The following is a 57,671-nucleotide window of genomic DNA, read 5'->3' on the forward strand; positions in this document are numbered from 1 at the left end:
TTTCTGTTTTTCAGATTACCTCCATTCAAGATAAAAAATCACATATTTTGAAAGCATTATCGGAAGCGGAGAGTAATGCAAATATTGTAATTCTTACTGGTGGTTTAGGGCCAACAAAAGATGATATCACAAAGCACACTATAGCTGAATATTTTAATTCAGATCTAGAGTTGAATGAAGAAATTGTAGAACACATAAGAGCTATGTTTGAAAAAATTGGATATCAATTTACTGAGTTAAATAAACAACAAGCTTTACTTCCTATTAAGGCTAAGGTTCTAAAGAATTACTTAGGTACCGCTTCAGGAATGTGGTTTGAGAAAAATGGAAAAGTATTTATTTCGTTACCTGGAGTTCCCAATGAGATGAAAGGACTAATGCTTAGAAAAGTGTTACCAGTGCTTCAAGAATCTTTTGAATTACCATATATTATTCATAAAACTATCCTCACTTATGGAATGGGCGAAAGTAAAGTTGCTGAACGCATAGAAGAATGGGAGAATAATCTACCTCAGTTTATCAAGTTGGCATACTTGCCTGATTATGGTAGATTGAGATTGAGATTATCTGCAAAAGGTGATAATTACGAGTTTTTAGAGAATGAACTAAAAAACGAAGTAGTTAAACTAACCGAATTGATTAGTGATATTATAGTAGGTTATGATGAAGGTGAAAGTTTAGAAGCAGAAATAGGTAAATTATTAGTTGGTCAAGATAGAACTTTGGCTATTGCTGAAAGTTGTACAGGTGGAAATATTGCTAAAATGATTACTTCAGTTTCGGGTGCATCAAAATATTTTATTGGCTCTGTCACTAGTTATAATGAACGTATTAAAACAGATATCTTAAATGTGCCAAATAAATTAATTAATGATCATACAGTCGTTAGTTCTCAAGTAGCAGAATCTATGGCTTTAGGGATTAAAAAGTTGTACAGATCTGATTATGCCATCGCAATAACAGGTAATGCTGGTCCTACCAAAGACAAAACAGACGAATCTGTTGGTAAGGTTTATATTGCAATTGCATCACCATCAGGAATTTATGTAAAAGATTATCAATTCGGGCCACCACGCCAAAAAGTAATTCAAAAAGCTTCCGTTAAAGCGTTAGAATTGTTAAAAACTTCTATCTTAAAAAATTAGTAATATAGTTTGTTAATTCTTTAAAAAGTTATTACTTTTGCACCTCGTTTTAGAACAACCATTAAAACAGTTTAGAAATGTCAAGAGTTTGTGAGTTAACAGGAAAAAAAGCAATGGTAGGAAACAACGTTTCTCATGCCATGAATAAAACGAAACGTAAGTTCGACGCTAACTTAATGAAAAAGCGTTTTTATATTCCAGAAGAAGATAAGTGGATTACTTTAAAAGTGTCAGCTTCTGCTTTAAAGAATATCAATAAAAAAGGAATTTCTGCTGTAATTAAAGAAGCCAGAGCAAATGGCTTTTTAAAAAAATAATATCAAATGGCAAAGAAAGGTAATAGAATACAGGTTATCTTAGAATGTACTGAGCATAAAAATAGTGGTATGCCAGGTACTTCTAGATATATTACAACTAAGAGTAAAAAGAATACTCCAGATAGAATGGAATTGAAAAAATTCAATCCTATCTTAAAGAAAATGACAGTTCATAAAGAGATTAAATAATATTGAGTCATGGCAAAGAAAGCAGTAGCGTCGTTACAAACAGGTTCTAAAAGATTAACTAAAGCCATCAAAATGGTAAAGTCTCCTAAAACAGGTGCTTACACTTTTGTTGAGGCTATTATGGATCCGTCTAAAGTAAACGATTTCTTAAAGAAATAGTCGCTTTAAAACGTATATAAAAGAGCTACTTTCATACATTTGAAGGTAGCTTTTCTTTTTTATATTTATGCCATAATTTCATATAGTAATAAATGGTTTAACTTTTGCACAAGAAAGTTATATTAAAATTGATTATATAATTAATGAGTTTATTTAAAAACATATTTTCTAAAGAGAAAAAAGAGACTTTAGACAAAGGCTTAGAAAAGAGTAAGTCTTCTTTTTTTGGAAAATTATCTAAAGCCGTTGCCGGAAAATCTAAAGTAGATGATGATGTACTTGATAATTTAGAAGAAGTATTAGTATCTTCTGATGTAGGTGTTGCTACTACTTTAAAGGTTATTGATAGAATTGAAGCTAGAGTAGCTCGAGATAAATATTTAGGAACTGAAGAGTTGAATCAAATTCTTCGTGAAGAGATTGCTGCTTTACTTTCGGAAACTAATGTTGGCAACGAAACTGAATTTTCAATTCCAAAAGATAAAAAACCATACGTTATTATGGTGGTAGGTGTAAATGGTGTAGGTAAGACCACTACTATTGGTAAACTGTCTTCGCAATTCAAAAAACAAGGGTTAAAAGTAGTTTTAGGTGCGGGTGATACATTCCGTGCCGCGGCTATAGATCAATTGCAAGTGTGGGCAGATAGAGTAGATGTACCGATTGTTAAACAAAAGATGGGTTCAGATCCGGCTTCTGTAGCATTTGATACAGTACAATCTGCAGTTAATCAAGACGCAGATGTTGTAATTATCGATACTGCAGGTCGTTTGCATAACAAGGTTAATTTAATGAATGAGTTAACTAAGATCAAACGAGTAATGCAAAAAACAGTTGTAGACGCGCCACATGATGTGCTATTAGTTTTAGACGGCTCAACTGGTCAAAACGCTTTTGAACAAGCTAAGGCATTTACAAAAGCTACAGAGGTTACTTCTTTAGCCGTTACTAAGTTAGATGGTACAGCTAAAGGAGGTGTGGTTATTGGTATTTCAGATCAATTTCAGATTCCAGTAAAATATATTGGAGTAGGTGAGGGCATTGACGATCTTCAAGTATTCAATAAACACGAATTCGTAGACTCTTTCTTCAAATAATGGAAAGTTCAACTAGAAATTTAATGGTTTTATACGGTATAGTTGCTTTTCTATCTATTGCCGGTGTAGCATTAAATATTATTCAGGTTTTTAATTTAAGATCGCTAGATGATCCAAAAACTACCCAAGAAGTTATTCAGGTTTTTTCTAAAGGATTTTATACAATAGCATTCTTTTATTTAGCAATAGCCTTAATTTCTTTAGGAGTATTGATAAAGAAAAGATTTTCTAAATCACTTTTAATAGTTTTAGCTGTTTTGTTGATTGCGACTTTTGTTTTTGGACCGTTTATTTTTGATTTGATGCTAGGTGATTCTACACTTGATTTAAATGTAAAATAGAGATATGCGTACAAAAACTACAAAACAGAATAAGATCAATGTGGTAACCCTAGGTTGTTCAAAGAATATTTATGATTCTGAGGTATTGATGGGGCAATTACAAGCTAATGGTAAAGAAGTTGTACATGAGGATGAAAATGATGATGGTAATATTGTCGTAATAAATACTTGTGGATTTATAGGTAAGGCCAAAGAAGAATCGGTCAATACCATTTTACATTATGCTCATAAAAAAGAAAAAGGAGAAGTAGATAAAGTATTTGTAACAGGTTGCCTAAGTGAACGCTACAAACCAGATCTAGAGAAAGAAATACCAGATGTAGACCAATACTTTGGCACACATGATTTACCAAATCTTTTAAAAGTCTTAGAAGCTGATTATAAACATGAGCTATTAGGTGAACGTTTAACTACCACACCTAAGCATTATGCTTATTTAAAGATTGCTGAAGGTTGCGATCGACCATGCTCGTTTTGTGCAATTCCATTGATGCGAGGTAAACATAAGTCAACTCCAATTGAAGAATTGGTTATTGAAGCTGCCAAATTAGCCGAAAAAGGCATTAAAGAATTAATCTTAATTGCCCAAGATCTAACCTATTACGGGCTTGATATTTACAAAAAACGTGCTTTAGCTGATCTATTAAAAGAGTTAGTAAAGATTGATGGTATCGAATGGATTCGTTTGCATTATGCTTTTCCTACAGGATTTCCATTAGAGGTACTTGAGGTTATGAAAAATGAGCCAAAAGTTTGCAATTACTTAGATATCCCATTGCAGCATATCAATACCGACATTTTAAAATCCATGCGTCGAGGTACAACATTTGAAAAAACAAATAAACTACTCAAAGAATTTCGTGCTTCTGTACCAAATATGGCTATTCGTACAACCTTAATTGTTGGTTATCCTGGTGAAACAGATGAAATTTTTGAAGAGTTAAAGCAATGGGTAATTGATACCCGTTTTGATCGTTTAGGTGCTTTTGCTTATTCACATGAAGAAAATACACATGCTGCTACACTAGTAGATGATGTGCCTAATGATGTTAAAGAGCAACGTGTTTCTGAAATTATGGAGATTCAAAGCCAAATTTCTTGGGAGCTAAACCAAGAAAAAATAGGTAAAACATTCAAATGTATTTTCGACAGAAAAGAGGGCAATTACTTTTTTGGACGTACCGAATTTGACTCGCCCGACGTAGATAATGATGTAATTGTTGATGCTCGTGAGCATTATGTTCAAATAGGTCAGTTTGTTAATATAAAAATTACTTCGGCAGGCGATTTCGATCTTAACGGAATACCTGTTTAGTTAAAAAAATGTTAGTAATATTGTTAGACATCGACTGATGCTCTAAATTTTAGTAATTTTAGCAAGATCAAATGCATTTTTAATGACCGAAGAAGATTGTAAAGTTAAAGTTCAAACAATTCCTTTTAAACAAACTGGTTATTTTTCTAAAACTATATGTGATTATTTAGATCAAGTAGAAAGTATTAAACCTTTTTATAATAATTTTCCTAATCTTAACGGCTTCAAAAATCAGCTAAAAGAAAAACGTCATTTTTCACAGAACAATCGCAATATTTTAGTTAATTCTCTTAATAATCAGTATAAGAATGTATCTGTTTCAGATAAAACAAAACAAAATATTCAAAGCCTTTCTAGAGAGAATACTTTTACGGTTACCACAGGTCATCAACTAAATTTATTTACTGGCCCATTATATTTTTTATACAAGATCATTTCGGCAATCAACTTATCAGAAAAATTGAAAGAAGAATTTCCTGAAAATAATTTTGTTCCTGTTTATTGGATGGCTACAGAAGATCACGATTTTGATGAGATTAATTTTTTTAACCTTAACGGGAAGAAATTGAGCTGGGAGAGAGAATGTAAAGGTGCAGTCGGTAGACTATCTACAGAAGGATTAAGAGAGGTTTTTAATGAATTTTCTAAGCAAATTGGCTCTACCAAAAATGCAAATTATTTAAAAAGCCTTTTCCGAAAAGGATATTTAGAGCATAATAGCTTAGCTGAAGCAACTCGATATATTGCAAATGAATTATTTAGTGAGTACGGACTTGTAATCGTTGACGGTGATGATAGACAATTGAAGCGCTTATTTATTCCGTTTGTTGAAGAAGAATTGATCAATCAAACAAGTTATATAAAAGCTACTGAAACAATTTCTAAGTTAGAAAAAGATTATAAAATTCAGGTAAATCCACGTGAAATCAATTTATTCTATTTAACCGACGATTTAAGAGAACGAATTTTATTTGAGGGTGGAGTTTATAAGGTAAATAATACAGATATTTTTTTCAGCAGGAGTGAGTTATTAGATTGCCTCAACGAGGAACCAGAGAGATTTTCGCCTAATGTAATAATGAGGCCATTATATCAAGAGGTTATCTTGCCAAATCTATGTTACATCGGTGGTGGAGGCGAATTAGCTTATTGGTTTGAATTAAAAAAATATTTTGAGGCAGTAGAAATCCCATTCCCTATTTTGCTATTGCGTAATTCTGTATTATTACAGTCTGAAAAACAATACAATAAGTTAGAAAAACTAACTATTTCTCAAGATGAGATATTTTTAAAGCAAAATGATTTAGTCAATAAAAAGATTAAAGAAATCTCTGAATTTGAAATTGATTTTTCTGCACAGAGAGAACTGCTTAAAAAGCAATTTGCAGAATTAGAAAAGATTGCAGAGCAAACCGATAAATCATTTATTGGTGCGGTAAAAGCTCAAACCAAAAAACAATTAAACGGATTAGATAACCTCGAAAAACGTTTGTTAAAAGCTGAAAAACGCAGACACTCTGAATTAGGTACACGAATTAAAGTCTTACAAGATGAATTATTTCCTAATCAGAGTTTAGAAGAACGGCAACGTAATTTTTCTGAATATTATTTAGAATACGGTGAACAGCTAATTCCGAAATTGGCAGAAAGTTTAGATCCATTAATCGGAGAGTTTTCAATAGTACAATTATAATTTCATGGAAAAGCAGCTAAGTTTGCACCCTAGAAATAAACATAAGTCAGGGTATGATTTTTCTAAACTTTGTGACGTTTATCCTACCTTAAAAAAAATTGTATTTATAAATAAGTATAATACTTCTACTATTGATTTTTCATCGCCTGAAGCTGTTAAAAAACTAAATAAGGCATTATTGCTAGCGCATTATAATATAATCTATTGGGAATTTCCTGATGCAAATTTATGTCCACCTATTCCTGGGCGTGTTGATTATATTCATCATTTGTCGGATTTGTTAGAAAGCTCAAATATTAAAAAAGTGAGAGCTCTAGATGTAGGAACTGGGGCAAGTTGTATTTACCCATTATTAGGAAATTCTGAATACAACTGGGAATTTGTTGCAACAGATATTAACGAAGAATCATTACATCATGCCAACCAAAATATTAGTAAGAATAAATTAGAAAAAGTAATTGAGTTACGTTTACAAAAGGATAAAACAAATATTTTTAATGGAATACTAAATCAAGAGGATAAATTTTCTGTTACACTTTGTAATCCACCTTTTTATAATTCCATAGAAGATGCTAAGAGGCAGAATATAAGAAAAAATAAAGGCCTGAATAATAAGTCTAATCAAAGAAATTTTGCAGGTATTGAGAATGAACTAAGTTATAAAGGTGGAGAAAAAGCGTTTTTGCATACTTATTTATACGAAAGTTCACTATTTAAAAAACAATGTTTTTGGTATACAACTTTAGTTTCTAATAAAGATAACTTAAAAAGTATGTATGCTTCTTTAGAAAAATTAGGTGCTACTAATACTGAAACGATACCTTTACACCAAGGTAATAAAATTACACGCATTGTAGCTTGGACATTTTTGAATGAAAAAGAAAAAATAGATTGGTTACAATAATTGACATAATTCTAGAGCTTTTGTATATGCTTTTAGTCTAAATTTCACATCAAAATTTTGTAATTCTTCTGGGTTTATCCAATACAATTTTTCAAACTCATCATCTTGTGGTATAAGCTCCCAAGAAGTATTGTAATTGATTTTTACTACAGCCAGTTCTTGTCCTTTATAGATATAATATGGGTCTTCAGGAGGATAGATATATCTAACTCTTTCTTTAAATAGAATTTCTATATCATCTTCAGAAATTGAAATTCCTAACTCTTCATTCAATTCTCGTTTCACGCCTGCTATAATATCCTCTCCAGGATTCAATCCACCTTGAGGAAATTTATAGCCACCATCACGTGGCGACGAACCAATTAAGACTTTATTATCTTTATTGATAAGTACGGCTAAAACAGCTATGCGAAAAGTATTCTTCATCATAACTCAAAAATACAATTATTTTAAGTCGCTGCTAGATAGCTGATAAGTGAATAACGCGTTCTACGTTATTATTATCTTCATCCATAATTTGTAAAGTAGGGATCTTAGATATTTTTTCTATAATATTTTGAATATCTAAAACGAAGTCGGTAAGAATTTTACCTACTTTCTTGTCTGAAGAGATCATTTTGTCTTGAGGATAATGCTCAGCTAAAAAAGAAAAGTGTTCAGAATTTAATGCAGTAAAAGTATCTTTCTTGAGCATTAGCGCCTGATATAGTAAAGAATAAATCTTTAGTTTTTGCTTATTTAGTTTAGAAACTGATCTAATTTGCATTAACAGGTCTAATCTAGTTTTAAAGGTCATTCGTCCTTTTAATCCTAAGGCATTAATTGTTTCTATATCGTTTACACCTAAACGCTTAATTAAATACTTAGAAATTAGTCGATCAATGTTGTAAGTAGTGTAAAAGAATTCCTCTTTTACTTCTTTTAATATATTCATAGCACAATAGGGTTACAAGACGTACTCTTACTTATGTTTTACAATAAATTTAAGGAGAGAGAACCTCTTTTTTATAGCAATTTTAACCACTAATTTGTTAATGGTTATCTCAAATATATTAATAAAAAAGGCTTAAAATTATAGAAATTAACATTTTACAACTTTTCACCAATAATTGGTATGTTTTTTCTATTTAACAGTAAAGTAATAAGGGCAAGTACAAAAATTAGTACAGCCATACCAAATAAAGTACCACCGTCACCATTAATTTCTATACCTAATTTGGTTAAATGCATAAATATTGCTCCTGCTAAAATGCCCAACGTCATTGCAGCGCCAAGCCATGCAGTTCTTGGAATTAAAATTAAAATAGCAGCAATTAATTCTGCGATACCTGAACCAATTCTTCCCACATCACCTAACCCGGTTTTTTCAAAAATATAAACACTATCTGGATGTGCAGTAAACTTGTAGCGAAGAGTTTGAATTAATAAAACAGCAATTACAACTCTTATTATTAAAGGGAAGTATTTTTTCATGGTCTGGAATTTTAATTATTTCTAATTTTTAGACGCCAGAATTAAAAATCATTACAAGCTAATTTTTCACACCAGGTTGAGTAATTTTAAAATTTTCTTTTTGTTTTGCTTCATCAACCATATTTTTCACATCGGCTAGTAGTTTCTTTGCGTCATAAATAATTCCATCTTTTATGGTGTATTTAACTCCGCCAACTCGAACTACTTCATTATCTTCTGTAAGCTTAATGGCTCCTGTACCATATAATGCTTTAAGGTTTAACAATGGGTTTTCTTCTAAAATGACAAAATCTGCTAGTTTTCCTATTTCAATAGAGCCTATTTTATCATCCCAACCTAAAGCTTCAGCACCATTTAGAGTAGCTGCTCTAATTACTTCTAATGGATGAAATCCGGCTTCGCGGAGTAACTCTAATTCTCGTATATAAGCAAAGCCATATAATTGAAAAATGAATCCAGAATCGGAACCAGCTGTAACTCGACCACCTCTATTTTTATATTCATTTATAAAAGTCATCCATAATTGGTAATTTTTTTTCCATGCGATCTCTTGCTCAGTACCCCAATAATGCCAGTAAGAACCATGCGATATTTTACTTGGTTGATAGAATTTCCATAAGGACGGTAAAGTATAGTCTTCGTGCCATTCTGCCCTTCTAGCTCTTTGAAGATCTCTACTTGCTTCATAGATATTAAATGTTGGGTCTAGGGTAAAATCTAGTTCAAGCAATTCGTTCATTACTTTGTTCCAATGTTCAGAATAAGGTTTGGCAGCTTGCTGCCATAGTCTACCAGCTTCTTCAAAACGATGTTGTTCATTGTTATAGTTATATTCTAGAGGGTAATGCTGAACGGTTCTATCTTCAAATAAAGCTTCAGGTAAACCATACCAATGCTCCATAGATGTCATTCCTGCTCTAGCAGAGTGTAGCACATTCCATCTTGCAACACTCATTTGTGCATGATGAGCAGTAGATCTTAGGCCTAATTTTTTATTCTCGTCTAATGCCGCAGCCATAATTTCTGGTTCTGCACCAAAAAATTTGATACCATCTGCACCATTTTTTGCATTCTGCCTTACCCAGACTCTTGCCATTTCTGGCGTGCTAATAGGTTTATCACTTCCAGAACCAAAGCCCGTATATTCAAAAATTCTGGGTGCTATAATTTCATTAGCTGCACTCTGACGTTTGAGTTCTATTGCATTGCGACCACTAGGTTGTTTAACTGTTGTTATTCCATGAGCCATCCATAATTTAAAAACATAATCTGGTTCTGCTCCTTGAGCTTTTCCACCAATATGACCGTGCATGTCAACAAACCCTGGTAATAGATACATTCCATTAGCATCCAATTCTTTTCCACCAGCTTTTAGCTTAGGTCGTTTACTTTCATCTATTTTAACTCCAGGATATCCTACAACTTTTATATCCTTAATGATATTATTTTCAACTACTATATCAACAGGACTTATTGGAGGTGCTCCATTACCATTAATAAGTGTGACTCCTCTAATAATAAGCTGTGAAAATGGGCCTTCACTAAAATTTTGATCGTTTTGTGAAAATCCGACAAGAGAAAAACTAATAATTAAGATAAGAAGGATGCAATATTTTTTCATAATATAGTAAGGTTAGAGATTCGCTAAGTTAATCAACATTTTTTTTATAATCTTGAGTTACCATAGGCCCAAGTTTTTTACCACCTAATAAATGTAAGTGAATATGAAAGACAGATTGACCAGAATCTTCATTATTGTTCATAGAAAGCCGATACCCTGTTTCTGCAATTCCTTTTTCTTTTGCTAGCTTTTTAGCCACTAAAAAAAGTTTACCAAGCACTCTGGTATCTTCTTCTGTTGCATCATTAATGGTATAAATTTCTTTTTTTGGCACAATAAGTAAATGTACTGGAGCTTGCAAACGTAAAGGAACAAAAGCAATAACATCATCATCTTCATATTCTATGGTTGCTGGCAATTCCCTTTTTATAATTTTAGTGAATACAGAACCTTTTTCAATTTTTTCTCGCTTCTTTTTGGTATATGCTTCGCTTTGTGCTGTTGAGAAAGAAGTTCCAGCAATAAAATACATTAGGAATAGGTAAATAATTTTCATTAGAATAAATTTTATAGAACAACAAATTACTAAATATTTTTATAGAAAGAGGTTCAAGATTTCTCAATTTAATTTTACTTTTGCAAATGCAACAGAAGGTACTTATTTTAGATTTCGGATCGCAGTTTACTCAACTTATAGCTCGCCGAATTAGAGAACTGAATATTTATTGTGAAATTCATCCTTTTAACAGCAAAAAGGTTAACTCAGATGATTATAAGGCCGTTATTCTGTCTGGAAGCCCTCATTCAGTAAGAAGTGAAAACGCACCTCAACCTGATCTCACTAATATTAAAGGTAAAAAACCGCTACTAGGAATCTGCTACGGAGCACAGTATTTAGTTCATTTTTATGGAGGTAAAGTTGGTGTTTCAAATACTAGAGAATATGGTAGGGCGAACCTGACCTCCATTGACGCTTCTAATACATTGTTTAATGGTGTTGAGGATAATTCTCAAGTTTGGATGAGTCATTCAGATACTATTTTAGAAATACCTACAAATTACAAGCGTATAGCTAGTACACATGATGTTGAATATGCTGCCTATAAAATTGAGGATGAAGATACCTATGCTATTCAGTTTCACCCAGAAGTCTATCATTCAACAGATGGTAAAAAACTACTCGAAAATTTCTTAGTAAACATTGCGCAAGTTGAGCAAAGTTGGACTCCAGATTCTTTTGTTGATTCTACAGTTAATTCATTAAAAGAAAAGTTGGGTGACGATAAAGTTGTTCTAGGTTTATCTGGAGGTGTAGACTCTAGTGTTGCAGCCGTTCTACTAGATAAAGCTATTGGTAAAAATTTATATTGTATCTTCGTTAATAACGGTTTACTGCGTAAGAATGAGTTTGATAGCGTTCTGGAACAGTATAAAGGAATGGGTTTAAATGTAAAAGGTGTTGATGCTTCGGCACGTTTTTTGAAAGCCCTACAAGGAATTGCCGATCCTGAGAAAAAACGAAAAGCGATCGGTAATACGTTCATTGATGTTTTTGATGATGAAGCTCATAGAATAGAAGATGTAAAATGGTTGGGTCAGGGTACAATTTACCCTGATGTAATTGAATCTGTTTCAGTTACTGGAGGACCTTCTGCTACAATTAAAAGTCATCATAATGTTGGAGGATTACCAGATTTTATGAAGTTGAAGATTGTTGAGCCATTACGAATGATCTTTAAAGATGAAGTAAGAAGAGTAGGTAAGTCTTTAGGAATGAGTCCAGATTTACTAGGAAGACATCCTTTTCCTGGTCCAGGATTAGGCATTAGAATTTTAGGTGATATTACAGCTGAAAAAGTTCGAATTCTTCAAGAAGTAGATGCTATTTTTATAAACGGTTTAAAGAAGTGGAATTTGTATAATGATGTATGGCAAGCTGGTGCGATGCTACTACCAGTAAATTCAGTTGGTGTAATGGGTGATGAACGCACCTATGAAAAAGTTGTAGCTTTAAGAGCAGTTTCATCTACAGATGGTATGACAGCAGATTGGGTAAATTTACCTTATGAGTTTTTACAAGAAACATCAAATAAAATAATTAATAATGTGCCTGGTGTAAATAGAGTAGTGTACGACATTAGCTCTAAACCACCAGCAACTATTGAATGGGAATAGTATATAATCAACCAATGAATAAGATAAAGTTTTTAATAATTGTTTTCCTTTTTAGTTTTGTTTCTCTTTTTTCGCAAGAGAAAAAGTATACTAAGTATTTAGTACAAGAAGGTGAAACTATACAAAGTATCTCTCAAAAATTATCGATAACGCCTCACGACTTATTAAAATTAAATCCTGATCTTAAAAATGGATTAGAAGGTATTAAGGTATTGATCATACCAAATAAAAATTATAAGCAAGCATTACCTGAAAATCATAAAGATTATGTAGAAAATGGGTTTTTATTCCACAAAGTTTTACCAAAAGAGAATTTTTTTAGATTAAAAAAACAATATGGTGTTGCCAAAAGAATTTTACGAAAACACAATCCGATTTTAAGAAGAGAAGATTTAAAAGTAGGACAAATAATTAAAATTCCAGTTGATCGTAATTTTCAATTGTCTGGCACAACTGAAAATATGGTAGATTCTAATACAAAACCATATTTAGTTAAAGCTAAAGAAACCAAATACAGCATCTCGAGACGATACGGAATTAGTATTGAAAAGCTTGAAGAATTAAACCCAAAAATAAAGGTTGAAGGATTACAAAAAGATGCTATTATTTTAGTGCCTAATTCAGCTGAAATTCCTGATGAAAGTGAAGATTTTGTAACACATCAAGTTGAGAAAAAAGAGACCATTTTTAGTTTAGGCCAAAAATTTAATATTTCTGAAGAAGAACTAATTACTGCTAACCCTGAGCTTAGAGAAGGACTTATAGAAGGAATGTTGATTAAAATTCCAACACTAGACTTGTTAGATTCTGAGAAGATGTTTACGCCAATTATAACTCCAGATAAGCAAATTAATGCAGTGTTATTGTTACCATTTATGAGTAATAAAGCGAGTGTGGATTTTGAGAAGAATAGAACGAGTGATATTGTTTCAGATTTTTATTTAGGTGCTCAAATGGCATTAGATTCTTTAAAAAAACAGGGCTTGTCTGTAAATGTAAAAGTTTTTGATACAAGAAATAATAAACAAAGAATACAGACTATTTTTAGTGCTCTAGATATTTCTGATATAGATGTTATTATTGGTCCGATGTTTTATGATAACATAGAATATGTCTCCAGTTTATTGAGAGGTAGAAATGTTCCAATAATTTCTCCTGTGTCAAAAAAGGATCATTCAAAAATTTATAATTCAGACCTAATACAAGAGATTCCTTCCAGAGAAGGACTATCTGCAAAAGTACTTTCTTATATAAAGGATAATTATAAGGAACAAAATTTGGTAGTAATAACTGATGATAAAGAAGAGACAATTCCTTTTTTAAATGCTATTGTTAATGATTTGCAAATGATAGATACCATTAATAAAATTGAAGTTATTAAGCCAAAAAAGGGATATATAAAACCTGAAATTTTTAGAAAAAAGCTGATAAAAAATAAAGATAACTGGGTTGTTTTGATTACTGAAGATGCAGTGGTAACTAGAGATGTTATAAATAACCTTGGTGTGTTGCCTAAAGAATTTATGCCAACACTTTTTGCCCTAGAAAAAGGAAGGAATTTTGATGACCAAAATGATATTAATAATAGTTTGGCACATGTTAACTTTCATTACCCTACCTATAGCTTTATAAATTATGAGAATGATTCGATTAAACGTTTTGTTAAGTCTTATAAAAGAATCAATTATGTAGAACCTTCAGAATATGCTTTTAGAGGATTTGACCTTACCTATGATAGTTTATTGAGGTTTGGTAGTTATGAGAACGTAGATAGTGCTTTAAATGCTGGTGTTTCTGAAAGGTTATGTACCAAGTTTTATTATAAAAGAAATAATTCTGGTGGTGGGTTTGTGAATAACGGCGTGTACTTAATAAGATATGATGGATTAAATTTAGTTGAAGTAGAATAATAAGATATATAGTAAAATAAAAAAGCTCTCTATTTGTAGAGAGCTTTTTTATTTTATGAAATCTTTTTAAACCAACATCGTTACCGGGTTTTCGATATACCCTTTTAGTGTTAGTAAAAACTCAGCTCCGGTAGCTCCATCAACACTTCTATGATCACAGGCCATAGTAAGTTTCATAGTGCTACCAACTACTATTTGTCCTTCTTTTACTATAGGTTTTTGAACAATTGCTCCGACAGATAAAATTGCTGAATTTGGCTGATTTATAATTGAAGTAAAATCAGTAATTCCAAACATCCCTAAATTAGAAATAGTAAATGTACTACCTTCCATTTCTTGAGGTGTTAGTTTTTTATTTCTTGCTCTACCGGCATAATCTTTTACCTGAGCACCAATCTGAGGTAAGCTTTGTTCATCAGCAAATCGAACAACAGGAACCACCAAACCATCTTCAACAGCAACGGCAACTCCTATATGCACATGATGATTACGTTTTATTTTATCATCAAACCATTGCGAATTTACTTGTGGATGTTGTTTTAATGCTAAAGCAGTGGCTTTAACGATCATATCGTTAAAAGATATTTTAGTATCTGGTAATGAGTTGAATTGTTTTCTAAAAGCAATAGCATTATCCATATTAAACTCAACGTTTAAGTAATAATGCGGAGCAGTAAATTTAGATTCGCCTAATCTACGAGCAATCACTTTACGCATTTGAGAATTAGGTGTTTCCTCTGAGCTTTCTTGTCCAGCAGGTACAAATGGAGTTACTGTAGCAGTACTTGCTGCTGGTGAGTAATTTTCAATATCACGTTTTATTACACGTCCATTTTCTCCAGTTCCTTGTACTTGTGATAGATTAATACCTTTTTCTTTAGCTATTTTTTTAGCCAAAGGAGATGCAATAACGCGACCGTTTGTACTAGAAACTGTAGTTATAGTTTCAATTGCTGTAGTCGAAACCGGCTCAAATTTTAATTGTTGGGGTTCTTCTTTTTTTATAGTTTCTTTTTTCTCTTCTGCAGGCTTATTCTCAACTTTAGAAAAAACGCCTTTTTTAATACCTTCTATAACCGAAGAAATGTCAGTTCCTTTTTTACCAATTACTGCTAATACACTATCTACAGGGGCAGAACCACCTTCATCTATACCAACATATAGCAAGTTACCTTCATAGAAAGATTCAAATTCCATAGTAGCTTTGTCGGTCTCTATTTCAGCAAGAATATCACCTTCACTAACATTATCACCAACTTTCTTTAACCATGATGCTACAGTCCCTTCTGTCATGGTGTCACTTAAGCGAGGCATGGTAATTATTTCTACTCCATCAGGTAGATCAACACCATCATTGCTACTAGCTTCTATTACAGGTTCTTCTTTTACAGGAGTTTTATCATTTTTCTCTTCCGTTTTAGAAGGAGCGACTGAATCAACTTGGGTTAATAACGAAGAAAAATCTTCTCCTTTTTTACCTATAATCGCTAATAATGAATCAACTTTGGCAGTACCACCTTCTTCTATGCCTATATGAAGTAAAACACCTTCATGGAAAGATTCAAATTCCATAGTAGCTTTGTCGGTCTCTATTTCAGCAAGAATATCACCTTCTTCAACTTTATCGCCTACGTTTTTAAGCCATTTAGCCACTGTACCTTCTTCCATGGTATCACTAAGTCGAGGCATGTTTATGATTTCTGCCATAATCTATCTATGTTTTAAAAAAGGATAATCTTCTTGTTGGTAAACAACATCATACATTATATTCTTATCTGGAAAAGGAGATTCTTCTGCAAACTTCTCGCATTCAGAAACCATACTTTTTACTTCTTTGTTGATTGCATCGATCTCATTGTCAGTAGCATACTTATTGTCCTTTATTACATCTAATACTTGAGTAATAGGGTCTATTTTTTTGTATTCTGCGACTTCTTCTTTAGTTCTATAGTGCTGAGCATCACTCATAGAATGACCTCTGTAACGATATGTTTTCATTTCTAAGAAATATGGACCTTCTTTACGGGCATGCTCAATAGCTTCATGAACAGCCTCAGCAACTTTTACAGGATTCATACCATCTACGGGTTTACTAGGCATTTCGTAACCTAATCCTAATTTCCAGATATCTTCATGGTTTGCTGTACGTTCAACTGAAGTACCCATAGCGTAACCATTATTTTCTACGATAAATACTACTGGAAGCTTCCAAAGCATTGCCATGTTAAAGGTTTCATGTAATGATCCTTGGCGAGCTGCACCATCACCAAAATAGGTAAGTGTTACAGCATCGGAACCTTTATATTTATCACCAAAAGCAAGACCAGCACCTAAAGGTATTTGACCACCTACAATACCATGGCCACCATAAAAACGATGCTCTTTAGAAAAGATATGCATAGAACCACCCAAGCCTTGCGAAGTACCAGTCGCTTTACCAAACAATTCAGCCATTACTTTTTTTGGGTCTACACCCATGCCGATAGGTTGCACGTGGTTTCTGTAAGCAGTGATCATTTTATCCTTAGACAAATCCATTGCATGTAAAGCGCCAGCTAACACAGCTTCTTGACCGTTATACAAGTGTAAGAAACCTCGTACTTTTTGTTGTATATAAACAGCTGCAAGTTTGTCTTCGAACTTACGCCAAAACAGCATGTCTTTATACCATTTTAAATAGGTTTCTTTAGTGATTTTTTTCATGTTCTATTTGTCTTTTAAAAAAAGCGAACCACAAAGGTAGTGTTTTATGTTTTTTTATAAAATTAGTTTTTACGCTTCAATATAATCTTCTATTGGATTACAATCACAGATTAAATTTCGATCACCATAAGCATCATCAACACGTCTAACTGGTGGCCAAAATTTATTTTCAGAAACAGATTCTAATGGAAAAGCAGCTTCCTGTCTAGAATAGTTATAATTCCAATCATCTGATGTGATCATTTCTTGGGTATGTGGTGCGTTTTTTAAAACTGAATCTTCACCATCAATGTAAGTATTAATTTCTGTTTTTATTTGAATCATAGCGTCACAAAAACGATCTAATTCCTTCTTATTTTCACTTTCTGTTGGTTCAATCATTAATGTTCCAGCAACAGGGAATGACAATGTGGGAGCATGGAAACCGAAATCCATTAATCTCTTGGCAATATCAGCCACTTCAACACCTTTAGCTTTAAACTCTCTAAAGTCTACGATCATTTCGTGCGCAGCAAAACCTTTTTCACCTGTATATAAAATTTTATAATGCTCTTCTAAGCGTGATTTTAAATAGTTGGCATTTAAAATGGCATAGATGGTAGCTAGTTTTAACCCATCTGCACCTAGCATTTTTATATATCCATAAGAAATCAAATCTACTAAAGAAGAGCCCCAAGGAGCTGCTGAAATTGCTGTGATGGCATTGTTACCACCAGTTTTTATAACAGGATTAGTTGGTAAAAACTCTGATAAATGCTCTGCTACGCAAATTGGGCCTACGCCGGGGCCACCACCACCATGTGGTATAGCAAATGTTTTATGCAGGTTTAAATGACAAACATCTGCACCAATAGTAGCAGGATTTGTTAAACCGACCTGGGCATTCATATTGGCACCATCCATATAAACTTGCCCTCCGTTGTCGTGAATTATTTTTGTTACATCAGTTATTGCGCTTTCAAACACACCATGCGTTGATGGATACGTTACCATTAATGCAGCGAGATTATCTTTATGTAATTCTGCTTTTTCTCGTAAATCATTCACATCAATATTACCCTCTTCTGTAGTTTTTGTAACAACTACTTTCATACCAGCCATAACAGCCGAAGCAGGGTTTGTACCATGCGCGGAAGCAGGGATTAAACATATATTTCTATGATAATCTCCTCGAGATTTATGATAGGCTCTAATAACCATTAATCCAGCAAATTCTCCTTGAGCACCAGAATTTGGTTGTAAAGTAGTTGAGTGAAAACCAGTAATTACATTTAATGAATCTTCAAGACCTTTTAACATTTCTTGATATCCTTGAGCTTGATCTATAGGTACAAAAGGATGGATGTTATTCCACGAACTAGAACTTAAGGGTAACATTTCTGAAGCTGCATTTAATTTCATAGTACAAGAGCCTAATGAGATCATAGAATCTGTCAAAGAAATGTCTTTGCGTTCTAGTTTTTTAATGTAACGCATCATTTCAGTTTCTGAATGTGAATTTTCAAAAACCTCATTGGTCATAAAAGGTGTTGTACGTTTTAGGTTTTCTGATATCGAAGAAGTCTCAACATATTCATTGATAATTATAGTTTCCTTTCCTTCTGCTTTTGCTAGAATATTAATTATTTGATTTACATCTTCTAAAGATGTTGTTTCATTTAAAGAGATACAAACGGTAGTATTATTAGGATAATAGAAATTTACTTCTTGAGCTTCAGCTATTTTCTTAACTGTATCCGCGGAAGCAATACTTATTTGAAGTGTGTCAAATGCTACAGTATTTACTTGATCTAAACCTAATTTAAGGATAGTTCCGTTTAAAATATTGGTTAATGAATGGACTTTATTAGCAATATATTTTAAGCCATTTGGCCCGTGATATACACCATACATACCTGCCATAACTGCTAATAAAACCTGTGCAGTACAGATGTTAGATGTTGCTTTTTCACGTTTAATATGTTGTTCACGCGTTTGTAAAGCCATACGTAACGCACGATTACCATCAGCATCTTTTGTAACACCAATAATACGCCCAGGGATTAAACGCTTGTATTCTTCTTTAGTAGCAAAATAACCAGCATGTGGACCACCATATCCTAAAGGAACACCAAAACGCTGTGAAGTACCTACAACAACATCAGCACCCATTTCTCCAGGTGATTTAAGTACAGCTAAACTTAGAAGATCTGCTGCAACTACTATTTTGGATTCATTTTGGTGAGCAGCAGTTATAAAATCAGTATAATCATAAACTTGTCCATGTTTGGTAGGGTATTGCACAATAGCACCAAATGTTTTTGAAGTAAACTCGAAATCTTTATGATTACCAAAGATCAATTCAATACCAATTGGTACAGCTCTTGTTTTTAAAATGGAAATAGTTTGTGGTAATACATCTTCTGAAACAAAAAACTGATTTGCATCTTCTTTCTTCTGAGTTCTAGAACGTGATGCGAATAGCATTGCCATAGCTTCCGCAGCTGCGGTACCTTCGTCTAATAAAGACGAATTGGCTAATTCCATTCCTGTTAGTTCAGAAACCATTGTTTGATAATTTAACAACGCTTCTAAACGGCCTTGCGAAATTTCAGCTTGATAAGGTGTGTAGGAAGTATACCAACTTGGGTTTTCAAAAATATTTCTTTGAATAACAGCGGGTAAAATGGTAGGATGATATCCTAGACCAATATAAGATTTATATTGTTTATTTTTTGCTGCTAGTTTTTGAATATGATCACTGAATTCGAACTCACTCATTGCTTTTGGTAAGTCTAGAGGTTTCTTTAATTCTATGTGTGACGGAATGGTGTTGTAAATAAGTTCTTCTAAAGAGGAAACACCAATAGTTGCTAACATTTGTTCTACTTCATTTTCTCGCGGGCCTAAATGTCTTAATACGAAAGAATCTGTCTTCATTATACGATTTTAAAACTGTAAATTTTGCTTATCAAAAGTAAGTAAAAACTACATATTTGTTGAGTTGCTAATTGAATATTTTTCAACCGTTTACTTTTCAGTATTTTTGTGTGATGCGACATTTAGAAAGACTACTAGATTTTTATGTTTTTAGCAATATCCATGTAGCTCTTGTAACATTTTGCTTAACTAAGATTACGCTACTTTCATTTAATATTGAATCAAATTATGTTGCTTGGTTTGTATTCTTTTCAACAGTACTTTCTTATAATTATATCAGACTTTATAGGAGGACAGAAATTAGAACATTTTGGTTTGCCGAGTGGATTGCCAACCACAAAAAGATATTAATTGTTGTCTCTTTAATTTCAATTTTAGGTGTAATATTTTATGGATTAAAATTAAGCAGAAATGCTTTGTTTACGTTAGTACCTTTTGGGCTTGCTACTTTATTTTATGTGTTACCATTTGGTAAGGGTAAACCGTTAAGAGCAATATCAAGGTTTAAATTGTTTTTAATTGGATTTTGTTGGGCTGGAATTACTGTTTTATTACCAGTGATAAATTATGAAATAATATTTACAAAAGATATATTAATCATTTTCTTACAGCGACTACTATTTGTGTTGGCCATTACTATTCCTTTTGATATTCGCGATCTTAATTTTGATTCTGAGTCATTGATGACTTTACCTCAAATGATTGGCATAGAAAAGTCAAAGCGATTAGGGTTATTATTTTTAATGCTATTTCTTGGACTTAACTTCTTAAAATCAAACTATGATACTGAGGTTTTTAGAATTGAATTATTAGTTGCGCTTATATCTTTAGTATTTTTATTGAGAGCTAAAGTGACACAGCATAAGTATTATAGTGCACTTTTTATAGAGGCTATTCCTATAATTTGGTTTTTGTTAGTTATGGTTTCATAAAAAAAGCCTCTCGAAATGAAAGGCTTTTTAAATATTTGAGTTAAGATTATTTTTAAGAAAATAATTCCGTCATTTTTTGTTTTTCTTCTTCAGCTAATTGCGCATCAACCAAAATCCTACCACTATGTTCGTCTGTAGTAATTTTCTTACGATTAGCTATTTCAGCTTGCTTTTGCGGTGGTATAGTAAAGAAAGAACCTCCAGAAGCACCTCTTTTAATAGGTACAACAGCTAAACCATTACGAACCTTAGCTCTAATTCTTCTGTAAGCTGTTAGTAAACGCTCATCTATTAATTTACTGAACTCTTCAGATTTTTTATTTAATAATTTTTCTTCTTTATCAGTTTCAGCAATAATAGCATTTAACTCATCTTTTTTATGCTTTAAATGATCTTTACGCTCTTTAATTTTTTCTTTAGCAGCAGTAATAATTTCATTTTTTTGTTCAATTTTTGCTTGAAATTCTTTGATATGTTTTTCTGCCAATTGAATCTCTAAATCTTGAAATTCAACTTCTTTAGATAAAGAATCAAACTCTCTGTTGTTTCTTACATTTTTTTGTTGCGTTGTATATTTTTTTACTAACGCATTTGCTTCTTCAATAGTTTGCTTTCTATTTTTAATACTAGTTTCTAAACTTTCAACATCATTATTATAGTTTGTTAATCTAGTATTTAAACCTTCAATTTCATCTTCTAAATCTTGAACTTCTAAAGGTAATTCACCGCGCGTATTCTTTATTTCATCTATTCTTGAGTCGATTAATTGTAAGTCATATAATGCTCTCAATTTTTCTTCTACGGTAACTTCAGTCTTTTTTGCCATGTTTTATGTGTAATTGATGGGATTTGTATTGATTTCCGATAAAACGACTGCAAAATTACGGAATTTTTTTGTAAGATAATCAGCTAAAAGGTTTTTTGTGAATTGCTCACTTTCGTAATGACCTATATCAGCTAATACCAATTGATTATCGGCTTTATAGAATTCATGATATTTAAAATCTGATGACACATAAGCATCAGCCCCAGAGCGTTTGGCTGCTTCTATCGCAAAACTGCCCGAACCTCCTAAAACAGCCACTTTTTTAATGGGTTTATTTAATAGTCTAGAGTGACGGATATATTTTAATTGAAATATATCCTTTAGCAGAGAAAAGAAATCTGTTTCAGATAAGGTATTTTCTAATTCGCCAACCATGCCCATACCAATATTTTGATGAACATTATCGGTAGTTACAATGTCATAAGCGACTTCTTCATATGGATGAGCCTCGTGTAGGTTTTTTAGTATACTATTTTCTAAATGTTTTTCAAAAACAACACTTATAAAGGTTTCATTTTCTTGATGTAATTTTCCTTTTTTACCTATGGTAGGATTAGAATTTTCATTGCCTAAATAAGTGCCAATACCACGCATATTATAACTACAGTTTTCATAGTTACCAATGGCCCCTGCACCAGCTTCAAATAGTGCTTTTCTAACAATGTCAGCAGCTTTGTTCGGCACATAAGTAGTTAGTTTTTTAATCAACCCTTGTTTTGGTAGCAAGATCTTCGTGCTTTGTAAACCTAATACTTCTGCCATTTTTGCCGAAATTCCCTTGATTGAATTATCTAAGGCAGTATGTATTGCATAAATTGCAATATTGTTTTTAATAGCTTTTAGTACAACTCGTTCTACATAATTATTACCATTAATTTTTTTAAGACCCGAAAAGATAATAGGGTGGAAGCTGACTATGAGATTACATTTTTTTTCTATAGCCTCATCTACAACATTTTCCAACGTATCTAATGTGACTAAAATTCCTTTAACTTTCGTTTGATAATCACCAATGAGCAATCCAACATTATCAAAATCTTCGGCGTATTTTAAGGGTGCTAATTCTTCAATAGTTGTAGTTACTTCTTTTATGGTCATTTTCTTTTTTTTGAGTTTCTTGTAAAGGTAAAAATTTAGAATCAGAATTTATACTATATTTACTTTGGGGTTAGTAGATGATTTGAACTTTTTTGAAATATGACGCAATGTATAAATAAATCAACTTAACAAACCATGCGATATTCTTCTGTAGCCTCGAGTAGGCTATCATGCCTAAAAATATATTTTATAAAAGTCCTCTGATTTTACTTTGAAAATTCATCAGGATTTATGGAAAATTGAGATTACAATGATGGTTAAAGATGAAGAGCAGCACAAAACAGTACAGTAATTAATCCTAGCGAATACATATACTTCTTAATATAAAACTAGCTATTATGAATTCTTGTTTGTTACGTATAAAGCCAAATATATTTGGAACGCTATTTGTTATTAAGCTATAAATCTCAGAAAGTAATGACTTTAAAACATTTATTTTTCACTTTATTTCTATCACTTCTTTTAATAAATGGATACTCACAAAAGAAGGTTCAGAAGAATGAAACGGATTCTATATATAAGAATATTAAGGATCTTAATGATGGCCCATATGTATTAATAGATAACAAGAAACTCATTGAAAAAACTATTAGAAATGGTGAACTTTTTACACGTGATTTAAAACCTAATGCTTATCCATTAAAATTTAAGTCAGACCCTTCCGTTTTTAGAAAGGTTGATAAAATTGCCGCTTTAAGTGATATTCATGGGCAGTTTGATTTAGCTATTGAAATATTAATAAAAAATAGTATCATCAATCCGGATCTTTCTTGGAATTTTGGCAGAGGCCATTTAGTTATTGTTGGTGACGTTTTTGACCGAGGAGAAAAAGTGATGGAATTGTTATGGTTTATTTATAATCTCGAAGAGCAGGCTGAAGCCAAAGGGGGGAAGGTCCATTACCTATTGGGAAATCATGAGTTTATGGTTTTGCAAGGTGATTTACGTTATTTAAATAAAAAGTATGTGGCAACTTCACAACTTTTACAAACTCCATATGACGAGCTATTCAACAGAGAAACAATATTAGGCAGATGGCTTAGGTCTAAATCTACGATATTAAAAATTGATGATAAAATTTTTCTTCATGGTGGAATTTCAAAGACTTTTTTATCAATACCCTTTAAAATAAAGAGTATTAATAGAACTATGTCAAGTCAAATCGATGTTTTTAGGGACAGTGTTCAACCAACACTCTTATACGAAAATTATTTTGGAAATAGCGGACCTGTTTGGTATCGCGGATATTTTTATGATAATCTTCCGGAAAGCGAAATCGATGATATCTTGAAAACAATTAAAAGTAAGCAAATAATTGTAGGACATTGCTCTAATAACGAAGTCGTATCACTATATAACAATAAAATATTTGGGGTAGACTCAAGTATAAAATTGGGTGATAAAGGTGAACTCTTAATTATTGAAAATAATAAATACTATCGTGGTTTAAAAAATGGTGAACGATTACCTTTTAATTAAACCTCAATTTTATAATTTTCGAGCCCTCTCTAAAATCTGACTTTTAAACCTCTGGTCATTTTCCAGAATCTTAAAAAAATCAATTATATATTGCCTTGCGTCGTCGTATTCTGACTGAATTTTAAATAACGATTCTACTTCTGACATGGTACTTAAGATGTCTGTTCTTTTTGTTAGAAATAACTGTCTAACTTCTTCATAGGTGGCAGGATCTCTTTTAAAGCCCCTAAAATATCGCTCTGTAACACGGCTTATCGGTAATTGTTTCTTTCCTATCTGGCTTACAACTCCATAACTGGGGTTCACTAAACCACACATGTCGAAATCATATGGGATCGGAATCGTTTTTCCTTTCCTGTAAATTAATTTTTCATTATGACGATAGGCTGTTGAAAAATCAGTATTACCAATCATGTATTGAAAAATGTCGTTCCTCACCGAACTTAGATTATCTTGTGCTACCGGATGTACTTTACGTTTTTGCTCCCTTGCATCATAACGATCCTCTAAATTATTAACATCTTCAACAAATATTCCTTTAACATTATGAATCCTATTTTTTCGATTGCGCTTTTCAATTAAGGTGATGTCAAGGAGCCTGACATCAAAATGATAAGGACTTACATGCTCGAAGAGTCTATAAGCTATATATTCTTTAATAATATTATCATTACAATCCTTTTGTACCAAACAGGGTAAAACGACCTTCAATTTTTTATCATTCTTAAAGATGGTGTTATCACGGTTTTCGTTAGTTAACTTCATTTTCAAAGGTGGAAAATAACAATTTTTTAACCTGTAGTTCCCTCTTTTACGTAGTTCAACATTAATAGAATCCCATTTACCATCTTTCAAATAGCCCAACTTGTGGGTAATGAATGTTGAATCATTCGTTTTAGATTTTATCTCTTTAAAAGAAATCTGCAATTTAATAGGTAGAATAGTTGTATTTTGAAACAGTGGAGTCTCTTTACCCTTAAAATCTTCGATAGTTGAATTTTGAGCGAAAGCAAAAGTTGTGAATAAAAGTAAGCACAAGTGAGAAAGGACATGCATTTGCTTCTTCATAGTAATACGGTTACTGTATCAATTTATAAAATATTATCAAGAAACTTCACTATAATATAATTTATTTTAAAAAAATCTTAGATTTAATCATCTAAGATATAGGCACATATAAAATATTCTTTTATGAACACAATTGACATTGTTATGGTTATTGCGATAATCCTTTTTGCACGATTAGGTGTTCGACTAGTGAGTAGATATATTAAAATGAAAAAAGAAAAAGACGATTATACGAATAATGATTGATCTCATTCTTCATAAAATTTGACAACGTTTTCACCACTAGATTTTTTATAACCTCTGTACATACCAGCAGAATTAAATGACCATGCTACGGTACAATTTTTATCTAATGCTACCATACCACCGCTACCACCTAAATCACCAACTTGTTTAATAACATTATCTAGTGATTCTTTTAAAGATACTCCTTTGTATTGTATTAAACTTGAAGCCTCATGTGTAGCAACAGTTCTTATAAAATATTCACCTGTTCCAGTCGCTGAAATACCACAGGTGTTATTATTGGCATACGTGCCTGCACCAATAAGAGGTACATCACCAACACGCCCATATTTTTTATTTGTCATACCACCAGTTGAAGTAGCGGCAGCTATATTTCCATTTTTATCTAGTGCGACAGCACCAACAGTTCCATATTTATGGTCATCAATTAGTTCTTTATTTTCGATTACCATGGCAGAGTGATCTAAAACTACTTTCTCTTTTTCTTGAGCTTTTAATAATTGATTATATCTTTTTTCAGTGTGGAAATAATTATCTTCTACGAATTTAATTCCATTCAATTTTGCAAAGTCTTCAGCACCTTTACCAGCCATCATTACATGGCGTGTACTATCCATTACTATACGCGCAGCGTTAATAGGGTTCTTAATTCGTTTTACACCTGCTACAGCTCCAGTATTTAATGTTTTACCATCCATTATAGAAGCATCTAGTTCATTTTTACCAGCACTATTAAAAACAGCACCTTTACCAGCATTAAATAAAGGGGAATCTTCCATTACATTAATTGCTTTTTGCACGGCATCTAAACTAGTTCCGCCATCTTCTAAAATTTTATACCCAACATCTAACGCATCTTGCAGCTTATCTCGATAAGCTACTTCTTGTTCAGGTGTCATATTTTCTTTTTTAATGGTACCCGCACCACCATGAATTACAATAGCGAAGTGTTTTTCTTTTGGAGTTTCTACCACTGAAGATGAATTTTCGGCAGATTGAGCTTCTGGTTGCTCATTTTTACAAGAAATGAATATAAAAAAAGTAAGTGCAAAAAATGGAATGATACGTTTCATAACGAATGAGTTTATTCGTTAAAAGTACAAAGATTATTTGAACAATTTTTTTGAATTATTCTATAGAAATTATTTAAAAAATCCTTTAGACTTTTCCCAATGTATATCCATTTCTGCAAGCGTCATTTCAGAAAGTTGTTTACCTTCTTTTTTAGCAGCTTCTTCTAAGAATTGAAAACGTTTGATAAATTTTTTATTGGTTTTTTCTAAAGCATTTTCAGGATTTACTTTAATAAAACGGGCATAATTGATCATAGAAAATAAGACATCGCCAAATTCCTTTTCAATATTTTCTTTAGACCCTTTTTCTATTTCTTCATTGAGTTCAGAAAGTTCCTCTTGTACTTTTTCCCAAACCTGATGAGGTTCTTCCCAATCAAAACCAACACCAGCTACCTTATCTTGAATTCGATTTGCCTTAACCATGGCAGGTAAACTTTTTGGAACACCTTCTAAAACAGATTTTTTACCTTCTTTTAATTTTAGCTTTTCCCAATTTTGTTTTACTTGATCTTCATTGTCTACAGAAATATCTCCATAAACATGAGGATGCCTGTCAATCAGTTTTTCTGAAATAGAATTAGCGACATCAGCGATATCAAAGTCATTGGTTTCTGAACCAATTTTTGCATAAAAAATAATGTGAAGTAGAAGATCACCTAATTCTTTTTTTACTTCTTGTAGATCATTATCAAGAATGGCATCACCTAGTTCATAGGTTTCTTCAATAGTTAAATGACGCAAAGATTGAATGGTCTGCTTTTTATCCCATGGGCATTTTTCACGGAGTTCATCCATAATGTCCAGTAGACGATTAAAAGCTGAAAGTTGTTCTTTACGTGAGTTCAATTTATTCTTCCTCTTGAGTAACTTCTTCTTCAATTAAGGTAGAAAAATCAAAATTAGAAGCAACTAAAATATTATACCATTGTACTACCTTTTTTACATTTGAAGCATACACTCTTTCTTCATCGAAATTTGGTAATACATCACTAAAAAATGATAATAAAGTATCATTACTTTCTTTATGGTTAATGGTTTCTTTTCCGTTTTCTTTATCAGAGATATTTTTTAATACTTCTCTTAAAGGAACTTCATCTTCGTACGTAAACATTGCGATATCACTTAGTACACTTACATTTTGAACAGCGTTTACTGGAAATCGTTTATTGTCTACCAACGATCTTACTATAATTCCACCTTTAGTTTGAGAAATGATTTCATATAATCCTGGTTTACCAGAAATAGCTACAATTTTATCTATCGTCATAATTTATTTTTTTGGAAATCTCATTCGATACTCAACTTCTACTTTTCCTTTAGAAATGTTATCGAGTTTCTTTTTTATTAATCTTTTTTTTAGTGAGGATAATTTATCCGTAAACAGCTTTCCTTCTATGTGATCATATTCATGCTGAATTACACGAGCAGCTAGCCCATTTACTGTCTCGGTATGCTTTTTAAAATTTTCATCAAAGTATTCAATTGTTACTGTTTCTTGTCTAAAGACATCCTCATTAATATTCGGTATACTTAAACACCCTTCGCTAAAAATCCATTCATTACCTTCTTCATTTAAAATTTTAGCATTGATGAATATTTTATTGAAATTTTTCAAGAAATCTCGCTCTTCTTTTTCTAATTCATCATCTTCAGCAAAAGGAGAGGTATCCACTAAAAACAAACGGATCGCTTTGCCAATTTGTGGAGCTGCCAAACCAACACCACGAGCATTTTTCATGGTGTCTTTCATGTTTTCTATTAGTTTATCTAAATCTGGATAATCTTTATCAATTTCCTTTCCAATTTTTCGCAAAACAGGATCGCCATAAGCGACAATCGGTAATATCATTTAAGTTTTATTTTTTAAGGGCGTAAAGATACGATTGTAAAATAATTGTTGCACTAATTTCATCAATTAATGCTTTATTTCTACGTTGTTTTCTTTTAAGTCCGCTATCTACCATTGTTTGGAAAGCCATTTTAGAAGTAAACCGCTCATCAACCCTCTTAATAGGAGTATTACCAACCAATTCTTTAAGTTTTTGAATAAAAGGAATAATTAAGGTTTCACTTTCTGAAGCAGTATTATTCATTTGTTTAGGTTCACCGACCAAGATTAATTCTACATCCTCTTTAATCAGATAGTCTTTTAAAAATGAAAAGACATCTTCAGTTTTAACTGTAGTTAAACCAGATGCAATAATTTGTAACTGATCTGTGACAGCAATACCTGTTCTCTTTTTTCCATAATCTACAGCAAGAATGCGACCCATATTGAAATTTTGCACAAAAATAAGCTTTCTGTTTTTACTTGGCTAAAATTGTGCCAATAGTAACTAAGCAATTATATTTGCTAAAAATAATTTTAAACATGAACGAGTTACAGCTAACTATAGAATCTGCATGGGATAATAGAGACCTTTTAAAAAAAGAATCCACTCAAAACGCTATAAGAGAGGTAATTGAATTATTAGACCAAGGAAAATTACGTGTTGCAGAGCCTAATAATGATGATTGGAGAGTAAATGAATGGATAAAGAAAGCTGTAGTATTGTATTTTCCTATTCAAAAAATGGAGGTATTAGAAGCCGGTATTTTTGAATATCACGATAAAATTCCATTAAAAAGAGGGTATAAAGAAAAAGAAATACGAGTTGTACCGCACGCAGTGGCACGTCATGGTGCTTATATTTCAAAGGGAACAATTCTAATGCCAAGTTATGTAAATATAGGTGCTTATGTAGATGAAGGGACAATGGTTGACACTTGGGCAACCGTTGGTAGCTGTGCCCAAATCGGTAAGAATGTTCATCTTTCGGGAGGTGTAGGTATTGGCGGTGTATTAGAACCTTTACAAGCTGCACCTGTAATTATTGAAGATGGCTGTTTTATTGGCTCGCGTTGTATTGTTGTAGAAGGAGTAAGAGTAGAACAAGAAGCAGTTTTAGGCGCTAATGTTGTTTTAACAATGAGTACAAAAATTATCGATGTTACCGGAGATACACCAATTGAAATGAAAGGTAGAGTACCTTCGCGTTCAGTTGTGATTCCCGGAAGTTATACTAAAAAATTTACTGCAGGAGAATATCAGGTGCCATGTGCATTAATTATTGGTAAGCGTAAAGAAAGTACCAACAAAAAGACTTCCTTAAATGATGCGTTACGCGAATATGATGTAGCGGTTTAAAATCTTTGATTGAAAAAAATTCTTGTCATACAGCAAAAGATGATCGGTGATGTACTGGTCTGTTCTATTCTTTGTAATAATTTAAAAAAAGCCTACCCAGATGCTGAGATTCATTATATGGTATATGAATCTACTATTCCTGTTTTAGAAGGCAATTCAGCTATTGATAAACTAATTTTATTTAAAGATGTTCATCGTACTAGTAAACTAGCTTTTTATCGATTTTTAAAACAAATCCGTCAAGAAGAGTATGATTTATTAATAGATTCATATTCTAAATTAGAAAGCTGGTTAACTGCTTTTTTTTCTAGGGCTAAACGTAGAATTTCTTATAAAAAACCTGGTAGAAGTTTTTTGTACACAGATTTAGTTGATATTTATAATGAGCCTCTAAGTAATTTGGGATTAATTATTGAGCGGAGATTATCTTTACTTGATCCTTTAAATTTAGATATAGATTTAGACCCTATTCCTAAATTATACGTTACTACAGAAGAGAAGTCAAACGCAAAAAAGTTAATGAATGAGCATGGTGTTGATTTCTCTAAAAAATCAATTATGATCTCTATAATTGGTAGCTCAGATATTAAAACCTATCCGTTGAATTATATATCTAAAGTTATAGATTTTGTGGTTGAGCAAATAAACGCAAATGTTTTGTTTAATTATATACCAAACCAGTTAGAACAAGCAAGAGAAATTTTTAAGGGATGTAAAAAATCAACTCAAAGGGCAATCTTTTTTGATCTTCTGGGTAATAGTCTTCGAGAATATATTGCACTAATGAACGAATGTGATATGATAATTGGCAATGACGGAGGTGCTATTAATATGGCTAAAGCCTTAAATAAACCATCCTTTATAATTTTTTCACCATGGATAGAAAAACAAATGTGGTCAACTTTTGAGGATGGAAAGTTTCATAGATCTGTTCACTTACAAGAGTATAAGCCTGATTTGTTTGAAGAAAAGTCAGAAAAATATTTAAAACGTAATTCTATAGAATTATATCAGCATTTTAAACCAGAATTCATTTTTGATGATTTAAAAACATTTTTAGATTTCAATTTGTATAATGAAGCCAAGCTTGATTTAAATTCTCTAATAAAAACTAAAGATGTAAAAGATAAAAAGCCATTCTCCGCTATAGTAATTGCAAAAAATGAAGCTGAGAATTTATCCTCTTTAATACGAAATTTAAGTTTTGCAGACGAAATCATTATTGTAGATTCTTACAGTACAGATGATACTTCAGAAATAATGAAGGGTTACCCACACGTGAATTTTATTCAACATAAGTTTACTAATTATTCTGATCAGCGGAATTTTGCCATTGAGCAAGCTTCAAATAACTGGATATTGTTTGTTGATGCTGATGAACGTTTACCAAAGAATCTACAATGTGAAACCCTAAAAGCTCTTAAATTACAAAACAATATTGTGGCTTATAATATACCTAGACAATTCTATTTTGTAGATAAACCACTTAAATATGGAGGTTTTCAATCCGATAGCGTAACTCGTTTATTTGATAAAAATTTTGCTAGATATGAAGCTACCAAATATGTACATGAAACGCTGAAAATTAATGGCGAATTAGGCAACCTTAACGGCAAAATTTTACACTATTCTTATAAAAATTACGAAGATTTTAAGAAGAAGCTAACATCATATGCAAAACTGAGAGCACAAGAATTAAAAGAAAATAACCTTAGCCCTAATTTTTTTCATTTCTATATAAAACCAGCATATAGATTTTTTCATCATTATATAATTAGAAGAGGATTTTTAGATAGAAAAGCAGGTTATACCATGGCAAAATTAAATGCTTTTGGCGTAAAACAGCGTTTTATTGAGCTTAAAAAATTGTATACTAATCAACCTTAATTGGTATACCTAATAATCTTTTCTTCCAACGTTTTTTTCTAAAGAAACGATATTGAAACGCTTCTGTTTCACCCCACATTTTTTCAAATACTTTTTCATATGGTTGATTAATAAGCTTGGCATATTCATCGCTCATAACTTCCACCATTTCCTTTTTAGGTGTTAAACGAGAAAAATTTGTTATACGCGAATCAAAATCTAGATCAAAAAATTTCATTCGATTGAGGTCAACTAGATAGAAGTCATAATTACCGCTATTTTTTTTAATTAAGGTATTTCCCGGAGAATGATCTTTAAAATAAATACCTTTTTCATGTACTTTGTAAGTGAACTGAGTGAATTGCCTTAAAATCTTTTCATGTTCTGGATAATTAGGATCAGACACTAAAGTTCTATACATAATATCATAATCGATATGTTCACTAAAGTAGTAGCTGTTCTTTATTCCGTAAGGTGAAAAATATTCGTAATAAGCAATAGGCTTCGGTGTGCCAATACCTTTTTCTAGTAATTTATTTGCATATGTATAGGAGCGCTCAGCTTTAGACTTTCTAAAAAATTTATAAGTTACCTGATTAAAAATATTAGGTATTTTAAAAGATTTTACATTAACATTTACACCATCAATTTTTACTGAGCGCATTTTGTTACGTTTCTCATAATCGTAATTACCAGAAGTTTCAAAATCTTGAATTATAGTTTCAAAATGATCTTTTAAATGAAGATAACCTTTGTGTATTTTGTAATTCATTTTCACTAACAAAGCTATTTTAAATACTTATCAATTCCGTTTTTACACCAAGTAAGTTTGTTGTCAATACTATTTTGCTGAATATCATCATTTTGATCTAAACGAGCTCGAGAATTTTCTTTGTGAAAAATATGATAAACAATTCCTCTGTAACGAATTCGCTTCCCCAAAACACCATTGTTAATTAGACGAACGATCAATTCTGAATCTTCTCTTCCCCATCCTTTAAAATCTTCATTATAACCATTTATTGCAATAATATCATCTTTCCAAAACGAAGTATTGCATCCTCTAAATTTATGTGGTAATTCATCAGTTTTTTTAAAGAATCTGCTAAACAAAGGGATGTGTAAAGTTCTTGTTCTTTTTTTGATTCCTTTAGAAAATAGATTAAAATTTGTCTTTTTAGAATTAAATAATTCAGTGAGATATTCTTTTTGAATATTTACCCTAGACCCAAATAAATAAGTGTCTTTAGACATTAGTTTTAGATGATCAGAGACAAATTCTTTATGCAATATGCAATCACCATCTATTTGAATGATATATTCTGAATTGCTTGCCGCTATTGCTTGATTAAGGATAATCGCTTTTCTAAATCCATCATCTTTATGCCAAAAATGTCTTACAGGTATTGAAAATTGGTTTTTGTAAGACTCAATCAATTGTTTTGTTTCATTAGTTGAACCATCATCAGCAATTAAAATTTCGCTTGGTAATATTCTTTGCCTTTTGACACTTAATAATACTAAATCTAAAGCTTGAGGCCAGTTATAAGTGGAAATAAGTAATGATGTTGTAATACTATTCTTCACCTAGAAAGACAATTTGTTGTTGTTGTTTTAATGAATTTTCTAAATATTTCCCAGATAAAATAATACCAGTTAAATTCCAATATTTAGGTTTAAAAATACTTTTAAAGAATATTCTAATTAAAGTATAAAATCTAATGATAGAATATTTAATATAATTATAATTCTTCCTTAATAAGTATAACTGAGATATTTTTAGTTCTTTTCTAATTAGATAATTGTTAGGTGTGCTTTCTCCATGTAAATGGATAAATTTTGTTTCTGGATATAAATAGCTTTTATACCCTTTTTGTTTTAGTCTATAACAAACATCCATCTCTTCGTAATACAAAAATAAATTGGTGTCAAAACCACCTATTTTATCGAATTTTTGAGCATCAAAAAACATAAAACAACCTTGAATAAAATCAGCTGAAACTGTTTCAGCATAAATTTTATTTTCTCTTTTTACCTTATTCGAAGTTAGTTCAACTAACCATCTTCCAAATAGTTCTTTCCTAATTCCATGAAAATAGTCAAAACAAGAAACAGGTTTCTTTTGTCCGTTCAATTGTTGAGGTGTTGAAACACCAGCATCTAGATTGCCTTCCATAAATTTAATCAAAGAAGAAAAACAATCTTCTATAAAAACGATGTCATTATTTATATAGGCCAAATATTTACCAGAGGCAAATTGAGTTCCAAACATATTACCCCCACCAAAACCTGTGTTTATAGTACTTCTAACGACTTTAACAATTTCTTTATAATCTGATAAAATAGATTTTAAATTGTTATAATCATCAATTTTTGAGCAATTATCTACAACTATAATTTCATATTTAATGTTAATAGGTGTGTGTTCTATAACTGATTTAACAAAGTCTAAAGTAAGTTGACTGTTGTTGTAATTTATCGAAATAATGGAAACATCCATAAATAGTACCCTTTCTTAGGAGGCAAATTTAAAAAGAATCAAAAGATATATGTAAAGTTATTTGTTTATTTGCATTTTAGGTAAAGTAACGTATTAGATTATATGGATTACAATAACAAACCAGACGATTATTATAGTAACGATAGACAAGAAATGTTAGATTTCTTACCTAAAGATGCTAAGAAAATTCTAGATGTAGGCTGTGCTGATGGTGCGTTTGCTAGCATTGTAAAAAAAATGAATGATGCTGAAGTGTGGGGTATTGAATACATGGATGCTGAAGCAAAAAAGGCTGAAAGATTATTAGACAGGGTTTTTTCTGGACCTTGTGAAGACTTTATAGATGAATTGCCAGAGAATTATTTTGATGTGATTTATTTTAATGATGTTTTAGAGCATTTAGTTGACCCTTACATGGTCTTAGATAAAATAAAGAATAAACTTTCTAATAAAGGTATTGTTATAAGTTCTATACCAAGTATACGGTATCACAATGTCTTAATACCATTATTGTTTAAAAGAAAGTTTGAATACGAAAGTTTTGGTGTGATGGATAAAACCCACATGCGCTTTTTTACAGGAAAAAGTATTAGAAATATGTATGAGAATTTAGGTTATGAAGTTGTTAAGCATCATGGTATAAATGGTAGTAGATCTATTAAACCAATTTTATATAATATACCTCTTTTGTTCACTGCAATGGATATAAAATACCCTCAATATGCTACCGTTGCTCGAGTAAAAAATAGTTAGTGAAGACCGAATTAAAAAATACTCTAGAGTTTTTAGATGAAGGTAAAGTGATCTTATACCCAACTGATACCGTTTGGGGTATTGGCTGCGACGCCACTGATGAGGAAATCGTTGCTAAAATTTATAAGATTAAACAGCGTGAAGAAACCAAGAGTTTAATCATTTTAGTTGATTCTTTAGAGATGTTGCAAGATTATGTAAGCAAAATGCCTAAACAGATTTTCAATATTTTAAAAGATCAAGAAAAACCTACCACTGTTATTTACAATGCTCCTAAGAATTTAGCGAGCAACGTAATTGCAAAAGATAATACGATAGCTATCAGAATTGTGCAAGACGAATTTTGCCAAAAACTTATTTCAAAGTTTGGTAAACCAATAGTTTCTACATCAGCAAATATTAGTGGTAACCCAACCCCAAAGTCATTTAAAGAAATAGATACTTCTATTTTGGATGCCGTTGATTATGTGGTAAATTTGCATCAAGAAAAAATTTCAACACAATCTTCGAGAATCATTAAGTTTAATGAAGAGGATAAGGTTGAAATTATTAGAGACTAAAATCTATGCAGCACACTTTTTATAAGGAAGCTATTTCGTCTAAAATTTTTCAGATAATAAGCAAGGCTTCTAATCAATTAGGGTTAGAGAGTTATGTTATTGGCGGATTTGTACGTGATCATATTTTAAAAAGAGGTGATGCAAAGGATATTGATATAGTAGCAATCGGTAGCGGTATTGAATTAGCAAAAAAAGTAGCTTCATTATTACCAAATAATCCTAAAGTACAGGTTTTTAAAACCTATGGAACGGCGATGTTACGATATAATGATATCGAATTAGAATTTGTAGGTGCGCGAAAAGAATCTTACTCAAAAGATAGTAGAAATCCGCATGTAGAAGAGGGTACATTAAAAAATGATCAAGATCGTAGAGATTTTACTATTAATGCTTTAGCTATAAGTTTAAACGATAACAATTTTGGTGAATTATTAGATCCTTTTAATGGAATTCAAGATTTAATAGATAAAATAATTCGTACACCACTTGATCCGGATATTACATATTCAGATGATCCATTGCGGATGTTACGTGCAATACGATTTGCAACTCAATTGAATTTTAATATTGAAGAAAGATCCTTAAAAGCAATTACGAAAAACGCTTCGAGGATAGATATAATTACTCGCGAACGTATAGTTGATGAGTTAAATAAAATTTTATTAACTAAAAAACCTTCAATAGGGTTCAGATTATTAGAAGAAACTAATTTATTGCAGCGTATTTTACCCGAACTAATTGCTTTAAAAGGCGTTGAAGAAGTAGAAGGGCAAAAACACAAAGATAATTTTTATCACACTTTACAGGTTGTAGATAATATTGCACAGAACACTGATAATCTATGGTTACGTTGGTCGGCTTTGTTGCACGATATTGGTAAAGCACCAACAAAAAAATTCCATAAAAAAATTGGATGGACGTTTCATGCACATGAGTTTGTAGGTTCTAAAATGGTTTACAAGATATTTAAACGCTTAAAAATGCCGTTGAACAATAAGGTAAAATATGTTCAAAAAATGGTATTGTTAAGCTCACGTCCTGTTATTCTTGCTGAAGAGGTGACAGATTCTGCAGTACGTAGACTTATTTTTGATGCAGGTGAAGATATTGAAGATCTTATGACACATTGCGAGGCTGATATCACTACAAAGAACCCTAAAAAACAAAAGCAGTATTTAAATAATTTTAAGCTTGTTCGTCAAAAAATAAAAGAAGTAGAAGAACGAGATCGTATCCGAAATTTTCAACCACCTATCTCTGGTGAACTCATTATGAAAACTTTCAATCTAAAACCATGTAGAGAAATTGGTCAGATTAAAGAAGCTATAAAAGATGCAATTCTTGAAGGAGACATTCCCAATAAGTATGATGAAGCTTATCAATTCATGATTCAAGAAGGAAAGAAATTAGGACTTAAAAAAGTTGGGTAAAAAATATTTTTTAAAAATCTATTCTTTACTGTAACAAATGTCAACCTAACGGCGTCTATTATAAAAGCAACTCTCTATTAACTGTAATTAACCAAAATAGATCACAAATGTTCGACATCGATCGATGGCAAGAAATATTTGATACTATTCGTAAGAATAAGTTGCGCACTTTCCTAACTGGGCTTTCTGTGGCTTCTGGTATATTTATCCTTGTAATTTTATTAGGCTTTGGTCAAGGCTTCCAAAATGGTATTAAAAAAGAGTTTGAAGCAGACGCTACAAATCGCGTTTGGGTATGGACTCAAGTAACTACTAAAGAACATAATGGCTTAAATCCTGGTAGAACCATCCAATTAAAAAATGAAAATTTTGAATATTCTAATAACGCTTTCGCTGAAGATTTAGAATATAAATCTGGTGTTTTTAGAGTAAGAGGAGTATCCATAAATTATAAGCAAGAATCAGGTTCTTATGGTATTCAAGGTGTGAGCCCTGATTATCAAATGATTGAAAATATGAAAATGATTTCTGGTCGCTATTTAAATCAGTTAGATATGGATGCTGGTTTAAAAGTGGTAGTGATCAGTAAGAAGATCAAAAGAGAGATGATGAAGAAAGTTGAAAATCCGTTAAATGAATATTTACAACTTTCTGGAATCAATTTTAAAATTATAGGTGTGTATGCTGATGAAGGTGGTGAACGAGAAGAGAATAGAGTATATATACCAATGACTACCGCACAAAATGTTTTTAATGGGCAGAATAAATTGAATAATATGTCATTTACTTTAACCCCACAGGAAACATTTGACGAATCCGTTTTTGCTGCGAATAAGTTTACTGAAAAACTAAAAACATATTTAAAAAAGACCCATCAGGTTGCACCAGATGACAATAGTGCAATAAATGTTTATAGTGCGGAAGAGGAAGCAAAGCGTTATTTTACTTTAACAAATAATATTGCTATGTTTTTTTGGTTTGTTGGTATTTGTACGATTATTGCTGGTGTTGTTGGCGTGAGTAATATTATGCTCATTATAGTAAAAGACAGAACTAGAGAAATAGGTATTCGTAAGGCTTTAGGCGCTAAGCCTTGGTCGATTGTAGGAATGATTTTGCATGAAGCAATTTTTGTAACGGCAATTTCTGGTTTTGCAGGATTAATATTTAGCATGGGCTTGTTAGAAATCGTTGGTCCCAATGTTGAGGTAGATTATATATCGAACCCAACAGTAAATTTTTCAATAGCCATGACTATGGTTGTTTTATTAATAATAGCTGGAGCAATAGCAGGATTTTTCCCTGCATGGCGTGCAGCAAAAGTACAACCTATTGTAGCCCTTAGAGACGAATAATATGTTTAGTAGAGATCGCTGGAAAGAAATAATCGAAGTATTGTCAGGTAACTGGTTTAGAACTGTATTGACAGCTTTTGGTGTGTTCTGGGGGATATTTATATTAATCATTTTACTGGCAGCGGGTAAAGGATTTGAAAATGGTGTAAATATGGAGTTTGGTGACACAGCTACAAATACCATGTTTATGTGGACTAGAACTGCTACAAAAGCCTATCAAGGTATGCCTAAAGATAGACGCTTTAGTTATCGCCTTTCTGATGTAGAGGATATTAAACGAAATGTTCCTGATCTTAGATATGTATCACCAAGAAATCAGTTAGGTGGCTTTAATGGCTCTAATAATGTAGTGCGAGGTATTAAAACGGGAGCTTATGATGTGTATGGAGATTATCCTGAAATTATTAAACAAGAACCTATGGATATCACTTCTGGTAGATTTATTAACTATAATGATATCAACCAGAATAGAAAAGTTGCAATAATTGGTGAAGGTGTACGAAATGAATTGTATGAAAAAGAAGAAGAAGTTTTAGGAAGCTATATAAAGATTCAAGGTGTCAATTTTATGGTGATTGGCACTTATAAAAAGAAGAATAGTGGTGGCGATGGAGAAGAAGATCAAAAACAAGTATTTGTTCCTTTCACAGCTTTTTCTCAAGCATTTAATAAGGCAGATAGAGTAGGATGGATGGCTATAACTGCTGTTGATGGTAAACCAATTACTGATATGAAAAAGAAGATATTCGATATTGTAAGAAAAAATCATAAAATTCATCCAGATGACGAAAGAGCCGTTGGTCATTTTGATTTGCACGAAGAATATAGTCGTGTTCAACGCCTTTTTGTAGCCATAAGAGTAATCGCCTATTTTGTAGGGACATTGGTGTTATTATCGGGTATCATTGGTGTGAGTAATATTATGCTTATTGTTGTAAAAGAACGTACTAAAGAGATTGGTATTCGAAGATCTTTAGGTGCATCACCATGGAACATTAGAAGTCAGATTTTAACTGAATCTGTATTTCTAACTATTATTTCTGGTATGGCAGGTATCGTATTTTCATCCTTACTTATTTATTTAATTAACATGGCATTAGAAAGTAGCGGACCTGTAGATATGTTTGCAAACCCAAGTGTGAATATTGGTGTGGTGTCAATTGCTCTAACCATATTAATTATTTCAGGATTATTAGCAGGTTTTATTCCTGCCCAAAACGCTATTAAGATAAGACCTATAGAAGCTTTAAGAACAGATTAATAACAAAACTAGAAACGACTAAAATGAAAAAATCAGTAACCATATTTATATTAATTTTTATTGTTGTCACATTTGCAGGGGCGATGTATTATTTGTATTCAAAAAATGCTGAAGACCCGGTGGTTTATAAAACCGAGAAACCATCTAAGCAATCTATTGTTAAAAAAACTGTTGCTACAGGAAGCATTTTACCACTAGAAGAAGTGTTAATAAAGCCAAATATCTCTGGTGTTATTCAAGAAGTATATGTTAAAGGGGGTGATATGGTAAAGAAAGGAGATCTACTTGCAAAAATTAAGGTGATACCTAACCTTACATCATTAAATAATGCAAAAAATCAGATTCAGACCAATAAGATTGCTTTAGATAACCAGAAGCTTAATTTCGATCGTCAAAAATCGTTATTTGAAAAAGGAGTAATATCTAGACAAGATTTCGAAAATGCAGAAGTTAGCTACAAGCAAGCTCAACAAGATTATAATGCAGCAAATAGAAGTTACGATATTGTGCGTACAGGTTCAACGAGAGGATTGGGTAGCGCAGCTAACACATTAATAAAAGCAACAGTTTCGGGTATGGTTTTAGAGGTGCCGGTTGAAGTAGGTAATCAAGTAATTGAAGCTAATAATTTTAATGAAGGTACAACCGTTGCTTCTTTGGCCGACGTAAATAAGTTGATTTTTGAAGGTAAAATAGACGAATCTGATGTAGGTAAAATAAAGGAAGGTTTACCATTAGAAATTACTGTTGGTGCAGTTGAAAACACAAAATTTGATGCAGTATTAGATTATATAGCCCCAAAAGGAAAGTTAGAAAATGGCGCTATCCAATTTGAAATAAAAGGAACACTAAATAAACAAGACACCACTTTTGTACGTGTTGGTTTAAGTGCCAATGCTTCTATTATCTTAGCAAGAGCAGATAGCGTTTTAGCTATTAAAGAAGCTTTGGTGCAATTTGATAAAGACACAAAAGCACCTTATGTTGAGGTGAAAAATGGCGAAGGCTTTGATAGAAAAGACGTGACTTTAGGTGTAAGTGATGGTATACATGTAGAAATTAAAGAAGGAGTTGCTAAAGATGATGCTATTAAAGTATGGAATGAGATAAAAGAAGAAAAGAAAGGATGATAGCTTATTTTAGAGTTTCGCTTATCGGTCGTGTATAAGAACAGTAGGGCAGAAAAAACGACGAACCATTCGGTTAGACACAAGCCGAATTTTTAAATTTTAATTATTATCTTTTTTCTCAATAAGCCAAATTTAAAAATTTGGCGACCTCTAAAAGTGCTGTGAATATTGGGTTAAGCACCAATTGCCCTATTGTTTTTATACGTTGTTGTATGCAGTTATTTTTTCCATATTTTGTCCGATATTCCAGAACTCAATTTTTCACTCGCATTTTTTAATTCCAGTAATAATGGTTCAATCGCATCGAATCTGTTCTTTAAAAATCCGAAATAGTCTAAATCATAATCTCCATTAATTAACTTTTCAGTATCTCCAATGTAATGTGTACTTAATGATTGTTTAATGTTGGAATTTTTAGTTTTTAATTCGCCCAAGTAAGTTTTTGGTGGTTTATTGCTGATTTTGATATTCTCAATTTTGTTAATCCTAACTTTATTTAAAATAGTGTCTGAAAAATCAAATTCTGCTGAATCTTTACCAAATTCAGTTTCTATATAATCTGATGGGAAAATATGATGAACATCTACTTTTTCATTGAAACTAACATCTGCAAAATTATTCAGGTTTTTAAATGGTGTTTTGCTCCACATATAGTAATTCAGAGCCATAAATTTTGCATTTGATTTACTATCTATTTTTTTGAGTTCGTCAAATGAATAATCAATTCTGATTTTTTGCCAATATGTTTTATCTGGAAATTTATTTTGTGCTAAATTTTTCATTATGTCACAATCTTCTTTAATAACGACATTGGTTGAACCGTGTCTTGCACCTCCATATCTTGTGTCTAAAATTGAGCCATAAAACCAAAATTTAAGCAAATCAAGTTGTTTTTGACTTGCTTGAGAAAATTCTTTATGCTTTAGGTTTTGGTAAAACGATAGAATTGGTAAGAGCATAGTTTTGTAAGGGATTTGCTCAACATTAAACAACCAATTATTTTCAATTAGCCAACCTTGTATTGTAGATAAATCCTTTACAGTATCTGCCCAGTATTTATTAAAATGCGAACCGTTTAAATCTTTTAAAATGGATTTTTTTGTTACTGCATCGTTGGCAACATAATTTATATATCTTACTGATGAATCTACTAATTTCTCATTAAAGTAAGTATGTGTTTTAACAGCATTATCAATCTCACTTCGCAAATTAAATTCTGTATAAACTTTAGCTGTTATAATATCAGTAAAAGAAAGTGTTAAACCTTGTGAGTTACTACGCTCAAAGTATAAGCAGAATTTTTCAATGCTCATATCAAGTAATTGAACTGAAATTAAAGTTTTCTGTTTGAGAATCGAAGAATTAAAATCGGATTTCAACTGGATTGCAAAATCTCGAAGTACTTCTTTTTTCTCATTGTCTAAAGAAAAAGTATCAAGAATTGGGTTTATGTATTCATCTAAAAAAGGTGTTTCTCTATTATTTCTCGCTTCGTATAAATCTTTTAGACTAATAAACAAAGTCTTTTCGTCTGGTTTGCTTGAATCAAAACCATCTACATACTCGTCATAACTGACTTTTATTTTTTTATTCTCATAATCATAGTAGTCGTCTGACAATAGTGTGTCGACATCTTTAAATAAAAGATTTACAACATCTGGTCCTTTAAGAGTTCTGTAAATAGAAGTAGCTCTTTGTTGCCCATCTAAAATGGTGTAAATATCATCTATCTCAAATTGTTGTTCTGTATATTTTTCTGGAATTGGTCTTCTTTTTTTTGAGCCTCTTTCTCGTAAATCCAATTTTTTACAGGCTAAATCAAATTGTGGTTTCGAAAGAATTAAAGAGCCAATAAATAAGTCCTTAAAAATAGAATCAAATAAGGTTTCAGATTTTTCTAAAGGCCATTTAAAATCTCTTTGAAATTCAGGAAGAAGTAGCTTTCCGTTGTCATACATTGTTATTAATTCCTCAATAGATTTGGTTGGTCTTGAACTACTCATATTTTGATGTTTCTTCTATTTTTGATGGTTGGGTTTAATTGCATACAATGTTTAGATATGGCTCCGTTTCAATGAGCTATATCGGTCGATAAGCGAAGTTAGCCGAAAAGAAGTTAAGAATCAAGTTAAATTAACGCTCTAAAGGCATCAATTATTTTTTTAACTTCACTGTTGATCTTTCCATTTTCAACCCAAGTATGTATATCACCTAAATAATGCATCCCTAAATAATCAGCAGACGCTACAAAGGGCATTTCAAAACCTTCTTTTAGATCATTAGCATTATTAACACTTATCATAGCCATATTTTTACCTCGTAATTGTCTCCCAAGTTCTTTTTCTATGGTTAGTAAATCAGATATCCTGTCAAAAAATACTTTTAAGATGCCACTCATGCTATACCAATAAACGGGTGTAACAAAAACGATAGTGTTATAAGATTTAATAATCTCTTCCATTAATGTAAGAAAGTCATCATTTCTATTTTTATGGTCATAATCGTAATGACTAATATTCTTAGTTTTAAGATCTATAATATCAAATTGCTCATTAAAATTTAGATAGTTTATAACTGTATTAGTGTCACCATCACTTCTTGAACTTGCCTGAATTAGTACTGTCTTATTTTTCATACTATAAAAGAATTATTTTTAATTTGTTTAGCTCAAGAAATTGTATAGATATTTCTAATAAAAGAAAAGGTATTATTTATATCTTTAGCTTTCATTTTTACAATTTATGAGCACAGATAAATACAGAGTTGATAAGAAGGTTGACTTAAAGAAAATAGCTACTAAAGAGGTTAATAATGATGCGAAAAAGAAGTTAAAAACCTTACGTAAAGAGCTAAGCGAATTACAAGATAGAATGTATGCTCATGGTAAATACAGTATGCTAGTTTGCTTGCAAGGAATGGATACTGCGGGTAAAGACAGTTTAATTCGTGAAGTTTTTAAAGACGTTAATGCTCGTGGAGTGGTAGTGTATAGTTTTAAAGTACCTACAGATAAAGAGTTAAAACATGATTTTTTATGGCGTCATTATATAGCTTTACCAGAGCGAGGTAAAATAGGTGTTTTTAACAGAACACATTACGAAAATGTTTTAGTTACTCGTGTTCATCCAGGTTATATTATGGGAGAGAATATTCCTTCTGTAAAAAGTGTGAAAGATCTAGATGATAGTTTTTATCATACAAGAATGGAGCACATTAATAATTTTGAAAAGCATATTGCCGAAAATGGCACCATAGTTTTAAAATTCTTTTTACATCTTTCAAAAAAAGAACAAGCGAATAGATTATTACGTAGAATTAATCTTAAAGAAAAAAATTGGAAATTTTCTGCTGGAGATCTAAAAGAACGAAAATTATGGGATAAGTATCAAGAGTGTTATCAAGATTTATTAAATCGAACTTCAAAAAAACATGCGCAATGGTATATTGTTCCTGCAGACGATAAACCTACGGCCAGATTAATAGTTGCTAAGACAATAGTAGATACACTTAAGCAATATAGAGATATTAAAGAACCCGAACTTGATGCAGAAACTAGAAGTCAGCTAACCGAATTCAAAAAACAATTAGAAAACGAGTAATTACATTTATGAAACTTATATTAAAACTAGCAATTATTTTTTGTTGCCTAACAGTCACCGCTCAAACAAATCAATTTAAACAAGATTCTGCTGAGATTAAAAAAATATTTAATGAATCACTCCTTAACGGGAAAAGTTACAAATGGCTTCAATACCTTTCTACCAGAATTGGGCATAGATTATCTGGCTCTGAGGGCGATAAAAAAGCTGTAGCCTGGACAAAAGCTGAATTAGATAAATTAGGATTAGACAAGGTATGGTTGCAACCTGTTACTGTACCACATTGGGTAAGAGGCGAAAAAGAGGAAGCTCGAATTGAAACGAATTTTGGCAACTATGAAGTATCAATATTAGCTTTAGGAGGATCAATAGCAACTTCAAATGATGGTGTTAAAGCTGAGGTAATAGAGGTAAAGAGTTTAAAGGAAGTAGAAGAATTAGGTGAGAAAGTAAAAGGAAAGATTGTTTTTTATAATAGGCCTATGCCTGCAGATAAGATTGAAACCATGCGAGCTTATGGTGCTAGTGTAGATCAACGCTATAGCGGCGCTAGAGTAGCAGGTAAATATGGTGCAGTTGGAGTTATTGTACGCTCTATGAATCTAAGTATCGATAATCACCCTCATACTGGTGTGATGAGTTATGGAGAAAATACTGAAGCTGAAAAAATACCTACAGCAGCTATTAGTACAAATGGAGCAGATTTATTAAGCACACTTCTTAAGCAGAAGGAGAAACTAAAACTTAAATTTTATTTTAAACAAAATTGTAAAAATTTGCCAGACGCACAGTCTTACAATGTGATTGGTGAAATAAAAGGTTCAGAATTTCCTGAAGAAATTATTGTGGTTGGAGGGCATTTAGATTCTTGGGATGTTGGTGATGGCTCTCATGATGATGGTGCTGGTGTAGTGCAGTCTATGGAAGTTATCCGATTGTTTAAAGAATTAAAAATTAGACCTAAAAGAACATTAAGAGTTGTGCTTTTCGCCAATGAAGAGAACGGATTAGGAGGTGGTAAAGAGTACGCAAAAGTTGCTAAAGAGAAGAATGAAAAACATATCGTAGCTCTAGAATCAGATTCTGGTGGATTTACGCCTAGAGGTTTTGGGTTTACATGTAATGATGCCAATTACCAACAAGTTCTAGGTTGGTCACATCTTTTTAAGCCTTATAACCTACATATTTTTGCAAGAGGAGGCGGAGGAGCAGATATTGGTCCTTTAAAGAAAGATGATAACGTTATTTTAGGTTTACGACCAGATTCTCAACGCTATTTTGATTATCATCATACAGAAATAGATACGTTCGATAAAGTAAATAAGCGCGAGCTAGAATTAGGTGCGGCTTCTATGGCTTCTATCATTTATATGTTCGATAAATATGGTATTAAATAGAATTAATGAGTTACCCTAAAAAAGAACTGGCTCAACTTATTATTTCCTATTGTGCAGCTTATCATATTGAGGATGTTGTAATTTCTCCTGGTTCACGAAATGCTCCTTTAACTATAGGATTTACAAGTCATCAAAATTTTAAAACATATAGCATTGTAGATGAACGTTGTGCAGCATTTTTCGCTTTAGGAATCGCTCAGCAAAAGCGAAAACCTGTTGCCCTTGTTTGTACTTCGGGTTCAGCACTATTAAATTATTATCCCGCTATTGCGGAAGCTTTTTATAGCGATATTCCGTTAGTAGTCATTTCGGCTGACCGTCCAAGATATTTGATCGATATTGGTGATGGGCAAACCATTCGGCAAGAAAATGTATTTCAGAATCACTCATTATTTAATGCCAATTTGGTTGAAAGTGATGATTATTCATCTGCTAATTCTTCTTTAATTGAAGAAGCACTTTTAACTGCAGTTCAGCAAAATGGCCCAGTTCATATTAATGTACCTTTTAATGAACCTTTGTATGAAACTACAAAAGAATTATCCGTTAAAGAGATTCATCCTAAAAGAAAACAAAGTAATGATTTAATCTCAAAAGAAGAGCTAAAAGAATTTACCGATATATGGAATGCTTCCAATAAAAAGATGATACTTGTTGGATCTAATTTCCCTAATAAAGAGCTTCAAAATCATATAAACTCTTTGGCTGATGATAAATCGATTTTAATTTTTACTGAAACCACTTCTAATCTTAATCATGTAAATGTTATTAATGGTATTGATAAATTGATAATGTCTTTAAATGAGCAAGAGTTTCAACAATTACAACCAGATGTTTTATTAACGCTGGGTGGATTAGTAGTTTCTAAAAGAATAAAACAATTTTTAAGAAAGTATCAGCCAAAACATCATTGGCATATAGATCAGAAAAAAGCTTTAAACACTTTTCACTGCTTAAGTAAATATTTTAAAGTTAGCCCAAATATATTCTTTAATGAGTTTAAAGAATTAGTTAAAGATGTTGATAGTAACTACCGAAGTAATTGGATGTCTTTAAAACAAGATAGAGTCAATAAACATGAAGATTACTTAGCAAAAACTAATTATTCTGATCTAAAGGTTTTTGATATAGTTTTAAAATCAATTCCAGATAATGTAATGTTACAATTGGGTAATAGTTCAGTAGTTAGGTACACGCAACTGTTTGATGTAAATTCAACATTAGAAGTTTTCTGTAATAGAGGAACAAGCGGTATAGATGGAAGTACTTCAACAGCTATCGGTGCAGCTTTAGTAAACAATAACCAAACTGTTTTTATAACTGGCGATATTAGTTTTTTTTACGACAGTAATGCGTTGTGGAATAAATATATTAAAAGTAATTTCAGAATTATTTTAATAAATAATGATGGAGGCGGTATCTTTAGATTTATTCCTGGGCCAACTTCTACTGATGCTATAGATTATTTTGAAACTGAACATAAACTAAATGCATCACATTTATGCACTATGTTCGGATTTGATTACGAATGTGCAGTTAACGAGGCAGATTTGAAACAAAAACTAAAAGATTTTTATGATGTTACAAATCAACCAAAACTTTTAGAGATCAATACGCCTAAAGAATTGAATGATAAAATACTTAAAGAGTATTTTAAGTCTCTAAAATAAAAAAGCCTGCTAAAAAGCAGGCTTCCATATCTTAAGTTAAAATCTTTATTAAAATAGTTCTCTTCCAGAAAAGTGAAAAGCGCCTTCTATAGCAGCATTTTCATCACTGTCAGAACCATGAACAGCATTTTCACTAATAGATTCAGCAAACATTTTTCTAATAGTTCCTTCGGCAGCTTCAGCAGGATTCGTAGCACCAATTAAAGCTCTAAAGTCTTCAACGGCATTATCTTTTTCTAAAATAGCAGCAACTATCGGCCCACGCGTCATATATTCTACTAATTCGCCAAAGAAAGGTCTTTCTTTATGGATTGCATAAAATGCTTGAGCATCTCTTTTAGTCATTTGCGTTAATTTCATAGCTACTATTCTAAAACCAGCAGCATTTATCTTTTCTAAAATTGCTCCTATATTACCTTTTTCAACAGAATCAGGCTTAAGCATTGTAAATGTTCTATTTGTTGTCATTATAATCTTTTGAAAAATTCTGTGCAAAAATAGCGTATTTTATGGTTTACCAAAATTATCTTAGTATTAATATTTTACTCTGTATATTAATAAAATCAATTTATATAGATTTTAATTTATTGTATATTCGCAAGCAATGAATTCAGATCAAATTAAAGACTTCAAAGAGTTACTTTCCGTATCTAAAGACGTAGTAATAGTACCACATAGAAATCCTGATGGCGATGCTTATGGATCTTGTTTAGCATTATATCATTATTTAAAAAAGAATGAAATAAATGCTACAGTTGTTTCACCAAATGATTGTCCCGAATTTTTAAAATGGCTACCGTCTCAAAAAGATATAGTTGTTTTTGAAGAACAAACTGAAGTTGCAAAAGATTATATTGATAAAGCAGAAGTAATCTTTACCTTAGATTTTAATGCATTACATCGCGTTGGGAATGATATGCAACAGGTTTTAGAAAAAGCGGATGCTAAATACATTATGATAGATCACCATGAGCAACCTGACGATTATGCAGCAATCACATATTCAGATGCTTCTATGTCATCTACCAGTGAAATGGTATACAATGTATTTGATAAATTAGATGTTTTAGATCAAATTGATGCAGATATTGCAACGTGTTTATATACAGGTATTCTAACAGATACAGGTTCATTCAAATATCCGTCAACCACTAAAACAACATTAAATATCGCTGCAGATTTAATGAGCCGAGGTATAGAACATACCAAAATTCATAATAGTTTATACGATACTAATTCTTACAATAGATTACAGCTATTAGGAACTGCCTTAAGAAATCTAAAAACCATAAATGATTGCAGAGCAGCTTATATTACTGTGTCTCAACGAGAACTGAATAGATATAACTTTAAAAAAGGGGATACTGAAGGATTTGTAAATTATGGATTATCACTTAAAGGAATTGTTTTAGCTGTTATTTTTATAGAAGATCAAAAACAAGGTATTATTAAAATATCTTTTCGTTCTAAAGGGAAATTTTCAGTTAATAAATTTGCTAGAAATCATTTTAATGGAGGTGGACATGATAACGCGGCTGGCGGAAGAAGTGAATTAAGTTTGAAGGATACCGTCGATAAATTTTTGAAAATTGTACCAGAGTATAAAAAAGAATTACAAGAGTCATATGAAGAATAGCTTAATTTTAGTAGTAGTTTTATTAATGATAGGATGTGCTCAACCAAAACCAAGAAAGCCTTTAGTTCGTAAAACATCTACATTTTTAAAAGAATCAATAGAACGAAATAAAACGATCAACAAGCTAGAAGAGGAAGAATTACTTCGCTTAATGAAAGAAGATTCAACAACCAATTATATAGCCTCATTAAATGGTTTTTGGTATCACTACAAAGTTAGAGATTCTCTTAAAACTAAACTCCCTGTAAAAGGTGATGAGGTAATTTATGAATACGAAATTGCAGATATTTACGGAAAACAAATCTATGCTAAAGAAGAACTGGGCGAGCGTAGCTATGTGGTAGATAAGCAAGAATTGATCACAGGTTTACAAGATGCTATTAAGTTAATGAAAGAAGGTGAAACAATAACATTTCTATTCCCTTCTCACAAAGCCTATGGTTATGCTGGGTATCAAAAAATAGGTGGAAATCAGCCCTTAAAATATACAGTTACATTAAAGAAAATAGTTGAGAATTAATATTTTAATAATGAGTAGATTAAGTATTATTTTTTTGATTTTAAATATCACTTTATTGTCATGTAATAAAGCAAAATATAAAGATTTGCCTGATGGGTTGTATGCAGACATAGAAACAAGTAAAGGCGATATTTTACTATCATTAGAGTATAAAAACGTACCTATCACAACTGCAAATTTTGTTTCGTTGGCAGAGGGTAGTAACATGTATGTACAAGATAAATACAAAGGGAAACGATTCTACGACGGATTAACTTTTCATCGTGTAGTAGCTGATTTTATGATTCAAGGTGGTGACCCAAATGCAAACGGAACAGGTGGGCCTGGTTATAAATTCGAAAACGAGCATCCTAAAAAAAATGATACTACAGAATTATTTGTGTTTGATAAAGCTGGGGTTTTAGCTATGGCTAATAGTGGTAGAGATGCTAATGGAAGTCAGTTTTTTATAACGCATGTAGAATATCCGAGTTTAAATGGTGGCTATACCATTTTTGGACAAGTAGTGGAAGGGCAAAATGTGGTAGATAGCATCGAAGTTGGTGATAAAATGAACAAGATAAATATTCTAAGAGTTGGTGAAGAAGCAAATCGGTTTGATGCTACAAAAGTATTTACAACATATTTTGCCAGTTTAGAGGAGAAGACTAGAATTAAAAATGAAGAGCTAGCTAAGTTAAAAGCTAATTTTTTAAAAAAAGTAGAATTAAATAAAACAAGTGCACAATCTCTTCCTTCTGGATTAAAAATGAAGATTATTAAAGAAGGTACTGGTATAAAACCTAAAAAAGGAACAACCGTTCGTATTAATTATGCAGGCTACTTTACGGATGGTAATTTGTTTGATACCAGTTACCTCGAGTTAGCCAAAAAGATGAATAAGTTTAACCCTAGTAAAGAAGCTGCAGGATTATATAATCCATTTCAAATGGTTTATAGTGAGGAAGCTACATTAGTACCTGGTTTTAGAGAAGGTATGCTAAATATGAATTATGGTGATAAAGCGATGTTATTTATTCCTTCACATTTAGGATATGGTGTTCAAGGTTCTGGGGCTATACCACCAAATACAGATCTAATTTTTATTATAGAAATTGTGGACGAAAGTCAAGACCAAGAATAAAACTTTTAAGTGCCAAATTTATTGGGATTGCTGACAACGTTAAGCTAAGCGGAGTTTTAATTCCATTTAGCGACTGATAACGAAGTTCGTCTATTTTTTTGATAAAGTCAATAGTGTTTTAGCAGCTTCAAAAGGGGTGATTTGAGTATTTTCAATTTTCTCTAATTGTTTTTTTAGTTCCTTTTTAACCTGTGGGTTATTGTAGAATTCTTCTTTTAAACGCTGATTAATAGTTTCTAGCAACCAATATTTATTTTGTTCGTTCCGCTTTTCGATGAAGTAATTATTTTCTTTTGTTAGATTTAGATAATCTTCAATAATTTTCCAAACAGTATCGATGTCTTCATTTTTTAGAGCACTACAAGTAGCCACTTTTGGTTGCCACTTATTATCTTTTAATGGATATAAATGCAGGGCTCTAGCAAACTCAGTTTTTGCCAATTTTGCAGCTTTTTTATTATCGCCATCTGCTTTGTTAATTACAATAGCATCTGCCATTTCTATAATACCGCGCTTAATACCTTGTAGCTCATCGCCAGCACCAGCTAATTTTAAAAGTAGAAAAAAATCTACCATAGAATGTACTGCTGTTTCAGACTGACCAACACCAACAGTTTCTATAATAATGGTATCATAACCAGCTGCTTCACAAAGTATAATGGTTTCTCTTGTTTTTTGTGCTACACCCCCTAAAGATTCACCAGAAGGTGATGGGCGTATAAAAGCATTTTCATCTTTTACTAATGCTTCCATTCGAGTTTTATCACCTAAAATACTCCCTTTATTAATTGAGCTACTAGGATCTACAGCTAGTACAGCTACTTTTTTACCTAAACCTGTTAGATGTTTACCGAAAGCTTCTATAAAAGTGCTTTTACCCACTCCAGGTACGCCAGTAATTCCAATTCTAATGGATTTATTTGAATATGGTAGACAAGCCGATATAATTTCAGATGCTTGTTGTTTATGCTTAGAATTTGTACTTTCAATTAAAGTAATTGCGCGACTTAAATAAGTTCGATCTCCTTGTAAAATTTGTTCTATAAATTCTTTAGTGTTCGGAAGTTTATTTCTACTTAATTTTACCCTATTTATAGAGGATGAATCAGTTGATTTTGGTTGATCTACTCCTTCAATTTCATGCAAAGCACTTGTATGTTTTGATCGTTTATTCATTCCGCGAAAGCGATAAAATGTAAATTTATAATAAAAATATTTAGAAAAGTGCAACGCAAGATGTTATTCGTCGTATTTAGAATAGAATCAAAAATAGAACATGAGCCAAACTAAATTTTTGCAATCTCGTTTGATCTCCGAATGCAAGAAAAATAATAAAAAAGCACAGCTACAATTGTATGACATGTATTGTGTTGCGATGTATAATACAGCCTATAATTTTGTGAAAGATGTCGCTGTTGCTGAAGACATGGCGCAAGAAGCTTTTATAAAAGCCTTTCAGAACATGGATGCTTTTAGCGGAGAAGTTTCATTTGGAGCCTGGTTGAAGCGGATTGTGATAAACCGATGTTTAGATTGGTTAAAGAAAAGGAAACTGACAATTGTTTCTATTAATAATCAAAAAATGCAGGTAGCTGATGAAGATAATTGGGAAGTAGATGATAGTACTACAATAGATAATATTAAAGATGCTATTCATCAATTACCAGAAAAATATAAAGTAGTTGTAAAACTATTTTTATTAGAAGGATATGATCATCAAGAAATTTCGCAAATATTAAATATTTCTGAGGTTTCATCGAGGTCGCAATTACATAGAGGAAAAAATAAATTAAAAGAACTATTAAAACAATATAATTATGCCTAAAGATATAAGAGAGATAATAAAGGATGCTGAGCATAATCAATTAAAACTTCCTAAAGATCATAGACAACGGTTCGAAGGTAGATTGTCAGAATTACATAAACCAAAAAAGACGAGTAGTTTCTTCTTTTTAAAGATTGCAGCATCGCTAGTATTACTAGTAAGTTTAGGATACTTTGCTTTGAATACTGATAAACCTATTGAACAGATAGAACAAACACCAGAAGTTAAGTTTGCAAGTTTAGGTAGTATTTCTCCTGAAATGCAGAAGGTTGAAAATTATTATTTATCGGCCATAAATTATGAATTGGCTAGTTTAGAAGAAACACCAGAAAATCAAAAGTTATTAGATGATTATTTAGAAAAAATTGGCAAACTAGATGAAGATTATAAGAGACTAAATAAAGAATTGACTGAAAACGGAATTAACGAAAAAACTATAAATGCTTTAATAACCAATCTTCAACTTCGCCTGCAATTATTATTGCAATTAAAAGATCAGTTAAATGAATTAAAAACAAGAAATGACATTAAAAATGAAGATAATACAATTTAAATTAGTCGCTTTACTAGTTGTAGCTTTTATACTTACTGGCAACGCGCAAAAAAACAAGAAAGACTTTAGAGAGGAGTTTAAAGTAAAATCAGACGTAGTAATAGATATAAATACGCGTCATACTGATATTGAAATTATTACTTGGGATAAAAATGAAGTTGTAGTTGAAGCTTTTATGAAAGTAGAAGGAGAAGAGATTGATAACAAAATGCGCGATGAGTTTTATGACAAGTGGAAGTTTGAGGCTTATGGAAACTCTAGTAAAGTTCATGTAAAGTCTCATTCTAATAGTTTTATAGACATTAGCTCTTTTAATTTCGATTCGCCCGATTATGATATTTTTCATAAAAAATCTGACGGTAAAAATGGATTTACATTTGTAATGCCAGATATTTCTATACAAGGTTTAGATATTTTAGACTCTATAGATTTTGTTATTCCTGAGATCCCAGAGTTACCTGAACTCCCAGAACTTCCAGAATTACCAGAACTAAATATTGTAATACCAGATTTACCGCCTATGCCTTCTAAGTTTGATTATGATGCATATAAAAAAGATAAAAGTTATTTAGAACGTTGGAAAAAAGAGAATGAAGATCTAATAGGTAAAAATGCTGATGTAACAGTAAGTAAAAATTCAATTTCAATTAAATCTAAAAAAGGAAGTAACAAATCGGTTTATAATTGGGATTTTTCAACAGATGATGAAGAAGAACGTGCAGAAGTAATTGCTGAAAGAGTAGAGAGAGCTTTAGAAAGATCTAAAGAGGCTCTAAAGAGATCTAAAGAAGCTAGAGAGAAAGCTTATGAAAGAAGCAAGAAAGCTTTAGAAAAGCGTAAGGAAGAGATGAAGGAAAGAAATAAAGAATTTAAAAAGCGAACAAAGGAAAGGATTGAAGCACGCAAATTAGCATTAGTAAAACGTCAAGAAGCACGAGAAAAACAACGTAAAGAAATACAATCATTCCTTAAGAAAAGAGATAATGTAAAAATTAAAAGACACATAGTTATAAGAGCTCCAAAAGATGCAAAATTCAATATGAATGTTCGTTATGGTTCTATGAGTTTTCCAAAATAGTTTGGTTCAAAAATTAGCCAAAGACCGCCTTTATGGCGGTTTTTTTGTTACTAAAATGTTGTTACCTTTACGGCTCTTAAATAAGAATAATTAATGGAGCTTTACAAGAGTCAGCAAATTAAAATCTATAATTCGTTAGGTAACAAAAAAGAGGACTTTGTGCCTTTAATTGAAGGTTATATTGGCATGTATGTTTGCGGACCAACAGTATATAGCAATGTACATTTAGGTAATGTTCGCTCATTCATGTCTTTTGATATGATTTTTCGCTATTTTAAACATTTAGGTTACAAAGTTCGCTATGTGCGTAATATAACAGATGCTGGCCATTTAGAAAACGATGCTGATGTTGGCGAAGATAGAATTGCAAAGAAAGCGCGTTTAGAGCAATTAGAACCTATGGAAGTTGTACAACAGTACACTGTAGATTTTCATAATGTGTTGCAACAATTTAATTTTTTACCTCCAAGTATAGAACCAACAGCTACAGGGCATATAGTTGAACAAATAGAGATTATAAAAACTATTGTAGATAAAGGATTGGCTTACGAGGTAGATGGATCAGTATATTTTGATGTTTTAAAGTATAACGAAAAAGAGCATTACGGTATCCTTAGTGGAAGAAATATAGAGGATGCCATTCACAATACAAGAGTACTAGATGGGCAATCTGAAAAGCGAAATCCACAAGATTTTGCCTTATGGAAGAAAGCACAACCAGAACATATAATGCGATGGCCATCACCTTGGGGAGTAGGTTTCCCTGGTTGGCATCTAGAGTGTACCGCAATGAGTACAAAATATTTAGGTGATCAGTTTGATATTCATGGAGGAGGAATGGATCTAAAGTTTCCTCATCACGAATGTGAAATAGCACAAGCGCAGGCTAATAAAGAAATTTCTCCAGTTCGTTACTGGATGCACGGCAATATGTTGACGTTAAATGGTAAGAAGATGGCAAAATCGACAGGCAACAATATTTTACCTGGCGAAATTATTTCTGGTGATAATGATATTTTAAGTAAGCCATTTTCAGCAACAGTTGCAAGATTTTTTATGTTGCAAGCACACTATAGAAGTGTTTTAGATTTTTCAAGCGATGCTTTAGAAGCTGCTGAAAAAGGTTATAATAGGTTGATGAATGCAGTAAATGATTTAAAGAATTTATCAAACTCAAGTACATCTTCTATTAACATTCAAGCATGGAAACAATTATGTTATGATGCCATGAATGACGATTTCAATACGCCTATATTAATTGCTCATTTATTCGAAGGGGTTAAATATGTTAATCAATTAAAGGAGGGCAAAGCCACTTTGAATACTGAAGACTCAAAAGAGTTTATCGATACAATGAATGCTTTTATATTTGATGTGCTAGGGTTAGAAAATGTCTCTGTACAAGATGATTCTGATAAACTCTCTGGTGTTATTGAAATGCTGATTGGTATGCGTAATGATGCTCGTGCAAATAAAGATTGGGCTTTATCTGATAAAATTAGAGATGAATTGCTAGAACTTGGTATTCAATTAAAAGATGGTAAGGATGGTACAACCTTCTCTGTCAATTAAACGTTTTCTAACATATCCTTTTATATTACTTGTTCGCTTTTATCAAGCAGCTATATCCCCGTATTTACCAGCCAGTTGTAGATATACACCTACATGTTCGCATTATACCATTGAAGCCTTAGATAAGCATGGATTATTAAAAGGAAGTTGGTTAGCTATAAAACGAATAGGTAGTTGTCATCCTTGGGGAGGTAAAGGGTATGATCCAGTACCAGAACCAAAAAGTAAACCCAAACAATAACCTTCTTAGCGATATCTTAACTTTAGCTTTTCGTTTATAAAACCTATATTTACGGCTCTAAATTTTATACATGAATTTGTTATTAGCAATTGATTGGAATTTTAATCCAGACCTATTTAAACTTGGCTCTTTCCCTATAAAATACTACAGTTTAATGTATGTATTGGGTTTTATTTTAGGTTTACAAATAATGAAACATATCTATAAAAAAGATGGTATTTCATTGGACAAGCTAGATCCTTTATTTATTTACTCAATATTAGCAATGCTAATAGGTGCTAGACTAGGCCATTACTTGTTTTATGAAGAAGATTATACTTTAGCTGAAGTATTTTTACCTTTTAAAACAAACCCTTTTGAATATACAGGTTTTCAGGGTTTGGCAAGTCATGGGGCCATAATAGGTATTATTTTAGCCATGTATTTTTATAGTAAAAAGATTTTAAAAAAACCATTATTATGGATATTAGATAGAATGGTAATTCCTTCTGCTTTAATAGCTGCATTAGTTCGATTAGGAAACCTATTCAATTCAGAAATTGTTGGCAAACCCACTGGGTCTGACTTTGGTTTTAAATTTATTAGAAATGATATTAGTGAATATCAGGCAATAAGTAAAACTGGTGCTAAATCTGTAGAAAAGGCTTATGACCTAATAGCAAACAGTTCACGTTTTAAAGAAGTATTGGCTGAAGTGCCTAATAGATATCCTACACAGTTATATGAAGCCTTGGGTTATATATTAACCTTTGCTATTTTATGGTATGTCTACTGGAAAACTGATAAAAAGCAAAATTTAGGTTTTCTTTTTGGACTATTTATGGTGCTTCTTTGGTCGATACGATTTGTTGTTGAATTTTTTAAAGAATGGCAAGGTGGGCTTGAAGAATGGATCGATCTAGGTGTTCAATTAAATACAGGGCAATGGTTGAGTATTCCACTAGTTTTGGTAGGATTTTTCTTTATATTTAGAAAATTTCCGAAATTAGCTTAAAATATAGGGATGATTTCTTTCCCACGCTGAATTTTCGAACACTTCGAAAGGATAAAGGTAGATAAGGAATGGTTATTTTATTCACTTTAAAACTTTATTAAAATGGCTGTTTTAGACCAATTAACTTCGCAACAAGCGATTGATTTAGAAAACAAGTATGGAGCGCACAATTACCACCCACTACCTGTGGTGTTAAGTAGAGGTGAAGGTGTATATGTTTGGGATGTTGAAGGAAAAAGATATTATGATTTTTTATCAGCTTATTCTGCAGTAAACCAAGGGCATTGTCATCCTAAGATTGTAGGAGCAATGACAAGTCAAGCAGAAACATTAACCCTTACATCAAGAGCATTTTATAATGATATGCTCGGTAAATACGAAAAATTTGCAACCCAATATTTTGGTTTCGATAAATTACTACCAATGAATACAGGTGCTGAAGCTGTTGAAACTGCTTTAAAGCTTTGTAGAAAATGGGCCTACGAAAAGAAGGGTATATCAGAAAATGAAGCACAAATAATTGTTTGTGAAAATAATTTTCATGGTAGAACAACAACAATTATTTCTTTTTCTAATGATCCGGTAGCACGTAAGAATTTTGGTCCTTTTACAAAAGGATTTATTAAAATAGAGTACGACAATTTGCAAGCTTTAGAAGAAACATTAGAAAATAATTCTAATATAGCTGGTTTCTTAGTAGAGCCAATTCAAGGTGAAGCAGGTGTCTATGTACCAAGTGAAGGTTATTTGGCAAAAGCAAAAGCTTTATGTGAAAAGTATAATGTTTTATTTATT

At 31.8% G+C, this 57,671-nt stretch carries 58 protein-coding genes (2 of these 58 only partly in view); 35 read left to right on the forward strand and 23 right to left on the reverse strand.

The features are described 5' to 3' along the window. The 9 genes from AC3IF2_RS02725 to rlmF all read left to right on the forward strand — a co-directional run. Positions 1–1,145, forward strand: partial view of a competence/damage-inducible protein A gene (locus AC3IF2_RS02725; protein ID WP_489165487.1) — the 3' portion only. The gene continues 100 nt to the left of window position 1, outside the view; the window shows 1,145 of its 1,245 coding nt (coding positions 101–1,245); the start codon falls outside the window, past its left edge; the stop codon is at positions 1,143–1,145. Between the two features lie 77 nt (positions 1,146–1,222). Continuing rightward, positions 1,223–1,462 carry a 50S ribosomal protein L28 gene (gene rpmB, locus AC3IF2_RS02730; protein WP_480198157.1) on the forward strand — a complete coding sequence of 80 codons (240 nt, stop codon included), beginning with the start codon at positions 1,223–1,225 and terminating at the stop codon, positions 1,460–1,462. Between the two features lie 6 nt (positions 1,463–1,468). Beyond that, entirely contained in the window at positions 1,469–1,651 is a 183-nt protein-coding gene (gene rpmG, locus AC3IF2_RS02735) for a 50S ribosomal protein L33 (protein ID WP_489165488.1), read from the forward strand. Positions 1,652–1,660: 9 nt separating this feature from the next. Beyond that, positions 1,661–1,810 carry a DUF4295 domain-containing protein gene (locus AC3IF2_RS02740; RefSeq protein WP_480198155.1) on the forward strand — a complete coding sequence of 50 codons (150 nt, stop codon included), beginning with the start codon at positions 1,661–1,663 and terminating at the stop codon, positions 1,808–1,810. 143 nt (positions 1,811–1,953) lie between these two features. Next, positions 1,954–2,907 (forward strand): signal recognition particle-docking protein FtsY, encoded by a 954-nt coding sequence (gene ftsY, locus AC3IF2_RS02745; protein WP_489165489.1) that lies wholly within the window; start codon positions 1,954–1,956, stop codon positions 2,905–2,907. Then, on the forward strand, positions 2,907–3,248 hold the full coding sequence (locus AC3IF2_RS02750) for a hypothetical protein (protein ID WP_489165490.1): 342 nt from the start codon (positions 2,907–2,909) through the stop codon (positions 3,246–3,248). Before ftsY ends, AC3IF2_RS02750 begins: the two co-directional genes overlap by 1 nt. 4 nt (positions 3,249–3,252) lie before the next feature. Next, a complete protein-coding gene (gene rimO, locus AC3IF2_RS02755; protein WP_489165491.1) occupies positions 3,253–4,563 on the forward strand; it encodes a 30S ribosomal protein S12 methylthiotransferase RimO in 1,311 nt (436 codons plus the stop codon). Between the two features lie 82 nt (positions 4,564–4,645). Further along, the gene (bshC, locus tag AC3IF2_RS02760) at positions 4,646–6,256 is read left to right on the forward strand and encodes a bacillithiol biosynthesis cysteine-adding enzyme BshC (RefSeq protein WP_489165492.1); all 1,611 of its coding nucleotides are present in this window, start codon (positions 4,646–4,648) and stop codon (positions 6,254–6,256) included. Between the two features lie 4 nt (positions 6,257–6,260). Next, positions 6,261–7,160: a 23S rRNA (adenine(1618)-N(6))-methyltransferase RlmF gene (rlmF, locus tag AC3IF2_RS02765; protein ID WP_489165494.1), complete on the forward strand. Its 900-nt coding sequence runs from the start codon at positions 6,261–6,263 to the stop codon at positions 7,158–7,160. Here rlmF and AC3IF2_RS02770 read toward each other — a convergent pair. The 5 genes from AC3IF2_RS02770 to AC3IF2_RS02790 all read right to left on the reverse strand — a co-directional run bounded on the left by AC3IF2_RS02770 (position 7,152) and on the right by AC3IF2_RS02790 (position 10,750). After that, positions 7,152–7,589 carry an NUDIX domain-containing protein gene (locus AC3IF2_RS02770; protein WP_489165495.1) on the reverse strand — a complete coding sequence of 146 codons (438 nt, stop codon included), beginning with the start codon at positions 7,587–7,589 and terminating at the stop codon, positions 7,152–7,154. The genes rlmF and AC3IF2_RS02770 overlap by 9 nt on opposite strands. 31 nt (positions 7,590–7,620) lie before the next feature. Beyond that, positions 7,621–8,094 (reverse strand): hypothetical protein, encoded by a 474-nt coding sequence (locus tag AC3IF2_RS02775; RefSeq protein WP_489165496.1) that lies wholly within the window; start codon positions 8,092–8,094, stop codon positions 7,621–7,623. A 155-nt stretch (positions 8,095–8,249) separates the two neighbouring features. Then, a complete protein-coding gene (locus AC3IF2_RS02780) occupies positions 8,250–8,633 on the reverse strand; it encodes a DoxX family membrane protein (protein ID WP_489165497.1) in 384 nt (127 codons plus the stop codon). A gap of 58 nt (positions 8,634–8,691) precedes the next feature. Beyond that, entirely contained in the window at positions 8,692–10,254 is a 1,563-nt protein-coding gene (locus AC3IF2_RS02785; RefSeq protein WP_489165498.1) for an amidohydrolase family protein, read from the reverse strand. 28 nt (positions 10,255–10,282) lie between these two features. Further along, positions 10,283–10,750, reverse strand: coding sequence for a histidine triad nucleotide-binding protein (locus AC3IF2_RS02790; RefSeq protein ID WP_489165499.1), 468 nt, complete (start codon positions 10,748–10,750; stop codon positions 10,283–10,285). Between the two features lie 86 nt (positions 10,751–10,836). On the opposite strand from AC3IF2_RS02790, the gene guaA reads away from it, so the two are divergent. Continuing rightward, the gene (guaA, locus tag AC3IF2_RS02795) at positions 10,837–12,369 is read left to right on the forward strand and encodes a glutamine-hydrolyzing GMP synthase (RefSeq protein WP_489165500.1); all 1,533 of its coding nucleotides are present in this window, start codon (positions 10,837–10,839) and stop codon (positions 12,367–12,369) included. Continuing rightward, entirely contained in the window at positions 12,360–14,279 is a 1,920-nt protein-coding gene (locus tag AC3IF2_RS02800) for a LysM peptidoglycan-binding domain-containing protein (RefSeq protein ID WP_489165501.1), read from the forward strand. The genes guaA and AC3IF2_RS02800 overlap by 10 nt, the downstream gene beginning before the upstream one ends. 66 nt (positions 14,280–14,345) lie before the next feature. Here the strand turns inward: AC3IF2_RS02800 and AC3IF2_RS02805 are convergent, their stop codons facing one another. From AC3IF2_RS02805 to gcvP, 3 genes are all read right to left on the reverse strand, one after another. Next, positions 14,346–15,986, reverse strand: coding sequence for a pyruvate dehydrogenase complex dihydrolipoamide acetyltransferase (locus AC3IF2_RS02805; RefSeq protein WP_489165502.1), 1,641 nt, complete (start codon positions 15,984–15,986; stop codon positions 14,346–14,348). 3 nt (positions 15,987–15,989) lie between these two features. Then, positions 15,990–16,982, reverse strand: coding sequence for a pyruvate dehydrogenase (acetyl-transferring) E1 component subunit alpha (gene pdhA / locus AC3IF2_RS02810; RefSeq protein ID WP_489165503.1), 993 nt, complete (start codon positions 16,980–16,982; stop codon positions 15,990–15,992). 69 nt (positions 16,983–17,051) lie between these two features. Beyond that, positions 17,052–19,901 carry an aminomethyl-transferring glycine dehydrogenase gene (gene gcvP, locus AC3IF2_RS02815; RefSeq protein WP_489165504.1) on the reverse strand — a complete coding sequence of 950 codons (2,850 nt, stop codon included), beginning with the start codon at positions 19,899–19,901 and terminating at the stop codon, positions 17,052–17,054. 113 nt (positions 19,902–20,014) lie between these two features. Between gcvP and AC3IF2_RS02820 the strand changes: the two genes are divergently transcribed. Next, positions 20,015–20,833 (forward strand): UbiA prenyltransferase family protein, encoded by an 819-nt coding sequence (locus tag AC3IF2_RS02820; RefSeq protein ID WP_489165505.1) that lies wholly within the window; start codon positions 20,015–20,017, stop codon positions 20,831–20,833. 52 nt (positions 20,834–20,885) lie between these two features. Here the strand turns inward: AC3IF2_RS02820 and AC3IF2_RS02825 are convergent, their stop codons facing one another. Both AC3IF2_RS02825 and AC3IF2_RS02830 read right to left on the reverse strand, forming a co-directional pair. After that, positions 20,886–21,659, reverse strand: coding sequence for a zinc ribbon domain-containing protein (locus AC3IF2_RS02825; RefSeq protein WP_489165506.1), 774 nt, complete (start codon positions 21,657–21,659; stop codon positions 20,886–20,888). 3 nt (positions 21,660–21,662) lie between these two features. Further along, a complete protein-coding gene (locus tag AC3IF2_RS02830) occupies positions 21,663–22,757 on the reverse strand; it encodes a Nif3-like dinuclear metal center hexameric protein (protein ID WP_489165507.1) in 1,095 nt (364 codons plus the stop codon). Between the two features lie 417 nt (positions 22,758–23,174). Here AC3IF2_RS02830 and AC3IF2_RS02835 point away from each other — a divergent pair, with 417 nt between their 5' ends. Next, a complete protein-coding gene (locus AC3IF2_RS02835; RefSeq protein WP_489165508.1) occupies positions 23,175–24,236 on the forward strand; it encodes a metallophosphoesterase in 1,062 nt (353 codons plus the stop codon). A gap of 9 nt (positions 24,237–24,245) precedes the next feature. Here the strand turns inward: AC3IF2_RS02835 and AC3IF2_RS02840 are convergent, their stop codons facing one another. Beyond that, positions 24,246–25,304 carry a hypothetical protein gene (locus tag AC3IF2_RS02840; protein WP_489165509.1) on the reverse strand — a complete coding sequence of 353 codons (1,059 nt, stop codon included), beginning with the start codon at positions 25,302–25,304 and terminating at the stop codon, positions 24,246–24,248. Positions 25,305–25,427: 123 nt separating this feature from the next. Here AC3IF2_RS02840 and AC3IF2_RS02845 point away from each other — a divergent pair, with 123 nt between their 5' ends. Further along, entirely contained in the window at positions 25,428–25,550 is a 123-nt protein-coding gene (locus AC3IF2_RS02845) for a hypothetical protein (RefSeq protein WP_489165510.1), read from the forward strand. Positions 25,551–25,552: 2 nt separating this feature from the next. On the opposite strand, the gene AC3IF2_RS02850 is transcribed toward AC3IF2_RS02845, so the two are convergent. The 5 genes from AC3IF2_RS02850 to ruvX form a co-directional block, all read right to left on the reverse strand. Continuing rightward, positions 25,553–26,623 (reverse strand): isoaspartyl peptidase/L-asparaginase family protein, encoded by a 1,071-nt coding sequence (locus AC3IF2_RS02850; RefSeq protein ID WP_489165511.1) that lies wholly within the window; start codon positions 26,621–26,623, stop codon positions 25,553–25,555. 69 nt (positions 26,624–26,692) lie between these two features. Continuing rightward, a complete protein-coding gene (gene mazG, locus AC3IF2_RS02855) occupies positions 26,693–27,472 on the reverse strand; it encodes a nucleoside triphosphate pyrophosphohydrolase (RefSeq protein WP_489165512.1) in 780 nt (259 codons plus the stop codon). A 1-nt stretch (position 27,473) separates the two neighbouring features. Beyond that, positions 27,474–27,893: a DUF5606 family protein gene (locus tag AC3IF2_RS02860; RefSeq protein ID WP_489165513.1), complete on the reverse strand. Its 420-nt coding sequence runs from the start codon at positions 27,891–27,893 to the stop codon at positions 27,474–27,476. A gap of 3 nt (positions 27,894–27,896) precedes the next feature. Beyond that, a complete protein-coding gene (gene def / locus AC3IF2_RS02865; protein WP_489165514.1) occupies positions 27,897–28,475 on the reverse strand; it encodes a peptide deformylase in 579 nt (192 codons plus the stop codon). A gap of 7 nt (positions 28,476–28,482) precedes the next feature. Further along, positions 28,483–28,899 (reverse strand): Holliday junction resolvase RuvX, encoded by a 417-nt coding sequence (ruvX, locus tag AC3IF2_RS02870; protein ID WP_489165515.1) that lies wholly within the window; start codon positions 28,897–28,899, stop codon positions 28,483–28,485. A 98-nt stretch (positions 28,900–28,997) separates the two neighbouring features. Here ruvX and AC3IF2_RS02875 point away from each other — a divergent pair, with 98 nt between their 5' ends. Further along, on the forward strand, positions 28,998–29,813 hold the full coding sequence (locus AC3IF2_RS02875; RefSeq protein ID WP_489165516.1) for a 2,3,4,5-tetrahydropyridine-2,6-dicarboxylate N-succinyltransferase: 816 nt from the start codon (positions 28,998–29,000) through the stop codon (positions 29,811–29,813). Between the two features lie 9 nt (positions 29,814–29,822). After that, a complete protein-coding gene (locus AC3IF2_RS02880; protein ID WP_489165517.1) occupies positions 29,823–31,700 on the forward strand; it encodes a glycosyltransferase family 9 protein in 1,878 nt (625 codons plus the stop codon). Here the strand turns inward: AC3IF2_RS02880 and AC3IF2_RS02885 are convergent. From AC3IF2_RS02885 to AC3IF2_RS02895, 3 genes are read right to left on the reverse strand one after another with little or no spacing between them, the layout of a single operon-like run. Then, on the reverse strand, positions 31,687–32,451 hold the full coding sequence (locus AC3IF2_RS02885) for a Kdo domain containing protein (protein WP_489165518.1): 765 nt from the start codon (positions 32,449–32,451) through the stop codon (positions 31,687–31,689). The genes AC3IF2_RS02880 and AC3IF2_RS02885 overlap by 14 nt on opposite strands. 14 nt (positions 32,452–32,465) lie before the next feature. Beyond that, positions 32,466–33,266, reverse strand: a complete 801-nt coding sequence (locus tag AC3IF2_RS02890) for a glycosyltransferase family 2 protein (RefSeq protein ID WP_489165519.1) — start codon at positions 33,264–33,266, stop codon at positions 32,466–32,468. Further along, positions 33,256–34,179 (reverse strand): glycosyltransferase family 2 protein, encoded by a 924-nt coding sequence (locus AC3IF2_RS02895; RefSeq protein ID WP_489165520.1) that lies wholly within the window; start codon positions 34,177–34,179, stop codon positions 33,256–33,258. The genes AC3IF2_RS02890 and AC3IF2_RS02895 overlap by 11 nt, the downstream gene beginning before the upstream one ends. A gap of 102 nt (positions 34,180–34,281) precedes the next feature. Here AC3IF2_RS02895 and AC3IF2_RS02900 point away from each other — a divergent pair, with 102 nt between their 5' ends. The 6 genes from AC3IF2_RS02900 to AC3IF2_RS02925 all read left to right on the forward strand — a co-directional run bounded on the left by AC3IF2_RS02900 (position 34,282) and on the right by AC3IF2_RS02925 (position 40,668). Further along, on the forward strand, positions 34,282–34,932 hold the full coding sequence (locus AC3IF2_RS02900; RefSeq protein ID WP_489165521.1) for a class I SAM-dependent methyltransferase: 651 nt from the start codon (positions 34,282–34,284) through the stop codon (positions 34,930–34,932). Continuing rightward, a complete protein-coding gene (locus AC3IF2_RS02905; RefSeq protein WP_489165522.1) occupies positions 34,932–35,492 on the forward strand; it encodes an L-threonylcarbamoyladenylate synthase in 561 nt (186 codons plus the stop codon). The genes AC3IF2_RS02900 and AC3IF2_RS02905 overlap by 1 nt, the downstream gene beginning before the upstream one ends. A 5-nt stretch (positions 35,493–35,497) precedes the next feature. Then, positions 35,498–36,922 (forward strand): CCA tRNA nucleotidyltransferase, encoded by a 1,425-nt coding sequence (locus AC3IF2_RS02910; RefSeq protein ID WP_489165523.1) that lies wholly within the window; start codon positions 35,498–35,500, stop codon positions 36,920–36,922. A 107-nt stretch (positions 36,923–37,029) separates the two neighbouring features. Beyond that, positions 37,030–38,277, forward strand: a complete 1,248-nt coding sequence (locus tag AC3IF2_RS02915; RefSeq protein WP_489165524.1) for an ABC transporter permease — start codon at positions 37,030–37,032, stop codon at positions 38,275–38,277. Between the two features lies 1 nt (position 38,278). Further along, positions 38,279–39,538 (forward strand): ABC transporter permease, encoded by a 1,260-nt coding sequence (locus tag AC3IF2_RS02920; RefSeq protein ID WP_489165525.1) that lies wholly within the window; start codon positions 38,279–38,281, stop codon positions 39,536–39,538. Positions 39,539–39,561: 23 nt separating this feature from the next. Next, entirely contained in the window at positions 39,562–40,668 is a 1,107-nt protein-coding gene (locus AC3IF2_RS02925) for an efflux RND transporter periplasmic adaptor subunit (protein ID WP_489165526.1), read from the forward strand. A gap of 218 nt (positions 40,669–40,886) precedes the next feature. Here the strand turns inward: AC3IF2_RS02925 and AC3IF2_RS02930 are convergent, their stop codons facing one another. Together AC3IF2_RS02930 and AC3IF2_RS02935 are read right to left on the reverse strand one after the other, a co-directional pair. Next, positions 40,887–42,671 (reverse strand): GmrSD restriction endonuclease domain-containing protein, encoded by a 1,785-nt coding sequence (locus AC3IF2_RS02930; RefSeq protein ID WP_489165527.1) that lies wholly within the window; start codon positions 42,669–42,671, stop codon positions 40,887–40,889. A gap of 125 nt (positions 42,672–42,796) precedes the next feature. Beyond that, positions 42,797–43,303, reverse strand: a complete 507-nt coding sequence (locus tag AC3IF2_RS02935) for a flavodoxin family protein (RefSeq protein WP_489165528.1) — start codon at positions 43,301–43,303, stop codon at positions 42,797–42,799. 106 nt (positions 43,304–43,409) lie between these two features. On the opposite strand from AC3IF2_RS02935, the gene AC3IF2_RS02940 reads away from it, so the two are divergent. From AC3IF2_RS02940 to menD, 3 genes are read left to right on the forward strand one after another with little or no spacing between them, the layout of a single operon-like run. Beyond that, positions 43,410–44,267: a PPK2 family polyphosphate kinase gene (locus tag AC3IF2_RS02940; RefSeq protein ID WP_489165529.1), complete on the forward strand. Its 858-nt coding sequence runs from the start codon at positions 43,410–43,412 to the stop codon at positions 44,265–44,267. A gap of 8 nt (positions 44,268–44,275) precedes the next feature. Further along, complete coding sequence (locus tag AC3IF2_RS02945) at positions 44,276–45,664, forward strand: M20/M25/M40 family metallo-hydrolase (RefSeq protein WP_489165530.1); 1,389 nt, start codon at positions 44,276–44,278, stop codon at positions 45,662–45,664. Positions 45,665–45,669: 5 nt separating this feature from the next. Continuing rightward, a complete protein-coding gene (menD, locus tag AC3IF2_RS02950; protein ID WP_489165531.1) occupies positions 45,670–47,334 on the forward strand; it encodes a 2-succinyl-5-enolpyruvyl-6-hydroxy-3-cyclohexene-1-carboxylic-acid synthase in 1,665 nt (554 codons plus the stop codon). A gap of 48 nt (positions 47,335–47,382) precedes the next feature. On the opposite strand, the gene AC3IF2_RS02955 is transcribed toward menD, so the two are convergent. Next, positions 47,383–47,802 carry a nucleoside-diphosphate kinase gene (locus tag AC3IF2_RS02955; RefSeq protein WP_489165532.1) on the reverse strand — a complete coding sequence of 140 codons (420 nt, stop codon included), beginning with the start codon at positions 47,800–47,802 and terminating at the stop codon, positions 47,383–47,385. Between the two features lie 136 nt (positions 47,803–47,938). On the opposite strand from AC3IF2_RS02955, the gene AC3IF2_RS02960 reads away from it, so the two are divergent. From AC3IF2_RS02960 to AC3IF2_RS02970, 3 genes are read left to right on the forward strand one after another with little or no spacing between them, the layout of a single operon-like run. Next, complete coding sequence (locus tag AC3IF2_RS02960) at positions 47,939–48,970, forward strand: DHH family phosphoesterase (protein ID WP_489165533.1); 1,032 nt, start codon at positions 47,939–47,941, stop codon at positions 48,968–48,970. Then, positions 48,960–49,490 carry a gliding motility-associated peptidyl-prolyl isomerase GldI gene (gene gldI, locus AC3IF2_RS02965; RefSeq protein WP_489165534.1) on the forward strand — a complete coding sequence of 177 codons (531 nt, stop codon included), beginning with the start codon at positions 48,960–48,962 and terminating at the stop codon, positions 49,488–49,490. Before AC3IF2_RS02960 ends, gldI begins: the two co-directional genes overlap by 11 nt. A 10-nt stretch (positions 49,491–49,500) precedes the next feature. Beyond that, entirely contained in the window at positions 49,501–50,613 is a 1,113-nt protein-coding gene (locus AC3IF2_RS02970) for a peptidylprolyl isomerase (RefSeq protein ID WP_489165535.1), read from the forward strand. Positions 50,614–50,703: 90 nt separating this feature from the next. On the opposite strand, the gene meaB is transcribed toward AC3IF2_RS02970, so the two are convergent. Further along, the gene (meaB, locus tag AC3IF2_RS02975) at positions 50,704–51,789 is read right to left on the reverse strand and encodes a methylmalonyl Co-A mutase-associated GTPase MeaB (RefSeq protein WP_489165536.1); all 1,086 of its coding nucleotides are present in this window, start codon (positions 51,787–51,789) and stop codon (positions 50,704–50,706) included. Positions 51,790–51,889: 100 nt separating this feature from the next. Between meaB and AC3IF2_RS02980 the strand changes: the two genes are divergently transcribed. The 7 genes from AC3IF2_RS02980 to rocD form a co-directional block, all read left to right on the forward strand. Continuing rightward, complete coding sequence (locus tag AC3IF2_RS02980; protein ID WP_489165537.1) at positions 51,890–52,438, forward strand: RNA polymerase sigma factor; 549 nt, start codon at positions 51,890–51,892, stop codon at positions 52,436–52,438. Next, positions 52,431–52,991 carry a hypothetical protein gene (locus AC3IF2_RS02985; RefSeq protein ID WP_489165538.1) on the forward strand — a complete coding sequence of 187 codons (561 nt, stop codon included), beginning with the start codon at positions 52,431–52,433 and terminating at the stop codon, positions 52,989–52,991. Before AC3IF2_RS02980 ends, AC3IF2_RS02985 begins: the two co-directional genes overlap by 8 nt. Continuing rightward, entirely contained in the window at positions 52,972–54,069 is a 1,098-nt protein-coding gene (locus AC3IF2_RS02990; RefSeq protein ID WP_489165539.1) for a hypothetical protein, read from the forward strand. The genes AC3IF2_RS02985 and AC3IF2_RS02990 overlap by 20 nt, the downstream gene beginning before the upstream one ends. 93 nt (positions 54,070–54,162) lie before the next feature. Beyond that, on the forward strand, positions 54,163–55,641 hold the full coding sequence (gene cysS, locus AC3IF2_RS02995; RefSeq protein ID WP_489165540.1) for a cysteine--tRNA ligase: 1,479 nt from the start codon (positions 54,163–54,165) through the stop codon (positions 55,639–55,641). Then, on the forward strand, positions 55,616–55,882 hold the full coding sequence (yidD, locus tag AC3IF2_RS03000) for a membrane protein insertion efficiency factor YidD (RefSeq protein ID WP_489165541.1): 267 nt from the start codon (positions 55,616–55,618) through the stop codon (positions 55,880–55,882). Before cysS ends, yidD begins: the two co-directional genes overlap by 26 nt. A gap of 70 nt (positions 55,883–55,952) precedes the next feature. After that, positions 55,953–56,876 (forward strand): prolipoprotein diacylglyceryl transferase, encoded by a 924-nt coding sequence (lgt, locus tag AC3IF2_RS03005; RefSeq protein WP_489165542.1) that lies wholly within the window; start codon positions 55,953–55,955, stop codon positions 56,874–56,876. Positions 56,877–56,978: 102 nt separating this feature from the next. Further along, a protein-coding gene (gene rocD, locus AC3IF2_RS03010) for an ornithine--oxo-acid transaminase (protein ID WP_489165543.1) crosses the window boundary here: on the forward strand, positions 56,979–57,671 show its 5' portion. 552 nt of this gene lie beyond the right edge of the window; the window shows 693 of its 1,245 coding nt (coding positions 1–693); its start codon is at positions 56,979–56,981; its stop codon lies beyond the right edge, outside the window.

The sequence above is a fragment of the Maritimimonas rapanae genome (assembly GCF_057837205.1).

Excerpts from the sequence above, each read along its gene's own strand:
- rpmG (WP_489165488.1), top strand. The coding sequence starts at position 1,469 with ATGGCAAAGAAAGGTAATAGAATACAGGTTATCTTAGAATGTACTGAG.
- AC3IF2_RS02780 (WP_489165497.1), bottom strand. The coding sequence starts at position 8,633 with ATGAAAAAATACTTCCCTTTAATAATAAGAGTTGTAATTGCTGTTTTA.
- AC3IF2_RS02945 (WP_489165530.1), top strand. The coding sequence starts at position 44,276 with ATGAAACTTATATTAAAACTAGCAATTATTTTTTGTTGCCTAACAGTC.
- def (WP_489165514.1), bottom strand. The coding sequence starts at position 28,475 with ATGATATTACCGATTGTCGCTTATGGCGATCCTGTTTTGCGAAAAATT.
- AC3IF2_RS02775 (WP_489165496.1), bottom strand. The coding sequence starts at position 8,094 with ATGAATATATTAAAAGAAGTAAAAGAGGAATTCTTTTACACTACTTAC.
- AC3IF2_RS02960 (WP_489165533.1), top strand. The coding sequence starts at position 47,939 with ATGAATTCAGATCAAATTAAAGACTTCAAAGAGTTACTTTCCGTATCT.
- cysS (WP_489165540.1), top strand. The coding sequence starts at position 54,163 with ATGGAGCTTTACAAGAGTCAGCAAATTAAAATCTATAATTCGTTAGGT.
- AC3IF2_RS02985 (WP_489165538.1), top strand. The coding sequence starts at position 52,431 with ATGCCTAAAGATATAAGAGAGATAATAAAGGATGCTGAGCATAATCAA.
- AC3IF2_RS02830 (WP_489165507.1), bottom strand. The coding sequence starts at position 22,757 with ATGACCATAAAAGAAGTAACTACAACTATTGAAGAATTAGCACCCTTA.
- AC3IF2_RS02845 (WP_489165510.1), top strand. The coding sequence starts at position 25,428 with ATGAACACAATTGACATTGTTATGGTTATTGCGATAATCCTTTTTGCA.
- ruvX (WP_489165515.1), bottom strand. The coding sequence starts at position 28,899 with ATGGGTCGCATTCTTGCTGTAGATTATGGAAAAAAGAGAACAGGTATT.
- AC3IF2_RS02900 (WP_489165521.1), top strand. The coding sequence starts at position 34,282 with ATGGATTACAATAACAAACCAGACGATTATTATAGTAACGATAGACAA.
- AC3IF2_RS02990 (WP_489165539.1), top strand. The coding sequence starts at position 52,972 with ATGAAGATAATACAATTTAAATTAGTCGCTTTACTAGTTGTAGCTTTT.
- AC3IF2_RS02970 (WP_489165535.1), top strand. The coding sequence starts at position 49,501 with ATGAGTAGATTAAGTATTATTTTTTTGATTTTAAATATCACTTTATTG.
- AC3IF2_RS02750 (WP_489165490.1), top strand. The coding sequence starts at position 2,907 with ATGGAAAGTTCAACTAGAAATTTAATGGTTTTATACGGTATAGTTGCT.
- AC3IF2_RS02790 (WP_489165499.1), bottom strand. The coding sequence starts at position 10,750 with ATGAAAATTATTTACCTATTCCTAATGTATTTTATTGCTGGAACTTCT.
- AC3IF2_RS02805 (WP_489165502.1), bottom strand. The coding sequence starts at position 15,986 with ATGGCAGAAATCATAAACATGCCTCGACTTAGTGATACCATGGAAGAA.
- AC3IF2_RS02860 (WP_489165513.1), bottom strand. The coding sequence starts at position 27,893 with ATGACGATAGATAAAATTGTAGCTATTTCTGGTAAACCAGGATTATAT.
- AC3IF2_RS02840 (WP_489165509.1), bottom strand. The coding sequence starts at position 25,304 with ATGAAGAAGCAAATGCATGTCCTTTCTCACTTGTGCTTACTTTTATTC.
- AC3IF2_RS02910 (WP_489165523.1), top strand. The coding sequence starts at position 35,498 with ATGCAGCACACTTTTTATAAGGAAGCTATTTCGTCTAAAATTTTTCAG.
- AC3IF2_RS02835 (WP_489165508.1), top strand. The coding sequence starts at position 23,175 with ATGACTTTAAAACATTTATTTTTCACTTTATTTCTATCACTTCTTTTA.
- AC3IF2_RS02850 (WP_489165511.1), bottom strand. The coding sequence starts at position 26,623 with ATGAAACGTATCATTCCATTTTTTGCACTTACTTTTTTTATATTCATT.
- AC3IF2_RS02885 (WP_489165518.1), bottom strand. The coding sequence starts at position 32,451 with ATGAATTACAAAATACACAAAGGTTATCTTCATTTAAAAGATCATTTT.
- rimO (WP_489165491.1), top strand. The coding sequence starts at position 3,253 with ATGCGTACAAAAACTACAAAACAGAATAAGATCAATGTGGTAACCCTA.
- bshC (WP_489165492.1), top strand. The coding sequence starts at position 4,646 with ATGACCGAAGAAGATTGTAAAGTTAAAGTTCAAACAATTCCTTTTAAA.
- yidD (WP_489165541.1), top strand. The coding sequence starts at position 55,616 with ATGGTACAACCTTCTCTGTCAATTAAACGTTTTCTAACATATCCTTTT.
- lgt (WP_489165542.1), top strand. The coding sequence starts at position 55,953 with ATGAATTTGTTATTAGCAATTGATTGGAATTTTAATCCAGACCTATTT.
- gcvP (WP_489165504.1), bottom strand. The coding sequence starts at position 19,901 with ATGAAGACAGATTCTTTCGTATTAAGACATTTAGGCCCGCGAGAAAAT.
- AC3IF2_RS02740 (WP_480198155.1), top strand. The coding sequence starts at position 1,661 with ATGGCAAAGAAAGCAGTAGCGTCGTTACAAACAGGTTCTAAAAGATTA.
- AC3IF2_RS02875 (WP_489165516.1), top strand. The coding sequence starts at position 28,998 with ATGAACGAGTTACAGCTAACTATAGAATCTGCATGGGATAATAGAGAC.
- meaB (WP_489165536.1), bottom strand. The coding sequence starts at position 51,789 with ATGAATAAACGATCAAAACATACAAGTGCTTTGCATGAAATTGAAGGA.
- menD (WP_489165531.1), top strand. The coding sequence starts at position 45,670 with ATGAGTTACCCTAAAAAAGAACTGGCTCAACTTATTATTTCCTATTGT.
- gldI (WP_489165534.1), top strand. The coding sequence starts at position 48,960 with ATGAAGAATAGCTTAATTTTAGTAGTAGTTTTATTAATGATAGGATGT.
- guaA (WP_489165500.1), top strand. The coding sequence starts at position 10,837 with ATGCAACAGAAGGTACTTATTTTAGATTTCGGATCGCAGTTTACTCAA.
- AC3IF2_RS02980 (WP_489165537.1), top strand. The coding sequence starts at position 51,890 with ATGAGCCAAACTAAATTTTTGCAATCTCGTTTGATCTCCGAATGCAAG.
- AC3IF2_RS02785 (WP_489165498.1), bottom strand. The coding sequence starts at position 10,254 with ATGAAAAAATATTGCATCCTTCTTATCTTAATTATTAGTTTTTCTCTT.
- pdhA (WP_489165503.1), bottom strand. The coding sequence starts at position 16,982 with ATGAAAAAAATCACTAAAGAAACCTATTTAAAATGGTATAAAGACATG.
- ftsY (WP_489165489.1), top strand. The coding sequence starts at position 1,954 with ATGAGTTTATTTAAAAACATATTTTCTAAAGAGAAAAAAGAGACTTTA.
- AC3IF2_RS02925 (WP_489165526.1), top strand. The coding sequence starts at position 39,562 with ATGAAAAAATCAGTAACCATATTTATATTAATTTTTATTGTTGTCACA.
- AC3IF2_RS02895 (WP_489165520.1), bottom strand. The coding sequence starts at position 34,179 with ATGGATGTTTCCATTATTTCGATAAATTACAACAACAGTCAACTTACT.
- AC3IF2_RS02820 (WP_489165505.1), top strand. The coding sequence starts at position 20,015 with ATGCGACATTTAGAAAGACTACTAGATTTTTATGTTTTTAGCAATATC.
- AC3IF2_RS02940 (WP_489165529.1), top strand. The coding sequence starts at position 43,410 with ATGAGCACAGATAAATACAGAGTTGATAAGAAGGTTGACTTAAAGAAA.
- rpmB (WP_480198157.1), top strand. The coding sequence starts at position 1,223 with ATGTCAAGAGTTTGTGAGTTAACAGGAAAAAAAGCAATGGTAGGAAAC.
- AC3IF2_RS02915 (WP_489165524.1), top strand. The coding sequence starts at position 37,030 with ATGTTCGACATCGATCGATGGCAAGAAATATTTGATACTATTCGTAAG.
- AC3IF2_RS02955 (WP_489165532.1), bottom strand. The coding sequence starts at position 47,802 with ATGACAACAAATAGAACATTTACAATGCTTAAGCCTGATTCTGTTGAA.
- AC3IF2_RS02930 (WP_489165527.1), bottom strand. The coding sequence starts at position 42,671 with ATGAGTAGTTCAAGACCAACCAAATCTATTGAGGAATTAATAACAATG.
- AC3IF2_RS02800 (WP_489165501.1), top strand. The coding sequence starts at position 12,360 with ATGGGAATAGTATATAATCAACCAATGAATAAGATAAAGTTTTTAATA.
- AC3IF2_RS02825 (WP_489165506.1), bottom strand. The coding sequence starts at position 21,659 with ATGGCAAAAAAGACTGAAGTTACCGTAGAAGAAAAATTGAGAGCATTA.
- AC3IF2_RS02935 (WP_489165528.1), bottom strand. The coding sequence starts at position 43,303 with ATGAAAAATAAGACAGTACTAATTCAGGCAAGTTCAAGAAGTGATGGT.
- rlmF (WP_489165494.1), top strand. The coding sequence starts at position 6,261 with ATGGAAAAGCAGCTAAGTTTGCACCCTAGAAATAAACATAAGTCAGGG.
- AC3IF2_RS02920 (WP_489165525.1), top strand. The coding sequence starts at position 38,279 with ATGTTTAGTAGAGATCGCTGGAAAGAAATAATCGAAGTATTGTCAGGT.
- AC3IF2_RS02770 (WP_489165495.1), bottom strand. The coding sequence starts at position 7,589 with ATGATGAAGAATACTTTTCGCATAGCTGTTTTAGCCGTACTTATCAAT.